This is a genomic window from Bacillus vallismortis, assembly GCF_004116955.1.
In the GTDB taxonomy this organism is placed as follows: Bacteria; Bacillota; Bacilli; order Bacillales; family Bacillaceae; genus Bacillus; species Bacillus vallismortis.
In genome coordinates, this window is record NZ_CP026362.1 from 526,487 (window position 1) to 583,216 (window position 56,730).

The following is a 56,730-nucleotide window of genomic DNA, read 5'->3' on the forward strand; positions in this document are numbered from 1 at the left end:
GAGCTGGAAAAAGCGGTAAAGGATGATTGGGCGGTCTTTATGTTTTCAGCCGACTGGTGCCCTGATTGCCGTTTTGTAGAGCCTTTTCTGCCTGAACTCGAAGCGGATTTCCCTGAATTCACATACTACTACGTAGACCGAGACAAATTCATTGATACGTGTGCAGAGTGGGAAATTTACGGAATCCCAAGCTTTGTCGTGTTTAATGAAGGGAAAGAAGTGAATCGTTTTGTGAGCAAAGACCGCAAAACAAAAGAAGAAATAGAACAGTTTTTAACAGACTCTCTCGCTAAAGCGTAAAGGAGGACACCGGTTTGAAAATGACCTCAAGGAAGCTGTCAGATATCCTGAAACAGCGCCTTCAGCACGAGAATCGCTCCTTTCTGTTTGACAGAGAAAAAGACACTCTCCGTGTTGAGGATCAAACGACCAAAAAAGGAATTACGCTCGACCTGCCGCCGATTATTGCAAAATGGGAACTGAAAAAAGACGAAGCCATTGATGAAATTGTGTACTACGTTTCAGAAGCAATGACGGCAATGGAAGGAAAGGCTCAGGAAATGGCCGGAAAAGAAAGCCGCATTTACCCGGTGATCCGCTCGACTTCTTTCCCGGACAAGTCCAGCGAAGATATTCCGCTTATTTATGACGATCATACCGCAGAGACAAGAATTTATTACGCGCTTGACCTCGGGAAAACCTATCGTTTAATCGATCAGCGCATGCTTGAAAAAGAGAACTGGACAAAAGAGCGGATCAGAGAGACGGCTGCATTTAATCTCCGTTCCTTGCCTCCGGTTGTCAAAGAGGATACAGTTGCCGGCAATCACTTTTATTTCTTCAGAGCAAACGACGGTTACGATGCCAGCCGGATTCTGAACGAAGCGATTTTAAATGAATACAAGCAGCGTGCAGAAGGCGAGCTGGCGATCTCTGTTCCCCATCAAGACGTTCTGATTCTTGCTGACATCCGGAATGAATCGGGGTATGATATTCTAGGGCAAATGTCGATGAGCTTCTTTGCAAGCGGCACCGTTCCGATTACAGCCCTTTCATTTTTATACAATGAAGGAAAGCTGGAGCCGGTGTTTATCCTGGCGAAAAGCCGTCCGAAAAAGGATTAGAAAGGATTTTTACTTATGAACGCATTTTATAATAATGAAGGTGTGGGAGACACGCTTCTGATCTCTCTTCAAGATGTAACACGCGAACAAATAAGCTATGAAAAACATGGCGATGTCGTCAGAATTTTTCATAACGAAACAAAGGAAACAACAGGCTTCAACATTTTCAACGCGTCTTCCTATTTGACCATTGATGAAAAAGGTCCTGTTGCGCTCTCAGAAACGTTTGTGCAAGATGTGAATGAGATTCTGAACCGAAACGGCGTTGAAGAAACATTGGTCGTTGATGTATCTCCGAAGTTTGTTGTGGGATATGTGGAATCAAAAGAAAAGCATCCGAATGCGGATAAATTAAGCGTATGTAAAGTCAATGTAGGAGAAGAAACGCTTCAGATCGTCTGCGGCGCACCAAATGTTGACCAAGGGCAAAAAGTGGTCGTTGCCAAAGTCGGTGCTGTGATGCCGAGCGGACTTGTCATTAAGGATGCTGAGCTTCGCGGCGTTCCGTCAAGCGGAATGATCTGCTCGGCGAAAGAGCTCGCTTTGCCGGATGCCCCGGCTGAAAAAGGAATCCTTGTGTTAGAAGGAGACCATGAGGCGGGAGACGCATTTCAGTTTTAGACTCCCATAAATCCGCCCAAAAAAACGAATCATGTGAAAAGCCGCTAAGCCCTTGTTTAGCGGCTTTGTTTTGCTGAAAGCTTAATCTTTTCTGGGCAGACAAGCAATGGTATACTAAAAAACGTCCCAGAAAACTATAAGGGAGTTAGAGATAAATTATGAGTTGGCTTCATAAATTTTTTGATTTGTTTTTAGGCGAGAGCAAAGAGGATGATGAACGGGAAACAAAAACCGCTCACATTCCGCAGCAACAAGAAGTAGAAGTAGATCATTCCGAAGGACAATTAAAAAGATTGGAAGATCCTAAAATATATTATGAATACCCAAACGGCAAGTTCCGTTTTCCAGTCGTGCCTGACGGATACAACAATCATGACCTGAGAAGGCGCCGCGCACCATCGGACAAACCGCAATCCGCGCCCCGTCCAAGCGCCGCCCCACAGAACGACCGTCAAAAAAATGAAAACGAGCAGCATACATATCAAACATCAGAGCCGGCGAAGAAACCATTTAAACCAACAAATATCCCTTCGCCTATATATGGATTCAATCAAAAACCATCTGTCAAAAAGGATGTGCCAAAGCAGCCTTCTGACGCATTGAAGGCATCGGACAAATCTGTAAAAGAGAAGGTAACACTGCTGTCAGAAGAAATGGAACGTGAACGCTCCTATTCAGATCCAGCTCCAGACAGACAGAAACAGCACGTAAAAGAAGGGCCTTTCTTTCCGGATGCACAATTTGGAGAACAGCCTTCTGGTGTCTTAAGCGGAACGTCTGCAGAGCGTGATGAAGCGCTGGGGCAGCGCCCAGCCGAGCCGTCAAATAACAAAGGGCCGTCTGAATCGGGCATTCAGCAGCCGGAAAAAGAGGTGTCTTTATTCGATGTTGAACCCGATAAAGAGCAAACGGCACCTGAGACACTGACAAATACCGTGACTGAGAGAAAGGAAAGCCCGTCAAACAGCGGAGTAAGCTTTGAAGACACTGAGACGGTTCAGATTCAAGAAGAACGAGCAGTAAAACACCCTGAGAAATTAGAAGAACTTATCTTCCGCGCTGAACAGGATGAAGAACAAACAGCACCTGAGTTGACAGTGGCAGTATCTGAAAGTGAAGTATGGGAAGAACCGTCAGACAGCGAAGTAAAGAATCAACGCGAAATCACGCGAGGTGCTGCTGAGACCTCCGCTGTTCAAGAAGAACAAATAGATATTCAACAGGAAGAGCCTTTCTTGCATGCCGGCTTCGAGGAAAGGGAAACAGCATCGGAGTCTCCGACGCAAGCAGAAACCGTTGCTAAAGAATCGCAAGAGCCATCAGACAGCATTATAGATGATCAGTACGACATCCCGGGAGAAGCTGAGAACACGAAGGTAGATGTTCAGCCAGACAGCGATGCAGAACTGGTGCAGAAGGACAGCCTGGAGCAAGGTTCCAGCCCGTTTGCTGCAGCCCATGAAAACCAGCGGGAAAGTCACGCAGACGAAACACATAGAGCAGTAGAAGAGCCGCAAAAGAAGCCTGTCATGCAGGAGAAACGTACTGAGCGAAGCGCATCTCCTCAAAAAGGTCCGTCCGTTCCTTTTAATGTCATGATGCTGAAAAGAGATACACACAAACAGCAAAAAGCAGAGGAGCGCCGCGGCAACTACGTGTTTCCGAATGTCGCACTGCTTGATGTCCCGCCAGCGCAAGTTCAAGATGATACTGCGTGGATCGAAGAACAGCGCCAGCTTCTTGATTTGACCCTGAAAAATTTCAATGTCCGCGCCAATGTCGTCCATGTGACCCAGGGGCCGTCTGTGACAAGATTCGAAGTGCACCCTGAGCCAGGCGTAAAAGTGAATAAAATCACCAACTTGTCTGATGATATTAAGCTCAGCCTGTCCGCAAAAGACATACGGATTGAAGCGCCGATTCCGGGGAAAAACACGATCGGAATTGAAGTTCCGAACCGCATGAGCAAGGTGGTTGATCTGCGCCAGATGATTCGAAGCTCAGCTTTCAGGACAAGCAAGTCACCGCTTACGGCAGCACTGGGATTGGATATCTCAGGAAATCCCGTCGTCATCGACTTAAAGAAAATGCCGCATGGCTTGATTGCCGGTGCTACGGGCTCGGGAAAAAGCGTATGCATCAATACTATTTTAGTCAGCCTGCTTTATAAAGCTGACCCGAGCGAGGTAAAGGTGCTGCTGATTGATCCGAAAATGGTAGAGCTGGCTCCTTACAATAAAATTCCTCACCTTGTCAGCCCGGTCATTACGGATGCTAAAGCGGCTACGGCTGCATTAAAATGGGTTGTTGAGGAAATGGAGCGGCGCTATGAATTATTTGCTCATTCCGGTGTCCGCGACATTGACCGCTTTAATCAATTAACGGCGGAACACCACACGGGCGAAAAGCTGCCGTATTTAGTGGTCGTTATTGATGAGCTTGCCGATTTGATGATGGTGGCTCCAAATGATGTCGAAGAGAGCATTGCGCGGATCGCCCAAAAAGCCAGAGCGTGCGGAATCCATCTGCTCGTCGCGACTCAGCGGCCGTCAGTCGATGTCATTACCGGTCTGATTAAGGCGAATATCCCGACGAGAATTGCATTCTCTGTCTCAAGCCAGGTTGATTCCCGTACGATCATTGACATAGCCGGAGCGGAAAAGCTTCTTGGAAAAGGCGATATGCTCTTTTTGGAAAACGGGTCGGGAAAACCTGTCCGCTTGCAAGGAAACTTTGTATCGGACCGCGAAATCGACCGCGTCGTTTCCCATGTCAGAAGTCAAATGCCGCCAACCTATTTATTTGAACAAGAAGAGCTGGTAAGACAAGGATCAGCCCTGAAAGAAGAGGATGAACTGTTTGACGAAGCGTGTGAGTTTGTGGTTGAGCAAAACAGCGCGAGCACTTCAAGCCTGCAAAGAAGATTCAGAATCGGATATAATCGCGCGGCAAGGCTGATTGATATGATGGAAGCGGAAGGCATGATCTCAGAGGCAAAAGGAAGCAAGCCTCGTGAGGTGCTGATCACAGCAAGTGATTTAATAAACGAATAATATAGGTTCATTTTCACACCAAACATGGTATGATAGTGTTTAGAGCATTTAACAGCTATGCCGCTTTACAGCAGATGGGCATAGACAAATCTTGATATCTAGGTTTAATCAGATAGAAATAACCGGATACTGAACATAACAAAACATATAAAAATACGCCGCAAAGGGTGGCTTTTCAGCCGCCGCGGTCGCAAATTGAAATGAGCGTCATATACTGGGGAACAGATAGACGTTTGTTGGAGGTACAATTATGACTGTTTATCATTTTGTTGGAATAAAAGGGACCGGTATGAGTCCGCTTGCCCAAATACTTCATGATAATGGATATACTGTCCAAGGATCGGATATCGAAAAATTTATTTTTACGCAAACAGCGCTTGAAAAAAGAAATATTACCGTTCTTCCTTTTAGCGCGGATAATATCAAACCGGACATGACAGTCATCGCCGGAAACGCATTCCCAGACACGCATCCAGAGATTGAAAAAGCCATGTCTGAAGGAATTCCGGTGATACGTTATCATAAGTTTTTAGGCGACTATATGAAAAAATTCACCAGTGTTGCCGTTACAGGCGCACACGGAAAAACGTCGACTACGGGTCTGCTGGCTCACGTGATCCGAAACGCAAAACCGACCTCTTTCTTAATCGGGGACGGAACAGGCCAGGGAAATGAAAACAGTGAATACTTTGTGTTTGAAGCGTGTGAATACCGCCGCCATTTCTTAAGCTATCAGCCTGACTACGCGATCATGACGAACATTGATTTTGACCACCCGGATTATTTCTCAAGCATTGACGATGTGTTTGACGCTTTTCAAGAGATGGCTCTTCAAGTCAACAAAGGCATTATTGCCTGCGGAGACGATGAGCATCTGCCGAAAATCCATGCAAACGTCCCGGTTGTGTATTACGGCACTGGGGAAGAAAATGATTTTCAAGCCAGAAACATCGTAAAAAGCACGGAAGGGACAACTTTCGATGTATTTGTCCGCAATACATTCTATGATACGTTTTATATTCCTGCGTACGGCCACCACAATGTATTAAACTCATTGGCGGTCATTGCGTTATGCCATTATGAAGAAATTGATTCCAGCATCATTAAGCACGCCCTCAAATCATTCGGCGGCGTCAAACGCAGATTCAATGAAAAGCAGCTCGGGGATCAAGTGCTGATTGATGATTACGCTCATCACCCGACAGAAATAAAAGTGACGATTGAGGCGGCAAGACAGAAATATCCTGATCGTGAAATCGTCGCGGTATTCCAGCCTCATACATTTACACGGACGCAGCAATTTCTTGATCAATTCGCAGAAAGCCTGAGCGGGGCTGATTGCGTGTATTTATGCGATATTTTCGGCTCAGCCCGGGAGAATGCAGGAAAGCTGACAATCGGCGACCTGCAGGGAAAAATTCATAATGCAAAACTCATTGAAGAAGATGATACATCTGTTTTAAAAGCTCATGAAAAAGCCGTTCTCATCTTTATGGGAGCTGGAGATATCCAAAAATATATGAGAGCCTATGAAAACGTCATGGCATAATAAAAAGCAGTGTTCTCACTGCTTTTTCTTTATCTGATGGATAAGCTTGTTAAAGGATTTTCTTACATAATAGAGAATACTATGTATACAGCCCAGTATACATGTTTATGATTTTAGAAAACGGGTAAACAGCAGTATATCCTGCAGCAAGGAGGTTTAAGATGATTATTATTCTTTATTTAAGCGTTGCCCTCATCGCAATCGCATTTCTCGTATTAGTGATCTACTTGTCCAAGACATTGAAGTCACTGCAGCTCACCCTAAAACATGTCGCATCCACTCTCGAAGGGCTGGAGGGACAAATGAAGGGCATCACAACTGAAACAGCCGAGCTTTTACATAAGACCAACCGCCTGGCTGAAGATATTCAGGAAAAATCAGAAAAGCTGAACACGGTCGTCCATGCTGTTCAAGGAGTGGGAACTTCTGTACAGCAGTTCAATACATCCATGAAACAGGCGGCGGGGTCTGTATCGGCATCAGTAAGAGAAAATCAAGACAAGATCAATCAAGTTGTCACATGGAGCCAAGCAGCGATGGAAATGTGGGAGAAATGGAAGCTAAGAAAAAAATCAACTCTCTAAGAGAAAAAACACTATGAGGAGGAATAATGATGAGCAAAGATGGAATTAATAGTAAAGATTTTTTAATCGGAACTTTAATCGGAGGAATCATCGGTGCCACTACCGCTCTTTTTCTAGCGCCAAAATCAGGAAAAGAACTTCGTGACGATCTAGGCAACCAAGCTGTTGCTTTGCGTGACAAAACGGACAAAATGACGGCGGATGCGAAAGAAAAAGGCACGCAATATGTCAGCATCGCAAAAGACAAAACATCGAACATCACGCAGCTTGTAGCGGATCAGTCAGGGCAAATCATGAACAAGGTGAAAGATTTAAGAGACCGTTCCAAATCTGCAACAAGCGATTCATCAACTGAAATGCAAGAAATGAGAGAAGAAGCGATGCAGGCGGCCGGCGAAACAAAAGACCAAGTCCGTCAAACGAAAGAAGATGTAAAAGACGAACTGAAAGATGCACAAAAACAGGCTGAGCATATCAACCGCTAAGCAGGGAAGGAAGATCTTGAGTCATGGCAAAACAGCTTATTCAATCTGAAGAAGAATTTAAACAGATTGCAGAACAGGAAGACACTTTCGTTTTCTTTAAACACAGTACCACATGCCCGATCAGCCAGGCAGCATTCCATGAGTTTGATGCCTTTGCAAGTCAGCATGAGGATGTGCCGGCTTACTATCTTCAAGTACAAGCAGCTCGCCCGCTGTCAAATTTCATCGCAGAAACATACGGCATAAGGCACGAAAGCCCTCAGGTTTTCGTCATCCAAAACGGTGAAGTAAAATGGCATACCTCACATTCACAAATTACAGAAGCGGCTATCAAGCAGCATTTGTCATAGAAAAAAGCGTCCAGATTGAAGTGATCCCCTAAAGTTAGACACGGGTTTTCATTAGGCAGTTTTTGAGGCATGAGTTCGGTATTGTACCGGACTCATGCCTTTTAGTTTTGCCTTTATTCGTTTTTGATTGTAGTAGTCAATATATAGTTCAAGTTCTTGCTTTAAGTGTTCGATACTTTCAAATTCTTTTAGGTACAGAAATTCAGACTTTAGGATGCCGAAGAAATTCTCGATCACTGCGTTATCGTAACAGTTGCCTTTTCGGGACATGCTTTGTGTAATCCCGCGTTCTTTTAAGGCTTGCCTATAATGCTTCATTTGGTAATGCCAGCCTTGGTCGGAATGCATAATGGGCTTGTCCCCATCTTTCAAATGCTTGAATGCCTGATCAAGCATCACCGAAACAAGAGAATAAACAGGCCTTAAACCAATCGTATAGGTAATGATCTCACCATTAAACAGATCTAATACGGGCGATACGTACAGCTTCTGCCCAAATAATTTGAACTCCGTCATGTCCGTGACCCATTTTTCATTTGGCTTTTCAGCTTTAAAGTTGCGCGCTAGAATGTTAGGCGCCACTTTGCCGTTTGTTCCTTTATATGAACGATATTTCTTCTTTCGAATCATACATTTTAGTCCGAGGGCTTTCATGATGCGCTGCACCTTCTTGTGATTGACCTTTCGTCCCCGATTCTTTAGTTCATCACGAATACGGCGGTATCCATACCGGCCTTGATGTTCTTTAAAAATAAGCTGAACCATCTTTTTTATGTCGGCATCTCGATCAGGGCGATCAAAATGCTTTACGCAGTAATAGTAGGTGCTGCGTGGGATACCTGCGAGCCTGAGAAGTGCTTTCACCGGATACTTATGCCTTAAATCATAGACTACTTGCGCTTTGTCTTGTTTGGTGATTGTTCTTTGTTTTGAACTAAGGCATTCAACTTTTTTAAATACTCATTCTCCATACGCAACCGTTCGTTTTCCGCCTGTAATGCTTCTATTGATCCTATAGCTGGTGCTTGCTTTCTTGTTTTCTTTTTCATGGACGGACGCCCCTTTTTCTTTGTTTTGAGGGCGTCTGCTCCTTGTGTTTGTACTACGTGCTGCCAGTTCCAAAGCGTTGAGTCAGAAGGCAAATTAAATATCGCAGCTGTTTCTAAGATAGACGTCCCATGTTCATTCATATAGTCAAGTACGTCTAGTTTATATTGGACTGGATAATTTGTATATGACTTTAAGAACGCTTTTTCACCGTGATATTGATATTTTCTCACCCAATATTGGAGTACCCTTTTATGCACTCCAATATGATTTGCGATCCCAAGCAAACTCTCGTTGCCGTTTATATAGCGTAAGACCGCGTTGATTTTTTCTTCGTTTTTAAATTTAGCCAAAAGAAAAAGCACCTCCAAATTTTAGACTGTGTCTAAAATTTGGGGTGCACTTCAGATTTAATCTGGCGCTTTTTTTTTGAAAAAACCCTTGAACATTGCCCTTACATCATGTAGGATAGCAACATAGATTACTTTATCACTTAAAAGCGTTTGGGTAATAAAGAGGAGTTTTTATAAAATTTTTTGTATTTCAGTATTTCCATTTGGAATTACTTATAGTAAGATGCATGATAACTACAAAATAAAAAATGAATGTGCAGGGAAAGGATGAAAAAAATGAGCAACACAGAGTTAGAGCTTTTAAGGCAGAAAGCAGACGAATTAAATCTGCAAATTTTAAAATTAATCAACGAACGCGGAAATGTTGTAAAAGAGATTGGTAAAGCGAAGGAAGCACAGGGTGTCAATCGATTTGACCCTGTCAGAGAACGCACAATGCTAAACAACATCATTGAAAACAATGACGGCCCGTTTGAAAATTCCACCATCCAGCACATTTTTAAAGAGATATTCAAAGCCGGTCTAGAGCTTCAGGAAGAAGACCACAGCAAAGCCCTCCTTGTCTCCCGCAAGAAAAAACCTGAAGATACAATTGTAGATATCAAAGGTGAAAAAGTCGGAGACGGCCAGCAAAGATTCATTGTCGGGCCATGTGCGGTAGAGAGCTACGAGCAGGTGGCTGAAGTGGCTGCGGCTGCGAAAAAACAAGGAATTAAGATTTTACGCGGAGGAGCCTTTAAGCCTCGTACGAGCCCTTACGATTTCCAAGGCCTTGGTGTTGAAGGCCTGCAAATTTTAAAACGTGTAGCGGACGAATTTGATCTGGCTGTGATCAGTGAAATCGTAACTCCGGCTCATATCGAAGAAGCACTGGACTACATTGATGTCATTCAAATCGGAGCGCGCAACATGCAAAACTTCGAATTGCTGAAAGCGGCCGGCGCAGTGAAAAAACCGGTGCTTCTGAAGCGCGGGCTTGCTGCAACGATTTCTGAATTCATCAATGCCGCTGAATACATCATGTCACAAGGAAACGACCAAATCATCCTTTGTGAGCGCGGGATCAGAACATACGAAACAGCAACGAGAAACACACTGGATATTTCCGCTGTACCGATTTTGAAACAAGAAACGCATTTGCCTGTTTTTGTTGATGTTACGCATTCAACTGGCCGCCGCGACCTCTTGCTTCCGACAGCTAAAGCCGCTTTAGCGATCGGTGCAGACGGCGTAATGGCTGAGGTTCACCCTGATCCGTCAGTCGCACTTTCTGACTCTGCGCAGCAAATGGCGATTCCTGAATTCGAAAACTGGCTGAATGAACTGAAACCAATGGTGAAAGTCAACGCATAATTACAATAAAAAAGGCCGCGGACGCGGCCTTTTTTTATGTTTTCTCGTTTATTTAGTTATAAAATCCAAGTATACGTTTTCATCAACTATAAAAACGTGTATAATTTCATGAGAAGTATTTAAATTTGATGAATAATGAAAAATAATGTAAACTACTGACTTACGCTTACAAAACATAAACGACATAAATTTGGACATTGTGACATTTCTCTACATAAAGTGTTTATGCTATAGATAAGGATAAGTGTATCCAGTAAAAGGAGTGGTTTTAGGATGAGCAATATTACGATCTACGATGTAGCGAGAGAAGCGAATGTAAGCATGGCAACCGTTTCCCGTGTCGTGAACGGCAACCCGAATGTAAAACCGACAACGCGGAAAAAAGTCTTGGAAGCCATTGAGCGTCTCGGCTACCGTCCAAACGCGGTGGCAAGAGGGCTGGCAAGCAAAAAAACAACAACTGTGGGTGTCATCATTCCCGATATCTCAAGCATTTTCTATTCAGAGCTTGCGCGCGGAATTGAAGATATCGCGACAATGTATAAATACAACATTATTTTGAGCAACTCCGACCAAAACATGGAGAAAGAGCTGCACCTGTTAAACACTATGCTCGGCAAACAAGTGGACGGCATCGTGTTTATGGGCGGGAACATTACGGACGAGCATGTTGCGGAATTTAAGCGTTCACCAGTGCCTATCGTACTTGCCGCTTCTGTTGAAGAGCAGGAGGAAACACCGTCAGTCGCGATCGATTACGAACAGGCGATTTATGATGCAGTGAAGCTTTTGGTTGATAAAGGACATACAGACATCGCATTCGTTTCCGGACCAATGACAGAACCAATCAACCGCTCGAAAAAACTCCAGGGCTACAAACGTGCGCTTCAAGAATCGAACCTTCCGTTTCATGAACAATTTGTCGCTGAAGGGGATTACACATACGATTCCGGGCTTGAAGCGCTGCAGCATTTGATGAGTCTGGACAACAAACCGACAGCCATTCTTTCCGCAACTGATGAAATGGCACTCGGCATTATCCATGCGGCTCAGGATCAAGGCTTATCCATTCCTGAGGATCTCGACATTATCGGCTTTGATAATACGAGATTAAGCCTCATGGTTCGCCCGCAGCTTTCAACAGTTGTTCAGCCGACATACGATATTGGCGCTGTTGCGATGAGACTGCTGACGAAGCTCATGAATAAAGAGCCGGTTGACGAGCATATTGTCGAACTGCCGCACCGCATAGAGCTAAGACAGTCAACCAAGTCATAAGAAAAACTAGAGAGCAAGCTTCACCTCTAAGGTGAATTCTTGCTTTTTTCATGGGGAGAAATGATGAAACGTTTTGATTATCTTACACCTGTTGGTTTTGTGTTAGGAACGATTATAATTGTAATCGGAATTATTTCGGGATCAGGAATAAGCGGTTTCCGCTCATTTCTTGATCTGACCTCTTTCTTCATCGTTACAGGAGGGCTCTGCGCCGCTGTCTTTATCAGCTTTCCGCCGAGAGAGCTGAGAAAAGCGCCCTCTGTGCTAAAGCAGGCATTTATCCGCCAGGAAGACAATGTGAAAGATCTCGTAAAAACCTTTGTCTCTCTTTCAGATCACGCCCGAAAACAGGGGCTTTTATCATTGGATGATCAGGCCCGGGAAATTAAGGATCCATTCCTGAAAAAAGGGCTGCTTTTAGCAATTGACGGCTGGGATGAAGAAACGATTCGGCTCGTCATGGATTCAGAGATCGCGGCAATGGAGGAACGGCATCGCAAAGGACGGCGTGTGTTTGAAAAAGCGGGGGAATTCGCTCCGGCATGGGGAATGATCGGAACACTCGTCGGGCTCGTGCTGATGCTTAAAAACTTAAATGACCCGCACATGCTTGGACCGAATATGGCCGTTGCGCTTCTGACAACCTTATACGGTTCACTGCTGGCAAACATGGTGTTCAACCCGATTGCGGCCAAGCTCGAAGAAAAAACAGAAAGTGAAATCTTCATCAAGCAGGTCATGGTTGAAGGCATAATCGGAATCCAATCCGGAAAAAACCCTCGCAACCTTGAAAGCCAGCTTGTCGTTTTCAGCTCCCGGGAAGAATGGCGGAAGCAGCCAAATCAAGCAAAAGCAAAAAAGGGATCTGTACATGAAGCTTAGAAGGGAACGTTTTGAAAAAAGGAATGGCAGCGGAAAAAAAAGACAACCTTCATCCAGCTGGATTGTCACTTTTTCGGACCTCATCACTTTGATCCTTGTGTTCTTTATTTTACTTTTTTCCATGTCCCAAATCGATCTCCAAAAATTTAAAGCGGCCGTCCAATCGATCCAAAAGGAAGGCGGCGGGATCCAGCCAGACCAAGCGTCCATAGTAAAAAAGGACACAGACCCGGCCGATGCAAAGAAGCAAAAAGATCAGCAGGACCAGCTTCTTAAGAAAGTAAATACATATATAGAAGACCACCATCTGAAGGCCCAAATGACAGCCAAACGGGATGAACGCGGTGTCGTGCTCGTTCTGCAGGAGTCTGTGCTGTTTGAATCAGGTGAGGCCAAGGTGCTGAAAAACGCTGAAGCACTTCTTCACCATATTGCCACTTTTCTGAAAACCATTCCAAATGACATTCAGGTGGAGGGGCATACAGACAGCCGAAATATTTCGACCTACCGTTATCCGTCGAACTGGGAACTCTCAGCAGCACGCGCGAGCGGAGTCATTCAATACTTCACATCAAAGGAGACACTTCCCTCAACGCGCTTTATCGCTGTTGGTTATGCGGATACAAAACCTGTAAAGGATAACAAGACAAACGAACACATGAAGGAAAACCGGCGTGTGGAAATTGTCATCAAAAAAACAAAAACGACCTCTTCTTGAAGGTCGTTTTTTACTTCATTCTTTGCTGTTGCTCAGATCGTATTGCATATAAAGTTTTGCTGACGGTTTGGGCATTTTTTTCTGTGATTTCAGGCTTGCGGGGAATCGGAGGATATAAATCGGGCGGATCGCTCCAGCTGGACGGAAGGGTGACAGGGCATTGTTTTTGCCATTTCGCGATCCATTCAGTCGGAATCTCTCGCCCTGGCTCAATTCCCTTCATTTCAAGCCATATTCTGGCCCAGGCACGGGGGACGACTCGCCATATATCATATCCGCCGCCTCCGACTGCAATCCATTTCCCTCCGCAATATTGATGCGCTAACGTGTGAGCAAGCCGGGGAATTTCTTCATAGATGCTGATGGTTGCGGATAAATGCGTTAGCGGGTCATAGTAATGGGCATCGGCACCGTTTTGGCTGATAATCACATCTGGCTGAAAATATGCGGCCACTTCAGAAGCTGCTGTCCGATACGCTTCAAGAAAAGAATCATCCTCTGTAAAAGCGTCAAGCGGGATATTAAAGGAATAGCCATATCCTTTTCCGCTGCCTTTTTCCTGGATCTGGCCGGTTCCGGGGAATAAATACCTTCCTGTTTCATGGATGGACAGCGTGCATACGCCCGGGTTATCGTAAAACGTAAATTGCACACCGTCCCCGTGGTGGGCATCGGTATCAATATAAAGCACCCTGGCTTTGTATTTTTTCTGGATATATTGGATGGCCACAGCACTGTCGTTATAAATGCAAAATCCTGAAGCTCTACCCCGAAAACCGTGATGAAGGCCTCCTCCAAGGTTGGCGGCATGCAGGGCTTGTCCTGACATCACCCAGTCTGCGGCCGTTAAGGTGCCGCCGACTAAGAGTGATGCCGCTTCGTGCATGCCGGCAAAGACAGGTGTATCTTCTGTGCCGAGCCCATAGTTTTCTCCTTCTTCTGCGGGAAGCTTGCAGGCGCCCGCAAGCTTGACCGCCTGAATGTAATCGTCTGTGTGGACAAGGGCAAGCTCGTCTTCTGACGCGAGTCTGGGACTGATAATGTCACCTTCGTCAAAGGCATTGATCGTCTTAAGCAAATCGTATGTTAACAGAACCCGCTGCTGATTAAAAGGATGTTCCTGATGAAACATATAGGTTTGATACGATGGAGAATAGATAAATACACTGTCTCTCATAGCAAATCCCTTTGCTCTGACGGCCATATGACGTGATGCCGATTTCTTTGTAATGCCTGCAAAAACGGCAGCGGATTCATCATTTTTACACGGAAGACAAGCACTTTTACACCGGGATCATCATGCGGATAGACAAGCACACTTAATATTTTCACTTGCAGGTCTTGGCAAAGGCTGCTGATCTCCGTGAGGCTTTTGGTGATGTCGTTTACTTTTATTTCGATTTGCGATCCCGGCTGGTCAGCGCCTGTCAATTTGACAAACGTCCGCAGCAAATCGGTCTTTGTCAAAATGCCTACTAATTTTTGATGCTGCACCACTGGCAGACAGCCGATGCCATGTTCATAGAACACAGCAGATATTTCTTCGACAAAATCTAACGGGTGGGCGCAAACGACATCTGTTTTCATAATTGAATCTACGCTTCGCGTGAGAAATCGGCTTCGTTTGCTTTCTTCAAATATACTCGGGCTGGCCTGTTTCAAGTCTCTGTCTGTCATCATGCCGATCACATGGCGGTCGGCATCTATAACAGGCAGGTGCCTGATATGGAATTCCTTCAGTTTGCATATTGCGGTTTCAAGTGTATCGGTCTTCGTTAACGTAATGACATCCCTTTTCATGATCTGCTCAACAATCATTATTTTTTCCCCTTTGTCAGTTAATACATAAAGCGATGATAAAAACGGAGCCTATCGAATTGTTCAATTGATTCTTGGCTGACGTTTTTTCCGATGCGTGCCATCAGGCAGTTTGCGGGGTGGGAGCTGATCTCCGGCTCATCCGTGGCAAACCAGACCAATCCTCCCGCATTCATCATCTTCTCCATGAGCTTTCTGTATTCCCACACATCTTTTTTCATCCCTTTTAAATCCCAATGCCAGTAATATTCCGTCGTCATCACGATATAGTTTTCCATTTGTTCATCCATCATGCTGACAGTCAGAAGCGTCTTTCCGACAGAACATCCCCGATAGGCCGGCGCCACCTCGATGGCCCCAAGCTCTAGCAAATCCTCCATATTTCCTTCAGACCATCTTTCGAGCGGGTCGGGATATAAATACGTCACATAACCGATAATGGTTTGGCCGTCTCTGGCGATGATAATGCGTCCTTCGGGTAGGCCCGCAATGTCAACTAACGCTTCATGCTGCTCGCGGGGCGGGCGAAATGCGGTTAAATCGTTATGAAACTCGTAACCTGCCAGATCTTCTGGAGAGACAGGCCCTTCTATCAGTAAGGAGCCGGTTGCTGTTTTGATGTTTGCTGAATGGTATGTTTTATGATGTTCCACTGATCCACCGTCCCATCAATTCTTATCAAAATATGTGCCTTCTTTAAGAATAACAAATTATAAAGCGTTTTCAATATGGTTTATATTTTAAAAATTGAGAACAATATGAATATATACTATAATAAATGTGACAACTTCAGCAAAGGGGGATGTTTGGGCATGAATTTGAAAGCGTTACCAGCAACAGAGGGGGATCATCATTTAAAAAATTATGAAGAAACGTACCGGCATTTTGATTGGGCCGAGGCAGAGAAACATTTCTCCTGGCATGAGACAGGGAAACTGAATGCGGCGTATGAAGCGATTGACCGGCATGCCGAATCGTTTCGAAAAAACAAAGTAGCGCTTTATTATAAAGACGCAAATCGGGATGAAAAATACACATTTAAAGAAATGAAGGAAGAATCAAACAGAGCCGGGAATGTGCTGAAACGGTATGGAAATGTGGAAAAAGGGGACCGCGTTTTTATTTTTATGCCGAGATCACCCGAGCTTTATTTTATTATGCTTGGCGCTATCAAGATTGGCGCCATCGCAGGGCCGCTCTTTGAAGCATTTATGGAGGGGGCGGTGAAGGACCGGCTTGAAAACAGCGAGGCGAAGGTGGTTGTCACGACGCCTGAGCTGCTGGAAAGAATACCGGCTGACAAACTGCCTCACTTACAGCATATATTCGTAGTCGGCGGAGAGGCTGAAAGCGGCGCAAACGTCATCAATTACGATGAAGCAGCAAAACAGGAGAGCCCAAGACTTGATATCGAATGGATGGACAAAAAAGACGGCTACCTGCTTCACTATACATCGGGTTCTACCGGAACGCCAAAGGGTGTGCTGCATGTCCATGAAGCGATGGTTCAGCAATATCAGACAGGGAAGTGGGTCCTTGATTTAAAGGAAGAAGACATTTACTGGTGCACAGCTGATCCGGGCTGGGTGACGGGTACAGTATACGGCATTTTCGCGCCATGGCTGAACGGAGCGACAAATGTCATCGTCGGCGGACGTTTCAGCCCGGAAAGCTGGTACGGAACGATTGAGCAGCTTGGCGTCAACGTTTGGTACAGCGCGCCGACCGCTTTTCGAATGCTGATGGGAGCGGGAGATGAGATGGCTGCGAAATATGATTTAACCTCACTTCGGCACGTGCTCAGTGTCGGTGAGCCGTTAAATCCGGAAGTGATCAGATGGGGGCATAAAGTCTTTAACAAACGAATTCATGATACGTGGTGGATGACAGAAACGGGCAGCCAGCTCATCTGCAACTATCCTTGCATGGATATCAAACCGGGTTCAATGGGTAAGCCGATTCCTGGTGTAGAGGCGGCGATCGTTGACAATCAGGGCAATGAGCTTCCACCGTACCGAATGGGCAATCTCGCCATTAAAAAGGGCTGGCCTTCCATGATGCATACCATTTGGAATAACCCTGAAAAGTATGAATCGTATTTCATGCCTGGCGGCTGGTATGTATCTGGGGATTCTGCTTACATGGATGATGAGGGGTATTTCTGGTTCCAAGGAAGAGTTGATGACGTCATTATGACCTCCGGTGAACGTGTCGGCCCATTTGAAGTGGAAAGCAAGCTTGTCGAACATCAGGCCATTGCAGAAGCAGGCGTAATCGGGAAGCCTGATCCGGTGCGGGGAGAAATCATTAAAGCCTTTATCGCACTCAGAGAAGGCTATGAGCCGTCCGATAAACTGAAAGAAGAGATCCGCCAATTTGTAAAGCAGGGTCTTGCTGCCCATGCGGCTCCGCGTGAAATTGAATTTAAAGATAAGCTGCCGAAAACCCGAAGCGGAAAGATCATGAGACGGGTGCTGAAGGCATGGGAGCTTAACCTTCCGGCCGGAGATCTGTCAACGATGGAGGATTAAAAGGCGGCGTTGACACGGGATTTTATTTATGTTAAAAATGATATAGCTTCATATGAAAAGGTAAAGATTGAGACAAGTAGAATATCCTCACGTTGCAGAGAGCTGATGGCCGGTGAAAATCAGCACAGACGGATATATCGAATACACTCATGAACCGCTTTTGCAAACAAAGCCGTCGAGGCTTTCAGTAGTGAAAGAACGGATCTGATCCGTTATCAGGCAAAGTGATAAGACGAATGTTTGGCGTTCTCTTATTAGTAGGGTGGTACCGCGATAATCAATCGTCCCTTCGTGTAAACGAAGGGGCGTTTTTTATTTTATTAAAAAAGGAGCTTTAATCTATGACAAACTTACTTGAAGACTTATCCTTCCGTGGATTGATTCAGCAAATGACGGATGAAGAAGGGTTAAATAAACAGCTGAATGAAGAAAAAATCCGCCTGTACTCAGGCTTTGATCCGACAGCAGACAGCTTGCACATCGGACACTTGCTGCCTATACTAACACTGCGCCGTTTCCAGCTTGCGGGTCATCATCCGATTGCGCTTGTGGGCGGGGCGACGGGTCTCATCGGCGATCCGAGCGGAAAAAAAGCGGAGCGTACATTAAACACTGCTGACATCGTATCCGAATGGTCACAAAGCATCAAAAACCAGCTGTCCAGATTTCTGGATTTTGACGCAACAGAAAACCCTGCTGTCATTGCGAACAACTTTGACTGGATCGGCAAAATGAATGTGATCGACTTCCTGCGTGACGTCGGCAAAAACTTCGGCATCAATTACATGCTGGCAAAAGACACGGTCAGCTCGAGAATTGAATCCGGCATTTCATACACGGAATTCAGCTACATGATTCTTCAATCGTATGATTTCTTAAATCTGTACAGAGAGAAAAACTGTAAGCTGCAAATCGGCGGGAGCGATCAGTGGGGCAATATCACAGCGGGCCTTGAACTGATCAGAAAATCAGAGGAAGAAGGGGCAAAAGCGTTTGGCCTTACCATTCCGCTTGTCACAAAAGCAGACGGCACGAAGTTTGGGAAAACGGAAGGCGGCGCGATTTGGCTTGATAAGGAAAAAACATCGCCGTATGAATTCTATCAATTCTGGATCAACACAGATGACCGTGACGTTGTCAAATACTTAAAATACTTCACGTTCCTATCAAAAGAGGAAATTGAAGCATATGCTGAGAAAACAGAAACGGCGCCTGAAAAGCGTGAAGCGCAAAAACGTCTCGCGGAAGAAGTGACAGCACTCGTTCACGGACGTGAGGCGCTGGAGCAAGCCATCAACATCTCCCAAGCATTGTTCAGCGGAAATATTAAAGAGCTTTCTGCCCAAGATGTAAAAGTCGGCTTTAAGGATGTCCCTTCCATGGAAGCTGACAGCAGCCAACAGCTTTCTCTTGTAGATGTATTGGTGCAATCTACATTGTCTCCTTCTAAACGCCAAGCCCGTGAAGACATTCAAAACGGGGCTGTTTACATTAACGGCGAACGCCAGACGGAAATCAATTATCTCTTATCGGCTGCTGACCGTATCGAAGATCAATTTACGGTTCTGCGCCGCGGAAAGAAAAAGTATTTCCTTGTGACATATAAATAAAGAAAAAAAGATCCTTTGCCAATTTGGGCAAAGGATCTTTTTTTGGTTTATCGCATAGGAATGAAAGGAAAAGAGTATATTAGATAGGGCAAACACGACCAATCACCACCTTTTAGAAAGGAGCGCTGACCATGAATCTCATGTGTACCATTGCAAAAGAGAGGCTTCAGCGGGATTATTGGGAGCAGCAGACGCGAGATAGTGTTGGCGAACCAGAGGCAATAGAGGAAACAGACGATAAAAAAACCCCGACCGCATAGCGGAAGGGGTTTTTAAAACGATTAACGAGAGTAGAACTCAATAACGTTATAAACCCTAGTGGTATCAGGGGTTTGAGGGTCTTTTTTTAAAACCTCCCCCAAAACCTCCCCCAAAACCTCCCCCAATTTTCAAAAATTGAGTGCCTGGTCGAATGCATGTACAGATTGTTCTTCCAAGTCTTTGAAAGAATGTCCGTACATATCTAAAATCATCTGCGGAGTATTTCCAAGTCGATCCGCAATAACTTTCACAGGCGTTCGTTTACTAATTAATATTGTCGCATGAGAATGTCTTAAACCATGCGGAGTTATCTTTTTTAAACCAGTTTCCTTTGAGAGACGTCGCATAGAATACATGATTGTGTTATCAGTTACAGGTAGCCCGCTTTGAAAAGAGATGAAAATAAAATCCTCATCTGATAAATATAGCCCGTAAGTGAACTTTATCTCTTTACACCATTTGCGGTATAATTTTAGCTGTTCAATCAGTTCCTCAGCAATTAAAATAGTGCGGTAGCTACGTTTAGTTTTTGGGGAACGAACCCCTTTATTATCTCTGGTCCTGTTAACACTGAGAGTCTTATTATCAAAATCTAAATCCTCCCACTTTAATCCTAATGCTTCACCTTTTCTCATGCCGGTATATGACAGCAAGAAAATAAGTGTATAATTAGTTATATTTTCATATTGCTTTGCAGCGGATAGAAACTGTTTCAATTCTGCGGCTGTGTAAAAGTTATCACTAACCTCATCACTTTCGATTGTTATTTTATTAAAACGATTCCGCGTTAAAATCTCATCATCTACTGCTGCATTTATTGCTACTTTAAAGAGCCGATGGAACAACAGGACTGTGCTGGGCTTGTATCTTTTTAGCAGCTCATTAATGTAAACTCTTTTGTAAGTGCTCTTATCTAAATCAGCAAGTTTATATCTGCCTAACAAGGGTTTCATTTGATATTTAATTGCGTTCTGTCTTTGTAGCTGCGTTGTGATTTTCCATTGGTTTTTATAGGAATCAAACCAAGTATCAAGCCATTCAGCAACAGTTAAATTCGAGTTTTCAACTTTTTTTGTTTCACCTGATATGATCCCTGTCTTAACTTCTAATAAAGCTCTGTATGCTTCATTTTCCGTTTTAAAACCTTGCCGCGACTTTTCCTTACGTTTATTATTTTTGTCATAATACCGGTGTCTATAACACCATCGTTTTTCTTTCTTTGCATTAAAGTAGTAAAATAATTCGTTATCTTTTTTTGACTTATATAATTTCATATTCTCGCCCTTCTTTTTGCGTGGACAGACGCTCATTTTGGGGCTGTTGAATAAAGATCATCACCTCCTTAAAAATCTTCAAACATTTCTATAACGCCAAGAGGTTGAAAACAGATAGTTAATCCGTTCACCTTTTTATATAACCCGTATTCTTCTTCATATCTTTTCAAGGCCTCTTCTAAAAAAGTCTCAGTTACATTTAAAAACTCGGCCAATTCATAACGGCTTTTTATTCCCGCTTTTTGAGCTTCAATAATTTTAGTCAAAGGGACTAATTTTTTATATGCCCAATTTCTGGCCCGCTTTTCTTGTTTACGGTTTTCCATCTTACTCTGATCCAAAATATCTCCATAAGAGGTGAAATGATGTCCTAATTCTTCGGCAAGAGTGCAACCTTTTTCAATTCTCGATTGTTTTCTGTTAATCCAAACAATGCCGCTATTATAAAGGCCCTTTAATCTAGATGGCATAAATCGTTCAATAACTTCTATTTTGTGGCGGGAAGCCTCTAACAATAGATGATCATAAAGCAATACAAATACACCTCTTATTTTTTCTCTCTTTTTAAGCGTACGAATTCTTTAAATCGTTCTATTTCTTCTAGTTCTTCTTCTGTCCAGTCTTCACCATCATGGTGAGCTGCGATAGTATAGACTTCTTTATTTTCGCTAACACTTGATTGATTCGTTTCGGATGAAGTTTCAGGGTCTTTATAATTTCCATTGTGTTTTTCAGACATTTCAGCCCAACTAAAAGCCCCAAATACATTTGCTATCTTATCTAGTAATTCTGATGCATTCGCTAGACCCTCACGTTCGCACTTTGATATTGTTCTTTGACTTACACCGATTGAATCTGCTAGTTGACCTTGGGTCATACCCCTTTTGACCCTTTCTTTTTTTATAATTTGTCCGTCAGTGTAATAAGGTTTCTTCAAATCATCCGACAAATCTCTTCCTAGTAAGAAATCAGTTGATACTTCAAAGAAGTCAGCTATTTCAACAAGTATTTGACTGGGAGGTATTATTCTTCCAGCTTCATAATTAGCAATGGTTGATCTAGTAACTTTTAATTTCTCTGCAAGAGCATCTTGAGATAATTTGTGCTTTTGCCTTAAATCTTTTATTCGATTACCCAATATAGTTCTAGTAAACATAATTAGTTCAACCTTTCAAAAAAACGTTATTCCCCTTGACGTTTTCTAAAATAACGTTTACTATAAGAACATAAGTTATCTAAAATAACGAAAAGAGGTGTGTTGGATGTCAGTGGCAATTGATAGACGCAGTCAATTTCGAGAGCTTCGCAGGCAAATGGAATTGTCACAACGTCAAGTTTCAATTGATTTAGGCATTAGCGAAAGCCATTACCGCAATATAGAGAGCGGTCGTGGCAATCCAGATGCAGTATTACTTTTTAGACTTTCAAATTACTTTAAAACAAAGCCAGAGAATTTATTCCCTGATTTAGCAAAGCGAAATATTTAATACCGTTATCTAATTCATATTATAATGTGTTATTTTAACAAACGCAAGCGAAAATAACACTATGTTATTTAGTATGTCCAGAAATGTGCTTTTAACAAACGGTTTAGTCACTATTATTTATAGAAAAAGGAGGTGTTGAATTTGCCGATAGTCGATCTTGAAATTGCAGTAGATCAAACAGAGATTCGTGATTACATCAATAAACAATTAGATCAAGTTATACAGCAATCACTTTTTACTTGGGATATTGAAACAATGTCTAAAAAAACGTGTATGAGTAAGTCGTTCTTAGAAAATGAATTCTTACGTGACCCGCGGATGAAGCTGCTTGAGCGCCGCAAGGAAAAAGGCAAACGTTTTTGGTTCTACGAGGAATCTAGACAAGTTATGAAAGAAATCATGGATGAATGGTAAAAAAAGCGTGGACAGACGCAAACAATGCATTGCAGTTTGTATGACTGTAAATTGAAAGGGGCATAAGAATGAATCTCAACGATATTAGTTTGATAAATCCGGAACCGGACTTGGATTTTAACGCATCTTACAAGTTTATTAATTTTTTGTTCAATAGTGGACCACTTTTCGCTATTTCAAAAAAACCGAGTGATAATTCAGGCTTGAAGTTTGAGGTGACAAAAAAGACACAGCCTGTAAAAGGTCGTGTGATGCTTGAGTTTGTCAGCGCAGGAACAGAATACTGCGTACATATGTGTGAGGCAGAGGAACAAGAAATAATTGAAGTGCGACGCAAGGAAATGGAAAGAATGGGGGCTACAACATGAATAATACTTTAAATTTAATCGAATCAAACGGACAACATTTTGTAGATAGTCGAGACGTGGCCGAAATGGTTGAGAAAAGACATGCGGACTTGGTAAGGAGCATTGAGGGTTACTTAGTAGTTATTGGTCAAAACGCAAAATTGCGTTCTGATGATTTCTTTGTAGAAAGCACATACCAAGCGGGTACGGGGAAACTCTACAAACATTATTTGCTAACTAAACAAGGCTGTGAAATGGTCGCCAACAAAATGACAGGCGAAAAAGGCATCCTGTTTACCGCTGCTTACGTGAATCAATTCAATCAAATGGAGCACCACTTACAAACTGATTATTCACAGTTGAGCCCACAGTTACAACACATGATCCGTCTTGAGAAAAAACAGAACGAGCAAGATAAACGTTTAGGTCAACTTGAAGACAATTTGAGTATCGACTCTTTTCAACAAAATGTTATCCAAAAGCAAATTAAAAAGCGCGTTTATGAAATTCGTGATAGATATGATGACAGCCCAGAGGGGACACGCCGCCTATTTTCAAGTATTTACCGCAATTTTAGAGACGCTTTCGCAGTGCCTTCATACAGGGATTTAAGAAAGTTAGATTTTGAGGATGCTAAGGCATGGATTAAAACATGGCGGCCGTTAATTTAGGAGGATGAGGATATGAATAAATTTGAGTTTTATAGTCGTGTAAAAGCTTTAAAAGTAGAAGTGGATCATGTAACAAAGGAATTTCATGTTTTCATCAATGACACATACAGAGCCTTTCGGCGTGGTCTTGAACGTATCGCGGAATCTAATTTGATGTATTTGTTTATTCACATGACTGAGGCGGATATCCCTGAAAAAGTGATTCAAGACCTACGCAAATTTTTCAACGTAGATAAAATTATGTCCGTTTCAAAATATAGTCCGTATAACAGCTTGGTGTGGATCAAACGATTACAGCGGGAAATGAATCGCAGAGATATCACCGCTTCTAAATATCGCCAGCGTTTGTGGTCCATTTTATCCGAGATTGAGGATTTAGAGAAAGCGAATGAATTTACAGGAAAAATGGGCGGAAATTCTATTTCTGAAATTAAGCAAGAAATTGAAAAAGCAGTTAATTTAAGTCCTTCTTATCCGGAAAACCTTGAGAAGCATTTAGTCTTGTCAATGGATTTCTTGAAAATGAAAAAGAATGATTTTTTATCTCTTCTGTCTATAGATCATAGCAAAGAAAGAGCGGCTGAAATGAGAAGCACAATTGAAAATATGCCGGATGAAATAGATTTTGATAGGTTCATGCTTGAGGTATTTGTGAAAAATATTGAGTCGCCAGATGATGATGTTTTTTTTGATATTTTCTATAGAGGTGTAATGGATCGAATCATAAGCGGGAAGATTGATACTTCAAAAATATTACATGAGGTTATTAAAGAACCGATTCCAGTGTATAAAGCCGAAAAAGACGAATATGGCCGCATCGCCTCAATAGAGAAGGATCGGCCAAATCTCACATTACTCTAAGATGTAAGTGTCAAACATACGGTCAAGAAAGAGTGTTGCCGCACTTTTTCTTGATTTATTCAGATAGACAATACCACGACTTAACGAAAATATCAATCTAGTAAATCAAACGCGAGGAGAGTTCAATTATGAAATTAATGGGTACGCCTACTAAAATAGCTGCTATTGGTGAACAGATCGGAGCGGACATAAATAAAACGGCTGTATGCGGTAAGTATTACGACGCTGGCATGGTTACTATGCTCAAATTGATAGCAACCAAGTCTCTGCATGAGAGGTTAGACAGTGATTACGAAAAAATCGAATTGTCCCAAAAAACATGTAAAGCAAATGACCGAATGAACGATCTTTATGCACTGTTAAGCGAGAAGCTGCCGGCGGAATTAAAGCCACTTCTGCAGGATTTTGATGAGATTTGTTCAACAAAAGCGGCATATGAGAGCGAGGACGCTTTTATATCGGGATTTATTGCCGGTTTCCGTTATCTCATGGGAGAAGTGGCGTATAGCGATGAATTGAATTTTTACAAGTAAGTAAGGTGATTCTAATGATTGGTTGGATAAAGCTTCATAGGAGTGTTCAAGATCACTGGATTTATCAAGAGAAAAGGAAGTTTTCTAAATATGAAGCTTGGCTCGATTTACTCATGATGGCCAGTCATAAAGATAATAAATTCGTTCTAGGAAACGAGCTTTACGAGGTTAAGAGAGGTCAATTCATTTCCTCAATTCGTAAACTTGGTGAGCGTTGGTCATGGTCTAATACCAAGGTAACGCAATTTCTTGACCTGTTACGGAAAGATGAAATGATTGATTTCAAAAAAGACACCAAAAAAACGCTTATAACTATTGTCAATTATGGGGTTTACCATGATTCCGATGAAGAAAAAAAGACAGTGATCGAACACGAAAACGACACGAAAGCGACACAAAAACACACAATCAAGAATGAAAAGAATGTAAAGAATGAAAAGAATATAAATACTTCTCGTCTCAAATATGAAATTTGCGACATGGAGAATGCGGAATTTTTGTTTGAAGAAATTCTCAAAAATAATCCTGATGCTAAAAAGCCCAATCTTGAAAAATGGGCAAATGAATTTAGGTTAATCCGAGAAAGAGATAAACGGACAGACAAACAAATCAAATACTTAATTAAGTGGTCACAACAGGACAGCTTTTGGAGAACCAATATCCTAAGTCCATCCAGCCTTCGAAAACAGTTTGATAGGCTTGTGACCAAGATTAAGAGCGATAAAGAACAGGAGACAGCAAAGAGAACTGTTATACCTAAAGGAGAGGAGTTTAATTTGGATGATTAAAAAACAAACCTTTGAAATCATGTCTCTTATCAAACAATATTTTGATCACTTTGAGATTACACAAGATAAGATTGATTCTTGGCATGAGCTTTTACAAGAAGCTGTATACGAGGAAGTACGCCGCAATCTAATCAACTTTTGCCGATTGAATAAGTTTCCGCCGAAGGTTGCGGACTTGTTGAATGCAAAGCCTGCAACAGTTGACCGGATGAATGCTATTCCCTCTGTAGAGGAAACAAAAGAGTATTTTGCGAAAATGGCTGCTCCTAACGAGCTAACAGATCAAGAGCGGGCATCCATAGAGAAATCAAAAGCAGAAATCAGACGAATGCTTGGGATCGGTGATTAAATGGACACGAAACATTTTTTATACAATATAGATGCGGAGCAGTCCTTTCTAGGGTCGCTCCTTTTAGAGCCTGAACTAATAAAAGACACCCGCATTAGACCGCTCCATTTATCACAGTTCAAACATAGAAATCTATTAGCTGCGATGATTGAACTAGATTCTAAAGGGATCCCGATAGATTTGGTTGCAATCGTCGAGCAAGTAGGACGTGACAACATCGGTAGCGTTGGCGGGCACAAATATTTATCCGACTTAACCGAGTCTGTGCCGACTACCGCCAATATTTCTTTTTACGAAAAGCTTATATTTGAGTATTGGCAAAAAAGAGAAATGAGTAAGATCGCGGAGGAAATTAAGCAAAATGCCGCTCATGAAGATGTGTCCTCAACTATTCAAACGAGCATATCCAATTTAATGCGCTTAGAAGACGCTACAGGCGATGAAGAGGACGGGGCAATACAAAGTGACCTGTTAGACATTTACGAGGAGCTGGCGACCCCAAAAGGCGAAATTACGGGTATGCGAAGCGGCTTTGCAGAGCTAGATCGAATGACGTCGGGTTTTCAAAAACAAGAATTAGTTATTATTGCCGCTCGGCCATCTGTCGGGAAAACTGCTTTTTGCTTAAACGTTGCGGCTAATTTTATGGGTAGTTCATTAAATCAATATAGCGGCGGCGCAGTGGGTATTTTCTCTCTTGAAATGTCACGTAAGCAGCTTCTAAAAAGAATGGCTTCAATTCTTGGAAATATAAATGCAGATGCGATGCGTACGGGGAATTTGACAGCGAATGACTGGAACAAGCTTTCACAAGCAAATGGTATTCTTGGTTCTGCTGATATAAGAATATTTGACCGCCCAGGCGTCACAGTAAACGAAATATGGTCAAAGGCAAGGAAAATGAAACGGGAGTATGCCGGCAAGGATATCTTGATCATTATTGATTATTTGCAGCTGATTACAGGATCAGCAAAACACAGGGGGAACAGAACACAGGAAATAGGCGAAATAAGCCGCATGCTCAAGCATATGGCCCGAGAGTTAGACATTTGTGTTGTTGCTCTTAGTCAGCTTTCAAGGGGCGTTGAACAGCGGCAGGATAAGCGTCCAATGATGTCTGATATTAGGGAATCAGGACAAATCGAGCAGGATGCGGATGTCATTGGGTTTCTTTATCGGGATGATTATTATGACAAGGAAAGCGAAAGTAAAAACATAATTGAAATCATTATTGCAAAACAGAGAAACGGTCCTGTTGGTACTGTCTCACTGGCGTTCATTAAAGAATACGGTTTGTTCCTGAATCTGGAGCGTAGGTTTGACAGTTAGAGATTGGTATCGAGAAGCGCTGCGGCATAATTATTATTCTCTCATTCTGCTGATAGAGTTTTTGGTTTATGAGAAGAAAACCATAAAGCTGCAGGATCCGGAACAGGCGCTTAATTTTTATTTGCAGGAAAGATTTAAGGATAAAATGAACGCTTATTTGTTGGCATATGAGCAGCGGGTTAAAAGGAGGGAAACGGTTTGAGATTAATCAATTTAGACCATATAATTGAAAGAGATAAACTTGTCATAGACACGAAACAGCATGATTGTTTTGCGGTAATTCTATCCAATGGAGCTGCGAGGATGGTCCCACTCCCCACATATGGGGAAACAAAGATCATTACAAATCAAGGCAAGGTTACCCGCGTTAAATGGGACGAGGGTGAATTGTTTAAGTGAATAAATGTCCAAGACGGAAAGCCTGCGGACACTGAACCTACAGCAATAGCGCTGTTTGTTCGGTGTCCTTTTTTATTTTGAATAATCAGGAGGTAAATATGAATCAAATTACATTAAACCTGCCTCAGATTGATGAAGAAGCCACTAAAGCAAAAGCAGAGCAGCTGCTGGATCAATACCGGTTATATCTCTTGCAGGTGCCAGATGATTTTTTACCAAAGGTTACACCAGCTTATAGCATTGTTCTGCCGAGTATTACGAATGAATTTCATTCATCGACAGAAGAGGCAGCATTAAAACGTCTTGATTGGGAGATTCAGCGTGATAAATTTCTAAAAAGGATTCAAAGGGCTGTTAACCGGCTTACTCAAAGAGAACGGCAGATCATTGTCATGCTCTATATGCAGCCGGAAGAATTGTGTGATTATGAAGTTTATACGGAAATGAATATGAGTCATCGCAACTATTACCGAGTGAAGGCAAAAGCTTTCTACAGACTAGCGTTTGCTCTAAGAGAAGAAGTGTACAAGAAGAGGCAGGAAAGTACTTCTTTTTGCTAGAAATGAATGTTAGAAAATGGAGAAAATGATATTATCGTGTTACAGGAGGTGATCCGAATGAGTAGAGGTGCTGGATCAAAGAAAGAACAAAAAGGTATGGTTTGATAACTTTTACAATCACGTATTAGGAGGTGAACAGTTATGAGCAGAGGTGCAACAGGTTCACGTTTAGATCAAAAAGGCATGTATTGAGATTTGTAAAAAGGATGTGTTTCTTTTGAGCAGAGGAATGACAGTAAAATAAGTATGGCACAAATTTGGCACTTTAACGGCACACTATTTTTTAAAAAATAAGGTATTATGGTAATAGGTAATAAATTAAAAGCACTCTCCCAATAGGGCGGGTGCTTTTTCTGTAAAAAAAGAGCAACCAATAGGCTGCTCACTTTGCTCTTTACATAAGTTTACAATTAAAGTTAAAAATTAAGACCTTGGATTTTTATAAAGTCCAAGATGTTCTTTAATTGCATCTTGAAGTAGATGAGAATAATTGATCTTATGCTCTTTTGCAATCTCATCCATCCAACGTGGAATTGTTAATGTTTTCTTAACTGCTGCGTTTTCCATTTCATGACGGAAAGGCGGCATCCAGGTTTCAATTAGTACGATGCATTGACTATCTTCAGTTTTAATTTTCTTGGTCGGTGTTGCTGCAGGAATCTCGTCAGCATCTTGCTCAAGTCCATATAGATGTAATGCCATTGCTTCTTTTGCCATGGTAAGAGCTTCTTCATCTGTATTGCCGCACGTTATGCAACCTGGTAAATCAGGAAATGTAACTGTGATTCCGTCATCGTCATAATCGAAAAGGGCTGGATAGATGTAACGATCTTTTTTCATTTGATGCAAAACCCCTTTTTCATTTTATTATATCATTATTTATTTCATTAACTCCTTTGGCAAGGAGGGCTATTCTAGCCCTGCCTGCTCAAGGATTGATTTTACTGTTCTTTTTGGTAAGTCTTTCTTTGGATGTGGGATAGTCACAAGTCCTTTTTTATGAGGATGTCTAAACTGATGATGACTGCCTTTTACTCGGACTTCGTACCATCCATCATTTTTAATTAGCTTTATTATTTCTCTGGAACTCATTAGATGTTTACCATCTCCTTTCTATAACTTTATTATAACACGTATAAAAATACGTATCAATATTTTTGCGTGAATAAATACAACAGTTTCTTTTTTTGTAAAATTCATTCATAATATCCCTTGGGGGGATAAAAATGACAATACCTAAAGATGAAAAAATAAAAATATTAAATGATTTAATAGAAAAAACTGATTCATTAAAGTTTAACGATGGGGGACGTCTGGACGAGTTACTAAAAGAAAGTGAAATGATAATTAAAAATATCTGTGAAAATTCTTCAGAGTATATAAGTTCTTTAAAATCAGCATCATTTTATCTCTCTTTCTTCCCTTCAGAAAGAGCTGATATGATTAGGCAGTGGCAGAGGGGACAAGAACAATTAACAAATTTATTTAATACAATAAAAAAAGAAATTCAGCTTTTTGAAGATAGAGAACCAATAGATAGTATTGATGAAGTTATTGAAGCAAAAACAAACAGTATTTTTATTGTCCATGGACGGGACGATCTTATGAAACTTGAAGTAGCTAGGGCTTTAGAGACTTTAAAATTAAATCCTATTATATTACACGAGCAACCTAACGATGGTTTAACTATTATTGAAAAGTTTGAACAGAGAAGCGTAGATTGTCAATTTGCAATTGTTTTAATGTCACCTGATGATATGGGTTATCTTAGAGGAAAAGAAAAATCAAAGCAATTTCGAGCAAGACAAAATGTGATTCTTGAATTAGGGTATTTTATCGGGAAATTGGGTAGGAAAAATGTTATGACATTAGTTAAAGATGACCCTTCTGGAAGTTTAGAGATTCCTAATGACTTTGCAGGCGTTGTTTATACAAACTTTGATAGTGGTGGAGGATGGAAACTTCAAATAGCTAAGCAGTTAGCATCTTGCGGATATCAAATTGATGCTAATGTTTTATTACGTAATTAAGGCACCTTGTTAGGTGCTTTTTTATATTCTCTGTAAACTGCTTCCGGTAAATCTCAGGATAGACAATTGGCGGTTAACGGCTTGAGTGCGGGGGCAGTTTAGAAAGAATAAATAGGGGGTGATAGTCCTGCCGTTAAAAAGATGTAATGCGCCAGCCTGCCTCAACTATGTGGACTGGACACAGCGCTATTGTGAGAAGCACAAGGGCTATGCTGACAAGCAATACAACAAAGATGTGAGGTACAACAGGGAGAACAATGGGCTCTATTCCTATTATCATTCGAGAGAGTGGAAGCTTCTCCGAGAACAAAAGCTTAGAGAAAGTAACTATCATTGTGCCGTCTGTGCCTCACAGGGACGTTTAAATAAGTCTCATAGATTAGTAGTCCATCATAAGTTTAAAGAGCTTAGAGACGTTTTAAACGACGATCAGGCACGTAACGATTTAAATAATCTTGAGGTACTGTGTCAGTATCATCATAACCAGATTACATTTGGGTTCCGATAGAATATAATTGGGAGAAAGGGCAAAAGGTGGAATGGTTATGAGAAATATTGAAGAAATTAGGTTTAAGTTGTTTATAAGTGACCAGCTACAAACATTTAAAGAATATGCGGAGTTTGTTGAGAGTAATTTAAGAAGAGAACTCAATGAATATGATGAGTTGTTTAAAAATTATAATATGGAAGCAGATGATTTTCTGGATTGGCATTATGATGAAATAAGTCAATATCGTGATCACTTTCCTTCTATAATGAGAAACTCTTTATTCATTAGCATCTATTCTTTTCTAGAAGATAAGATTATTGATCTATGTAATCAGACTGACGAAACTGGTATCGAATTAGATGATCTAAGAGGGGATGGTATTAAAAGAGCATCTTTGTTTATCAAGAAAGTTAAGAAAGAGAACTTTCCTGACGACACAAAGGAATGGCACTTTATTCAAAATGCCAATAAAATAAGAAATTGCCTAGTTCATTGCGGTGGTGATATAGATAAAGCTAAAAAACCAAACAAGGTAAGGAATGCTGTAAATGAATTAAAGAATGTTACAGAAGGCATTCATAATAATATATTATTAAATGAAAATTTTTGTACTGAATTTATTGATGTAGTAGAGAAATTTTTATGTGATCTTTATAGAATAAATAGTGAAATATTGAAGTCCCCCCTACTTTTTACGGGCCCCAAAAATAAAAGTTTTTAGAATCGGCGCCCCCTCAACTTTGTAAAAAATGTTGAAATGAAATTTTGAAATTTGCTATTCAGGCCGGATTTTGAATACTGAAATATTACGCGCGATCCCTTATTCCATATGAGTTGATCGGCTTTTTTGTCGTTCGCTGATTTTACCGAAATTTATGTGAGGTATTTTGGACGAAAGGTGGTGGTTTTGATTGGCGAGACGAAAACAATTAGCGGAAACGTTAAAAGGACAAATTACCAACGAAGAGCGGGAAGAGCGTCTGCAGCAGGAAGAAAAACTGAAAGATTTTTCGCCCTTGCAAGAAAAGCCACCATACTGGTTGTCCACTATGGCGAAGAATGAATGGCGGCGCATCTACCCGCACATTATCAATTTGCCAATTTCTGAATTAGATTCGACATTGCTTGCGATCTATTGCAACAGCTATGCACAGTATCGAGAAGCGATGGCCGATATAGCCAAAGACGGCCAAGTCATGTTTGAAAAAAACAGCCGGGGTGAGACGGTTAAAAAGAAAAATCCATCTGTGGACATAATGAACAGCATGTCTAAAGAGATCCGGGGTATTGCCGGCCAGCTTGGTCTGTCTCTGGATTCACGTCTACGAATCGTGGGCCTCGACAGCGACAGCGAGGAAGATGATGAGTTTGGAGCAATGGCGATAGATGACGATTGAACATCTTGACCCCGGCACGCTTTACGCGAAAAAGGTTGTCAGCGGAGAAATAACGGCATGTAAGAAAGTCATAAAAGCCTGTCAGCGTCACCTGAGAGATTTGGAAAGAGCAGCTGACCCGTCTTATGAATATGAATATGAATACAGACCAGAAAAGGCAAAAAAGGTCATTAAGTTTCTTGAGATGCTGCCAGATATATCAACGGGAAAGCCCACAAAGCTGGCTTTGTTTCAAAAGTTCATTGTGTACATGCTCTATGCTTGGAGGAATAAAGAGACCGGCTTCCGGCGATTCACCAAAGCGTATATAAGCATGGCGAGAAAGGGCGGTAAATCTGTACTCGTTGCGGGTCTATCACTATACGAGTTGATTTACGGCGAAGCACCTAAGTTTGACAGGCAAATTTATGCGACAGCTAATTCAAGAGGCCAGGCGAAAACCGTCTTTAAAATGATTTCGATGCAGCTTAAAAAGATACGAAGTAAATCGAAATTCATGAGGAAATGGACAAAGATTATACAAAATGAAATCCGGTACCTGAAAGATGACTGCGTCATTATGCCTTTATCGAGGGATACCGATAACTTGGACAGCTTGAACGTTCTTATTGGAATTCTCGACGAGTACCACACAGCGTCCAACACGAAAATGATGGAAGTCCTTGAGTCTTCCCAAGGTCAGCAGGACCAGGGCCTTATCTTAATCATTAGTACAGCCGGCTTTAAGCTGAACGGCCCCATGTATTCGCAAGAGTATCCTTATGTTGACGATATTCTAAGTGGTCGTAAGGAAAACGAAAACTATTTTGCGATTGTCTATGAACAGGATGACGAAGAGGAAATTTACGACGAAAGCACTTGGATAAAAAGCAATCCACTACTTGAGGTGGAGGGGCTACAAAAGAAAATCTTGAAAAACCTCCGCAAGAAATTGAAGGAGGCTCTTGATAAAGATGATCTAAACGGTACACTCGTAAAAAACTTTAATATATGGCAGTCTGCTTCCTCTGAAAGCTTTATCAACGGGAACGATTGGAAAAAGCGCGGTGTGGATGCTGCGCCTGACATTACAGGGAAGCCGGTTTACATAGGGATTGATTTATCACGAACAGATGATTTATCAGCCCTTGGCTTCATTTATCCGTTAGAGGATGAAAATGAGACATTTTATGTGGACAGTCACTCGTTTGTTGGAACAAAAGGTGGACTGGATAATAAAATTGAGCGTGACAAACTGGACTATCGTACTCTCGCGAAAGCCGGATACTGCACAATTACGGACAAAAAATCCGGAATCATTAATCTGCAGCAGGTTGTGGATTATATGATCAATCATATTAAAGAATTTGATTTACAAGTAAAGGGAATCTTCTTTGACCCTTACAATATCTCTTTATTCTTAAATGAAATTGAGAAATATGGCTATGAAGATGTGCTGATTGAAGTTCGTCAAGGTCCTCGCACATTATCTGAACCAACAAAAGATTTTCGTTTGAATGTATTCGACGGAAAAATCATACACAGCAAGAACCCATTACTTGATACGGCGATGCACAATGCAATGCTGAAAAAAGTGAATGATACGATTCAAATTGACAAAGCGCTATACAGGGAAAAGATTGACCCTGCAGCGGCAATGATGAACGCACACACGGGCGCTATGTACCATTACAAACAAGAGGAATTTGATTGGAACTCTTATTACGAAAGCGAAGAATTTACTCTTTAGGGAAGGAGGGGGCGCCATGAAAATCGGAAAAATAAATACCTTTTTGTTGGGAGTATGTCAGTTTATTAAGTTGAACTTGCATACTCTTTTATTTTTGGCAGGCTTGTTTGTTATCAGCTATGGGGTTTTCATTCTCCATCCAGTAGCCGGCTTTATTGTGGCAGGTCTTTTTCTCGTTCTTATTGCCTTCTTACTGAATCCAAAAGAAGAGGAAGGGAGGTGATTAAGTGGCATTCTTTCGATCGTTAGATAAGCAGAGCCCAGGAGCACGAGAGTTCAATGAAATTATTGTTGGTTTGGACGGCCTGTCTTACACGTCTGTAAGTGCAATAAAAAACAGCGATGTGTTCACTGCGATTCTTACACTATCTTCTGATATTGCGGCGTCTCCAATTATGGTTTCTCATAATGGTGTAGAAGAAAAGAACTCTGATCTATTCAGGCTGCTGAATGAGAAACCCAATGATTATTATTCGGGGTACTTTTTCAAATTCATTCTTGTGGCTAACGCACTAATGAATGGACAATCATACGCCGAAATCATCCGGGACAAAGAAGGAACGCCCTTGGAGCTTATCCATATGCGGAACAGTGAAGTCTATGCCGAGCAGCTGCAGGACCGGAATGAAATACTGTACCGGTATTATCCGTCTGGCGGCAAAGAAAGAGTCTTGAAGCCAGAAAACGTCCTGCACATTAAATTTTTCAGCCTGGACGGTATAACGGGGATGAGCCCTCTTTCCAGTCTAAAGCATGAGATTGAAAGCCAAGAGGCTGGAAAACGGCTTGTTACGGATTTTTTTAGAAGAGGCGTCAATTTAAGCGGTATTGTCAACATGAAAAAAGGTCATTTGTCTCCTCAAGCAAAGGACAAGATTCGTGATGAATTTGAAAAAGCAAACTCAGGGATAAAAAATCAGCAGCGCGTGGTTGTGCTCGACGAAAATATGGAGTTCAGCCAGTTAGAAATTAATACGAAAGTGCTTGAGGTTGTTAATAATTACACGCATTCAACAAAGCAGATCGCCAAAGTGTTTGGACTGCCCGCCCATAAGCTGGGTATTGAACAAGTCAATACATCGCTGGAACAAGCTAACCTGGACTATCTGACAAATACATTATCAAACTATTTCACGGCCATTGCCTCAGAACTGAATTTCAAAATGCTGCCGTATCCTTTAAACCTACAGCTGAAATTTCAATTCGACACACGGCGATTTAGAGAAACAGACGCGAAAACAAAGCGTGAGAACGTTATTGCCTTGCTGCAAAACGGTATTTTCTCTCTCAATAATGCCCTGGCTGAGTATGGTTACGAGCCAATACCAAACGGGGACAACCGTTACATGAGTTTAAACTATGTGAACATTGATTTGATGGACGAGATTCAGAAAGCAAAAGCAAAGAGCCTGCCGATCTCGTCAGCAGGTGAAGGAGGTGAGGGGAATGTCTAAGGAAGTAGAAATTAGAACGTCGCAGGAAGGGGCTTTAAAAGCTCATTCAGACGATGACGGTCCAAAAGTGATTAGTGGTTATGCTTTAAAGTTCGGCACCCGCAGCCACAATTTGGGCGGCTTTATTGAAATGATTGATAATAGGGCTCTGGATCAGACAGACATGAGCGATGTGCGGGCATTAATTGATCATGACCCGTCCAAGATTCTCGGGCGTACGTCTGCCGGCACGCTTAAGCTTGAAGTTGATGACATCGGCTTAAGATTCGATGTTACTTTACCGAATACACAGTACGCAACAGATTTATACGAAAATCTGCGGGTTGGTAATATCTCAAATTGTTCTTTCGGCTTCATGCTGGGGAAGGATGGAGACAGTTTTACTCGTGACCAGGAAACCGGCTTGCCGTTGCGGAGCTTGAGAAACATTTCAAAGCTTACAGATGTGTCAGTCGTTACTTATCCGGCTTATGAAGACACTGACGTAACAATTGCCAAACGGAATTTACAGCAGTACGAGGAAAGAAACCGGAATCCAGAAAAAGAAAAGCTGCTGCTGCAGCTGGATCTATTAAAAATGGGATTGTAAAAGCACTCGAAAACCGGGTGCTTATTTTATTTGAAAAGGAGCAAACACATGTTAACTGAAAAAATTAAGGAATTACGATCACAGATTATTAAAAAACAAACGGCCATTAATACAAAAATCACAGATGCCCAAAAACGAGCAGAGGAAGACAAGCTGGACGAAGCTACAGCTCTGAAAGGTGAAATTACCTCCTTGAAAGAAGAGCTTGACGGTCTGCAGAAAAAGCTTGCGGAGTATGAAGAGTTAGCAGGACTTAAACCGGAGAACCAAGCACCAGCTGGGGGTAAAGAAGAAGATGACGAGGAGAAAAGATCAATGCATGGCGGTGGCTTCCGTACAATCATAAAACCAGCTAAGACAGAAGAGGTAAGAGCTTTTGAAGAGTTTCTACGTTCTAAAGGAGAACAGAGGGACGGGTTGAAATCTGATGGCGCTGAGGCGATTATTCCAATTGATGTAATTACTAAGCCACAACAGGAACCGGAAGATGTTGTGGATCTTGCCGCAATTGTTAATAACGTGAACGTAACAACTGCCTCTGGTAGTTATCCGGTACTAGCAAACGCTGATACGGGTCTAGTTTCTGTGGCGGAATTAGAGAAAAATCCTGAATTGGCCAAACCTAAGTTCAATAAAGTACCTTGGACCGTAGAAACATATCGCGGTCATCTGCCTATTTCTCAGGAGGCTATTGATGATTCGGGTGTGGATTTGACTGCTATTGTGGCAAATCATCTGCAGCAGGTTAAACGTATCACGAAAAATACAAAAGTGGCGGAGGTTCTGCGATCATTCCCAGCCAAATCAGTGACAGGTACAGACGAAATCAAACGCATTTTAAATGTTGATTTAAAGCAAGCTTACGCCAGAAATATTGTTGCGACTGCATCAGCGTTTCAATTCCTTGATACGTTGAAAGATAAAAACGGCCAGTACATTTTACGTCAGGACATTTCTACGCCAACAGGAAAGATGCTGCTTGGTAGTCAGGTCAATGTTGTAGACGATACTGTTTTAGGCGAGAAAGCCGGCGACGCGGTTATGTTTATCGGAGACTTGAAAAAAGCCGTCTTCTTCGCAAATCGTGTGGAGGCTACGGCTAAATGGGTTGAGAATGACGTTTACGGTCAAGTCCTTTCCCTGGCAGTTCGTTTCGATGTGAAAAAAGCTGATGAGAAAGCCGGCTACTTTGTCACTATTAATCAAACGACAACTAGCACAGAAGACCAGTCAGCGGTAGACGTAGGTCAATAAAAAATAATTGAAAAGGATGATTGAAAATGGCGGAAGAATTCCTAAATAAAAGTGGAAACGTTTGGACAGCATCGGAGATGGACACGGACGGTAAACCGACAACACGGGTTTACCTTGGCGGAAACAGTGAAGAAAATCCTTTATTTATTAAGGGAATGCAGGGAGAACAAGGTCCAGCAGGTCCTAAAGGCGATCCGGGAGAACAGGGACCCAAAGGAGACACGGGCCCACAAGGTCCTCAAGGAAAGACAGGCGCCCAGGGTCCTCAGGGTGAAGCTGGTCCGCAAGGTCCTAAAGGAGACAAGGGCGATTCAGGTAAAGACGGCTTTGGGACGGAAGAGCAATACAATGAACTTGTTTCACGCATTGAAGCCTTGGAAAAAGCAGCACAAGCAAAATAATGACGTAATGGGACGCATACCGGCGTCCCTTTTTGTTTGTAAAGGAGTGTTGGAATGACGCTTGAAGAATTAAAGCTTGCGATGCGTATAGATCACAATTTTGATGATGGGTTTATCCAGCGGCTGAAAGATGCTGCGGAAGAATATATAAAAGATGCCGTAACGCTTTCGCCAAACAGGGATGCTTTCTTTCAAAACAACCCTAAATTTGATACAGCTGTCATGTTCCTGGTCGGTGCCTGGTATGAACAGCGCGTATCCTCAATGGACAAAGCGTTGCAAGAAATACCTTTCGGCGTAACAAACTTTATTCAGCAATTCAGAGGGGCGTATACAGATGGAATTTAGCCGGCTCAATACACGCATCACTTTTGTTACACGAAAGAACGGGAAGGACCCGGAAACCAGGGAGAACATTGAGGTAAATGAGCCCTTATTTTCTTGCTGGGCTGAGATAAGAGAACAGAAGTTAAGAGAAAAGCTCACGACAGCTGGCACCTTTTTAGAAAACAGCCTTACGTTCATTATTCGCTATCAGCAAGTTAAGAAGGCGACCAATAACATGCACGTTCTTCATGATGATGAGCTTTATGAAATAAAAGACATTCTCCCAAACTCTCAGGATAAAAACCTGATCAATGTGTTTGCGGAGAAGGTGAGCTGATGGCGCGACAAGATGACGGAATCGCCGGCATAGAAAAAGAGCTCGATAAGCTTGCTAGAAAAAATACCAAGGCAGCCAAAACAGCCGTGCAGGCAGGCGCTCAGGTATTTGCTGAGGCTTTGGAACGTAACACACCCCCAGGCAGAGACAGTAGCCACAAGATGCACATGAAAGATAACGTGGTGTATTCAAAGGCGAAGGAAGACGGGGAGATATATGCAAGTGTGGGTTATGGAAAAGAAACAGCATCCCGCCTGCACTTCTCTAACTTTGGAACGATCAAGCAGCCCCCGCAGCATTTCATTGAGAGGACATCAAACGAAATGGAGCAGACGGTTTTACAGATCGTGCAGCAAGTTTACATGAGGGAGCTGGGACTATGATGCTTCCCATTCAGGAAGTCGAAAAGCTTTTAAGTGAAAACGAAAAACTTACTTCTCTTGTGGACAGTGACCGGATATTCCTGGTCTTTGTTCCAGAAGAAGATCAGGACATAGAAAAGGCCCCAATGATTCGCATTAACGAGCTTGAGAGCCGCAGAAAAGACTATACAGACGACAAGGCCCAAACCTTTGAGGTTGATATCCAAATAGATTTATGGACCAAAACAATAAAGGATGCTCAGGCTATTCAGCCAGTGATTGATCAGATCATGGCAGAGAACGATTATAAGCAATATGCGTCAGCCTTTGACCGTGACCCAGATATTGCTTTGTATCGGTACGCTCGGAGATACGGGGCCACGAAATTAATTGATATTCAAAAAATAAACATAGAAAAGGAATGATATGAATGGCCCGTACGGGATTAGATGGCATTAAATATTCTGAGGTTGGTGAAGACGAAAAAGCAATTCAGATTAAGAGTATGCCAGGTGCAATCGAATCGAAACTAGATGTCCCAACTGAACTAGCAACTCTGCATGCTGATGACGGTATTTTTGCGGTGAAAAGTTCCGGGGTTGGGGAAGCGAAATTAGAACTGAACCTGGCTGACCTTACCACAGAAATGAAAAAAACACTTTTAGGTGTGAAGGTTGTCGATGGTATTGAAGAGTACCATAAAGATATGGAGCCTCCTTACGTGTGCATCACGTGGCGGCAACGTCACCATGAGAAAGGCTATGTGTATTACGCCCTGTTAAAAGGGAAGTTCGGTCCTCCGTCTGCAGATGGGAAAACAAAAGAGGATAAGGTCGATTTCCAAACAGATTCCATAGAGGGACAGTTCATGCCTCGCAAATTTGACGGTAATGTATTCCTGATTGGTTATGATCATAATGAAGGGTTCACACTTGAAAAATTCTATCAACGTGCTTACGGGATGCTTCCAGATGGAATGACAACAGATGAAGTCAGCGCAGATTTAGGAAAATAAAACGGGCAGCCGGACAGCGGCTGCTTTTTCTATAAAAATTAAAAGGTGGGTTTCACAATGGTGAAAGCAATTTTAAAAGATTATGCACTAGCTGAAGTAGATGAAAACGGCGATATTGTATCTGTTCCAGAAAAAACATTTGTTCAGCCAATTGTTACAGCAAGGTATACGTATAGAGCTTTAGAAATACATGCAAATGCAATGGACGAAGAATCTGGCATGACAGAGCATGATGTAATGAATGATATGATGGCTCTCGTCTTAGATATATTCAAAAATCAATTTACCTTTGATGATATTTTAGACGGTGTTCAATCTGATGATTTATTTGATTGGCTCAGAGATATTATTGATCAGGTTATGGTTAAAGATAAAAAAAAGGCTCAATTGAAGAAGAAGGCCGAGCAAGCTCAAAAATAACAGGGAAACCAATGACCTACAGGGACTACCTTAACAGGATGAAGCAGATGTATCTTGACTTGATGGAGAATGGATACAAGCTTCATGAAATAGATGAAATGGATATACAACGTTTCTTTGATCTTGCAGACTACAAGCACGAGGAAGAAAACAAACTAGTCCCTGCTTATCAAATATTCGGCGTGACTTTGTAAAAGGGTGTCTGGAAAGACGCTCTTTTTGTGTTTCTAAAAAACGATAGAAGGGAGGTAACTATTTGGCGACAGAAGGTAGACCGATAGGAAATTTAGTCATTAATACCACGCTAAACGATGCAGGAGTAAACAGAGGGATAACCGGTCTGAGAAATAACCTCAAAACAGCGCGGACAGCCACAAAAGCAACTGTTCAAGAGTTTAAAGCGATGGGTGACGAACTCACGGCCAGCAAAAAGCAGGTTGAAGGTTTATCAAATGAGCTTTCCATTCAAGAGCAGATAGTGGAAGAGTACCGGAAGTCTTACGAGAAACAGGTTGAGCTATACGGCGAAGGCTCACAGCAGGCCCAGAAATACGCCCAGCGGCTCAATACGCAGATTCAATCGTATCATTCTCTCGAAGGGTCTCTGCGGCGCGCACAGATGCAATATCAACGGTTGGAGCAAGCCCAAAACCAAGCGAGTGAAAGCGCCGAGGGGTTAACGGATAGCCAAAGAGAGATCGGCGACGCGAGTGGTGAGGCTGGCGGGAAAGTATCCAAATTCAGTTCTTTTATCAAAGTTGGTCTGGTTGGTGCGTTGACTGCAGGCGTTGCTGGTGTTGGAGCTCTTACGGCTGCAATCGGCGGGCTTGGTGCAAAAATGGCCCTTGATACACAGGCGGCTCAGGGAGAAGTACGGGCTCAATTAGGGCTTACGGAAAAAGAGGCTCAAAAGGTAACAAGCTCGGCAAAAAGATTATGGGCTGATGGTTTCGGCGACAGCGTTGGGGATGCTAAAAACGCAATCGTCAATGTAAAACAGAACGTAAAATCATTAAAGGGTGCAACCGACGAAACGGTAAAAGAAGTTACGAAGGGCACCATGACCATTGCCAAAGCTTTCGACCAAGACGGAAACGACATTACTAAGTCAATCAACGCGATGCAAAATTCATTTGATGGACTTTCCTCTGATGCTGCTATGGACATGATCACTAGTGGTTTTCAAAAGGGTCTTGATTATTCTGGGGAGTTCTTAGATTCCATTAACGAATATTCCAATCAGTTTGCGTCTGCAGGGTTCTCTACACAAAAAATGTTCTCAATCTTTCAGGCCGGCGCCGAATCCGGTGCCTTCCAGCTGGATAAGGTCGGGGATCTGATCAAAGAAATGAATATACGTTTGTCCGATGGAACTGCAGATGAAGCGATGCAATCCCTATCAAGTCACACCCAACAGCTATATGCAGAATTTAAAAAGACGGGTAAGGGTGGCGACCAGGTTTTCACGGCCGTTATGAAAGACATTGACGGCATGAAAAATAAAAGCGATGCCTATAAAATCGGTCAGCAGATTATGGGCACACAGTTCGAGGACTTAGGACAAAAAGGCGTGTCAGCTCTCGCTAACGTAAAGAGCAGCTTTTCGAATGTGGACGGAGCAACGAAAAAAGCTGGCCAAGCCCTTCAAGATAATTTTGGGACAAGGCTTAAAAAGATTGGCCGTTCTGCCCTGACATCGTTAGAGCCTATTGGAAATGGGGTCCTAAGCTTGCTCGAACCCGTCATGTCTGGCTTAGAGTCTGGCATGAAAAGCCTTGAACCGACTTTTAACAATATCGCGAATGCCGGAAAAAATCTTAAGACTATTTTCTCTGGCATAATGGACGTTTTCAATGGTGATACGTCAAAAGGTGCCGATAAACTGATGGACTTTTTCCCAGTGTTAACGGTCCAGACCATTATCGACGGGATAAACAATATTAAGACGGCTTTTTCGGGCTTTAAGCAGCAGGCACAGCCCATCATATCCAACATGAAGGCAAGCTTTGACGCCATGAAGCCGACCTTTTCGGCTCTCGGCACTATTGCATCCCAAGTTTTTGGAACCCTTGGCCCTCTGGTCAAACAGGCACTGGGCGGCGTGATGTCGTTCATTGGTCAACTCACTGGGCAGTGGAAGTCTTTCTGGCAGCAAAACGGTTCAGTGATCACTCAAGCCCTTCAAAATGTGTGGTCGATCGTCCAGTTTGTCATGCCGGCAGTACTTGCGATCATTAAATCTGTATGGGGCAATATCAAGGGTGTGATCACCGGCGCCATGTCTGTAATTCAGGGCGTTATCCTCGTTTTTTCTGGGTTATTGACCGGGAATTTTTCGAAAATGTGGGAAGGAATTAAGAAAATATTCTCTGGCGCGATAAAAGTTGTCTGGAATGCTATCCAACTTTCATTTTTCGGCAAGATTCTTGGCGGCGCTAAGGCACTCGGTGCTGGCTTAAAGGGCATTTTCCCAAAAATGTGGGGCTGGATTAAAAGTTTGTTTAAAGATGGAGCCTCAAATGCGGGAAAAATGTTCACATACCTTAAAGACAAAGCGTTTAAAATTGTCGGCGATATGAAAGACGGCATTGTTAAGAAATTTTGGGATATCGTCGATGCTGCCAAGTCATTGCCTAAGAAAATGGGTGATGGAATTAAGAGCATGGCAGGCAAAGCATGGGACGGAATAAAGGCGTTTGGAAACCAAACGCTTCGCGGATTCGGTAAAATCATCAATGGCTTTACTCAGCAGGGTATCAACTGGATCCTAGGAAAAATCGGGGTTGATACTAAAATCCCTAAATGGGAAGTACCGCAGTATGCAAATGGTACTGGCGGGCATCCAGGAGGCCTAGCCATTCTCGGTGATGGTAAGGGCTCAAATGCTGGACCAGAAGCTTTTATAACCCCTTCGGGTCACATGGGACTGAGCCCTGCGACTGATACGCTGATGAACCTTCCTCAAGGAACACAAGTCATGTCAGCGATTGACACTAAAGCTTTTCTTTCGGGGGTACCGGCTTATGCAAACGGAACGAAGAAGAAAGAAGGATTTATTTCAAAGATGTGGAATGGAGCAAAGGCAGCCGTTGGAAAAGTGAAAGACCTTGCTTTAGATGTATTTGACTATATCAGCAACCCATCAAAACTCGTCAAAAAGGTTATTGAAAAGCTGGGGTTAAAACTGCCTAAAGTAAAAGGCATTACCGGCGATGTTCTAAAGGGCTCATTCTCCCTTATTAAAAAGAATTTTGTTAATTTCATCAAAGATAAGTTTGGAGAATCAAGCAACTTTGGTGAGGGCGGCACGGAAGCCGTCAAAAAGTGGGTTGCTAAAGCCTTAAAGATAAAAGGGCTGGGATCAGAGTATGCCTCAGCGCTTGAAACAATAGCAATGAAGGAATCAGGCGGCAACCCGAATGTTGTGAATAGATGGGATTCAAACTGGAAAGCTGGTCACCCATCACAAGGTTTAATGCAGTTTATCCCGAGTACCTTCAACGCCAATAAGGAACCAGGGCACGGAAATATCAAAAATCCAGTTGACCAGATCCTTGCCTCCATTAACTATCTGAACAGCAGATACGGCGGAATCTTAAATCATCCTGGCTTGAAGGCTATGGCGCACGGCGGCCGTTATGTCGGATACGATAAAGGCGGATTGATTACCCGTGATCACATGGCCGAGGTCCATAAAGGGGAAATGCTGCTGCCGTTGCGTCAATTTAGGCGCAGCCAAGCTCATAAGGTTCTCAGCCAGGCGGGCAAAATGGTTGGGTATGAGCCGGAAAGCCGGTCAAGCTCAAGCGATGCAAACGCATTGCAAACGATGGTGACTCTGCTGCAGCAACAAAACAGTAACCAGCAAACCGAAATTAATCTGTTGAGCCAAACGGTGAGACTATTAACGCAGCTTGTGGCAAAGGATCCTAAGATGGTATTAAGCGTACAAGAATTAAACAAAGTCCAAGACGATGTTTACAACAAAGAAAGGAATCAAAAGGGATTGCTGAACAATGTAAGCTTCTCTTAGGAGAGTGGTAGGTTGATAAACTATGATCTAATAATAGATGGCAAGTATTTAAGCGAGACTCTTGATGGCGTCTCGCTTTCATCATTTAGACCGGAGGCGCCAGTGTTCGAAAGGCAGACGGCAGGAACAAGCGCGCTCATTAACGGGACGATGATGCTTAAGCAGGGGAACACGGGGCGTTACACAGAAAGAAAGATCAACATAAAAGTGCTTGTGGAGGCAAATAGTTCTTTTCAGTTCCAGATCAAAAGGGATGCCGTTTACAACCTTTTTGTAAGAGAGGATCCCTATTATGTGATCAATACGCAGCAGCCTTATAAACGATGGCTTGTTACGTGTGATGACGCATTTTCCATCTATCAAGAAAACGGCAAAAAGTATCAGGAAGTGGACATCACGTTGACGGCCATTCAGGGACTTGCTGAGTCTTTAAATGACAGCACTGCATCTATGGAATTGAAGGACGAAAAGTTTCACTTGGGTATGAATATCCGGCGGGATTCAACCCCTGTGTTTCACTTTCAAAATAAAAATTCTTTTGTAGTGGATAACATAGGGGACGTAAAATTGGACCCGATTAACTACAATTACAACGTCGAAATGTATCTGCAGGGTACTGATATTTCAATCACTAATATCACAACAAATGAAACCCTGACGCTGAACGGAAAATTTTCAAAAACAGATAAGATAACGCTTTTGAAGCATCACATTTTGAAGAACTCTACGCCTATTTCCGATAGGAGTGGGCGGTTCCCGACTCTTGCAGCCGGCCAGAATCAATTTAGGATTGCGGGTGCTACCTACAGCGATATCCGATTCATTACACACTTTTATTATAAATAGGGGGTGATGCTCTGTGAATCAGATGTTTGTTCATGACATTAAAACTGGCCAAAAATATGAGCTCATTTATGTTGAGCCAAAAGTGAATGATGATGTCACTGGGAAAAAGGATTTGTCTTTTTCGATTACCTTGACTGAACACAATCAGATCCCTTTCAATGCTTTAGTCGGAAGAAATTTTATTATGATCGACGAGATGCGGTATAAAAAGCAGCAGTATTTCATTAACACGCCCACCATTAAACAGGAAGGGGCTTTGCTGACTAAAGACATAACAGCCACACATATCTATTCCTTTAGGGCGGCCAAGCATGTTGTTCACGAGACGATAGAAGGTACAAAAACTCTCAATGAAGCTCTTAAGCACGCAGTGAAAGGCAGTGAAATCACATTTGCAATTATGCCGGACGCGAAGGGAATCGGAGCCAAAAAGCTGGAGGGTTTCGGCAATAAAAAGACCTCTGAGCTGATGGATGAAATCATTTCTACCTTTGGGGTGGAGATCATCCCGGATAACACGCATTTATACATTTATAAAAAAGCCGGCAAAGAGATAGTGAAAAGGTTGGATAACCTTTCGAATCTCACGTCTTTACAGATCACAACAAGCGAAGATAACACCACAACACGGGTGAAAGGCTACGGGAAGCTCAAGGAAGATAAAGACATTCTGGGTGATCAGTCGATCCCCTACGATTCCAAAACAGGAACCTGGGCGTATGATAGCTCATTAAAAGCTGATTATACGAAGAAAATAGGAGCCACGTTTTCTTTCTCCTTCACAGGGACAGGTTTTAAATTTAAAACCCTAGTGTCGAAGCTGGGCGGTAAATGGGAATTTAAAATAGGCGATCAGACGAAAGCCATTTCTGTCTATAAAGATTCAGCCCCGACAGAAAAAGAGTTTGATATCATTCGCGGCCTGGACAGCAAGACTTATAAGGTAGTTGCTACTTTTAAAGGCAGGGACAGCAATAACCCAAATACCAAAGGCGCAAAGAAAGCCGATCCGGTCATGTACCTTCTGCGCGGCAACATTATCGGGGTGTACAGGACTTTCAAGAATGAGGATGAAAAGTATGTCTTTCCTCCGGTTACCTATGTTCATCCAGAGGAAAAAAAGTTTCTCATAAACGGGCAGCCATCTTGGGCGGAACCGGTCACGGATGATTCAATCACGACAAAGGATGACATGATTAAGCTGCTTAAAACCAAAGTCAATCCTTATGCAGAGGTGTCCTATGACGCCGACTATGTGGAATTGTTAGATCAGGCCCTGGCTGATATAGAAGAGCCGGTTATGGCAGGGGACACCATTCGTGTATATGCTGATACGCCTCTAAACGGGATCACTTTTGATGGGAAGCTGAGAGCAACAGGGGCCTCATACAACCCATTAAGACCAGAACAGCCCTCTGACCTGACAATTGACGGGAAACGAAAAAGCCGTGTAGACATGGAAATTGAAGAGAAAAAGCGAGCGAAGAATCAGGAGCAGGCTATCAAGAATTATCAAAATCAATTGGCTTCTGGGCTTGCTGAGATCAATCAAATAAAGCAAAGTCTGGCGAATACGCAGGCCTCACAGCAGACCACATATACTTTCTCTTTGCAATTCTTAGATGGTGAATGGTCTGTGTCTAATGGCGAGGGTTTTGCTTCCTTGGCAGTTGGTATCCTTTCTTTGAATACGGATGAGGATTATGCAATCCAGTATGTGACCGGCGATGCCAATTCCATTATGAAAGAGGCAGGCTACACGTTGTATACCGAAGATGTTGACACGGACATCATTAATATAACCCTTTATAAAGACGGGAAAATAAGTGATCCTCTGGGCGTTCCTGAAGGTTCAAAAGTGAAAATTCTTATAGTAGGACAGAAATAGAGGTGAAAACATGACGCTTTATCTTAATAAGAGGCACGGGGATGCTCCAAACGCTAAACTCTTTACTCAGCTGGACGATAACGCCAAGGCAACCGAAACGGAAGTCAATCTGCTAAACAATAAATTTAAATATCATGAAAGCTCACAGACCGCCCACAAATCAAGTCAAATTGATCACGGCGGTCTCTCTGTTTCTACAGAATTAGAAACGATGAAAAAGCGTTTCGCCAACGTGATTACTAAAGCAGACGGCACAAATGTAAAAGAGGTTCTGGACCTCCGTATAAACCGAGAAGGTAAAGAATTTGACACGGCAAATGAGCGTGTTGTGGAGATTGAAAAATCACTCTCTGACCTTGATGCCTCTGTTCAAAAAGAATATGGGTTCGATTACACGACAATCCCGCCCGTTTATCATACGAGTTTGAACCTTGCAGATAAAACGGTGCTGCAGTGTTTCGTAATCGACGAGAAAACAGGCGATATATACGCGACGCAGGTGGGAAGTGGCAACACAGATCAAAGTCAAAACTATGTCATTACCCGGATGAATAAAAATGGCGTAATGCTTGATAGCATGACAGTCGTTCACGGCGGGCATGGCACCACAATCGGGCTTGAACGAGAAAACGACAGAATGTATATCTGGTCAAATTATGAGGTAGTTGATTCACATGGTAGCTCAATCGGTCATGACCTAGTTCGGTTTCCCTACACAGCCGGGGCAACGATTAACGGAGGAAATGGCGGCATCAAACGGTTTAATAAATTCACTGATCTATATGCGATTCCAGTTATTGATCAACAAAACGGTTTGATTGCCTTGCGTTTAAAAGACAGCAACGATGACAGCGTTGTGCAGCTGCGTAAATTGAATGATGTGAAAAACGGTATTGATAACCTGCTGGGAGAAGTGACAGTTCCAAACGATTTGCATTACCTGCAGGGCTTTACTATCGACGGATACGACTTGTATTGGTACACAGGAGACACTAACAGCGTCACCTATCCGGCTGAATTGTCTTTGTTCAGCTTCAAAGATGGAAAGCTTAAGAAACGAATTACATGTGATTTTGGCCGGGGCCCTGATGGGAAATACGAGGGGGATTTTCGGGAGCCTGAGTCTGTGTTTCTTTATAAGGATCCAATGACAGGGAAGAAATCGTTATTCGCAGCAATTGCAACCGGTACAGTGGGAAAGCGCTTGGCAAAAGTCTATGCGTATCATTCCAAAGACAATGCGGCTGCATTTGCCACAGACTTATCACAAGGGTTTCAAGGTTACCCATTGACCAAAAACAATGGATTCGCAAAGAGTCTGCCTGATGGACTGACAAAACTCAAAGACTTTCGCCAAGTGGGTTACTATTACATGAAAACAGCAGAAGCAAACAAGATGACAGATCATCCGGCCGGCGGCGATGCGGGATGGTGGCTTCAAGTTGCACCGGCTGACGGTTCCGGTTCTGTTATTCAGACGCTTACACGAAATTCCACAGGGCGATCAATTAAAATTTTCACTCGGGTTGTAACTGGAACGGGGGTTGCCGGGGAATGGGCGGAGCTTATGTCCAGTCAAGATTTGGATTGGACGAACCTGCCCTTGAAAAACGGGGCTTCGAATCCTGATTCTAATGATAAATTGCAATATGCCATTAACGGCGGTCTTGTTTATTTGCGTGGAAGGGTTAAAATTCCGGAAACGGACGGGGTAATATTTGCAGTTTTACCGGCAGGAGCTAGACCAAGTAAAGCTTGGTATGACGGCTGTCAGGTCGCTGGAACAACAGGACAGCGCAAAATAGACGTGCGTGCAAACGGGGAAGTTGTTGCCTATGGATTCGCGGTAAACAGTGTGGACGCGGTCACTTACACATACCTAAATATTGTCTTCCCAATAGGGTAAGGAGGGGGATTCATGATTTATAAAGATGCTGCGATAAGTGCCTTTGTAGGCACTAGCTCAAGCAGCAGGACAACAAACATACATTTTAGTACACAAGATATAGGGACGGCCAAATTGACATTTAAAGTGTTCAAAGATGGCGTCCCTTTACCTTTGTCCGCGGTTACTGGAAAGCTTGTTATGGTAATGGCCGACGGCAGTAAATTCATCAAGAATATTATGATCGTCGATAGGCTGAAAGGCATTGCGGAATACGTTTTGACAAGTGAGGAAATCAAGCATTCCGGCAAAGTTCAAGCGTCGCTTAATCTGTATTACGACAATAAACAGTCACTTGGCATCACGCAGTTTACTTTTCAGATAGACAAAGACCTCATTGACACGGATATTGTACCAATTGCCGAGTATTATATTGAGGATTTTGAGACATTGAGGCAGTCAGTTGAGGCGATAGTGGCAGACCTTCAGGAGAAATTTAAAGATCTGGATAATGTTGAAACGAAGACAGGCGCACAGGAAAAAGCCGATGCTGTCCAGTCAAATTTAGACGACCATACAAGCGACAAGTCCAACCCTCACGGCGTTACAAAAAGTCAAATAGGATTGGGCAATGTGGACAATGTGAAACAAGCTTCTAAACAAGATTTTGACCTGCATGTATCGGATGCAGCCAAACACATTTCTTCTAGCGAGAGAACAAAGTGGAATAACGGTCAAAATTTCAGAATAACGGCAGAGAACGGGACACAGAAATACAACCTCAAAGAGGGCTCTTTTTATGATTCGCTTAAAGATGTCGGGACTGTCTCTTTTTATGGGACCAACGCTGTCACAGATAACCCGTCATCATCAAGCTTGCGCGGTCTGCAGCTCGTTGGTCAGCCTGGTATTGGCATAGGATATGCCGTGGACGTGAATGGGAATGCTTGGTGGTTCTATTACAATTCGAATCATACGAAAATCAATTGGTTTCCGGTAGAGTCCATCGCGGGTGCTCAGTCGAAGGTAGATGCTCACGCAAATAGAAAGGACAACCCGCACGGCGTAACAAAAGCGCAAGTAGGTTTGGATAAGGTGGATAATGTTCAGCAGGCTTCATTAGCAGAATTTAATGCGCACAACTATAACAGCATAAGACACGTTGTGCAGGGTGATAAGGATAGATGGAATGGTGCACAACTATCGAAAATTACAAATGATGTCGGGGGTGTATCTTTTGCAGTAAATGAAGGCGAAGACATGCTTCAGGCAATTGTAAATAGAGGTAGGAGCATGGGCACCTTTTATGCAAATGGAAAAGCAGTAAATTCTCCTTCTAGCGCCTCTACAAGAGGGTTTTATCAAATGACAAGTCAATCAACTGATGGCAAGGGTATGTATGGCTGGGTTTATGCGATGGACTACAGAAATAATGTTTTTACAAATTATTATGATGGTAATTCTTCGGGCTGGACAGGGTGGAAACAGCTGGATTCAAGCAAAAATTTTGAAAATGCAAACTGGCAAAACGTCACGCTTAAAAATGGGGCTGCTATGGGAGACAGGCCGTTCCAGTACGCGAAATGGGGAAATCTTCTTTTACTACGCGGGCATATCACAGCAACACGTGAGGTTGTATGCGGAACAATCCCAGCTGACAGACTGCCAGCAAATGGTGCAGTTGCATTGGTGTTGGTTTCAGGCACAACGGGCTACAGTAAGCTATTTGTTTATTCAAGTGGAGATATGAAGTTAACCGGCATCCATTCAAATAATGACAGCGCCGTTACAGGTTATTACATGGATGCTGTTATCCCATTAAATTAAGGAGGCAAAGAATGTTACAGGTTTATAGATACGATGAAAATTATCTATTTGTTGAACCAGTTTTAGTCACGGAAATGGACGATACTGGGAATTATGCTATCCCTGCTGATTGCACGACAGTGGCGCTGCCGGACTCTCCTTCTTTATTCAAACCAAAGTTTGATCCAGAGAATCAGGAATGGTCAGAGACTGCCACACAGGAAGAGATTGAGGCGATTTTAAGTACAGGTGAAGTTGAAGAATCACCTGTTCGACTATTGCAAGAACAAAATGCTTTGCTCTTATCACAATTAGCTGAAACTCAACAGCAGTCAGAAGAACAAGCAAATATGTATGCAGAATTAATTATGTCATTAACTGAAAAGGGAGTGTTGTAAGTATGGATTGGTTTAAATGTATTAATAACTGCTATAAATGGGGCTGTTATACATCTGATGATGTTCGTAAATTTGTAGGCTATGAGAAAATCACAGCTGAGCAATTCAAAGAAATTACCGGGGAAGACTATGCCACTCCCTCAGAAGGGACTTCTGGGACAACTGACGGATCTTCTGGGTCTGACCAAGTAAACTAGGAGTCAAATACGACTGAAAATACACCTGTAGGCGAATAGGTGTTTTTATTTTGCCTCTAAGGAAGGTGATAACAAGAAATGGAGGAAACGACTGTGTTTATTAATTTTGAAACATTGGATTTAGCGAGAGTTTACCTGTTTGGAGGTGTTAAATATCTTGATTTACTGCTGGTTCTTAGTATTCTTGACGTCATAACAGGCGTCATCAAGGCTTGGAAATTTAAGAAGCTGCGGAGCCGAAGTGCTTGGTTTGGTTATGTCCGGAAAATGCTTAGTTTTTCGGTGGTCATTGTGGCAAATATCATAGATACAATCCTCAATCTGAACGGCGTCCTGACATTTGGGACCGTTCTTTTTTATATCGCCAATGAGGGGCTTTCCATTACGGAGAACCTTGCACAGATCGGTGTTAAGATTCCGGCTGCCATTACTGACCGGCTTCATGTAATCGAAAATGACAACGATCAAACAAAAGAAAAGGATGAACAGGCTGCTGGATAAACCGGCGGCTTTTTCTATATCAAAAACAGAATAGGAGAGATCACTTATGACAATTACAGTGAAAAAGAATCTTGTATCAGAAGCTAAATACGGTTTGAAATGCCCGAACGCAATGACGGCGAAGTACATTACCATCCACAATACAGCCAATGACGCGTCAGCTGCCAATGAGATCAGTTATATGATCGGGAATACAAGCTCGACAAGCTTTCACTTTGCAGTCGATGACAAAGAGGTGCGGCAGGGCATCCCCACAAATCGCAATGCATGGCACACAGGAGACGGCACAAACGGAACCGGTAACCGTAAATCTATCGGCGTTGAAATCTGCTACAGCAAGTCAGGAGGCGCAAAATATAAGGCAGCAGAAAAGCTGGCAATTAAGTTTGTGGCGCAGCTGCTCAAAGAGCGAGGCTGGGGTATTGACCGTGTAAGAAAGCATCAAGACTGGAACGGCAAGTATTGCCCGCACCGTATTTTGTCAGAGGGCAGATGGGAACAAGTGAAGGCAGCCATTGCTGCAGAATTAGAATGCCTTGGTGGTAAAAAAGCATCTTCTCCTTCGAAAACAAAAACAAAGGCTAACGGGGCGACGTACACCGTGAAGAAAGGTGATGCTCTTTCTGTCATTGCACAGAAAACAGGCGTAAGCATGTCAACCCTGCAAAGGTTGAACGGTATCAAGAATCCGAACTTGATCAAGGTCGGCCAAGTATTAAAGCTCACAGGATCAAGCACTTCCAGCACTAAACCAAGCAGTAAAAAAACGTCATATGCTCTACCTTCCGGGGTTATGAAAGTGACAAATCCGATGACGAAAGGCACGAAAGTAAGACAGGTGCAAAATGCTCTGGCAGCTCTTTATTTCTACCCGGATAAAGGGGCGAAGAATAACGGCATTGACGGCGTGTATGGTCCGAAAACAGCCAATGCCGTCAAACGGTTCCAATCTGTAAATGGTCTGACTGCTGATGGCGTATATGGGCCTAAGACAAAAACAAAAATTGAAGAGAAATTGAAATAATAAAAGGTCCCCTCTCAGTGTGAGCGGGGACCCTTTTTGTTTTTTATCTACTAGTCATATAGCTTCGTTAATATAACCATTAATTGATTGAATAAAACCGGTGTCAGCTTTTATCTTTGCGTTAATTTCACCTGTTACATTTATGTCTAATAAGCCTTGTTCATCCTTAGTTATCTCAATGTTTCCTCTGTATGTATCTGAAGAAGTTTTCATTTCTAAGGAATGGATATCGAAGAAGTCCACTTGAAGGGCGATTGAGTTGTATCCCAGATTAGCCCATTTCTTAGGTGGATTCTCGGCATAGAATGGCATATCAAAATGTAATGTTACTTTTCTACCTTCTTCTTTTATATAAATACCCTCAATGCGTACCTTTTCTAAGCCTGGTACCTCGTTATATAAACTATTTAAAAAATGACTTTCTTCTATATTCTTGTACCACATAAAATCACCTCAAATTATTTGTTAAAAGGATAATGTTCTTTTGTGCCAGGGACTTTTCCTGTTCGAGTATTATCAATAGGTCTAACGTTAAAGTGCGGACCTTGACCACCTTTTTCATGTCCAGCGCTATGATCTTGTATAATAATTTTTTCGCCTTTGTTATTAGTGAAGGTGTATTCTCTCGTCCTAATTATTTTACCATTTTTATCTTTAATTACACGACCGCCTTCGTGGGGAGCAGTACGCATTTCTACACGATTGATTGACTCCGGTTGTTGAGCTCGTGGTATACCGGCATCTCTTTTCGCTTCTTTAAAAGCCCCTTTTCTACTAACTGTAACTTTAGTTACGGTTTCAGTTGATGATGAAGCTTTAAGGCCGGTTTTTCCGGAAAATCCCTTTGCACCAAAAGGCATTAAAACAGCAAGTGCTGCATTTATACTGTTATGCTGCTGTTCTTTTGAAATCTTATTACCAAACATGTCGCGGCCTGTTATAGCTTCGCTAAAACCGTTCGCAGAAGCAAGCCCATAAAGACCTTTACTCGAATTTTGAAGAGCATGGAATGTCTTTGGCGTTTTGTAGACATCGAGTGCTTTGTCTGCTTTGTAGAGAGCTTTACTGGTTGAATAAACAGCTTTTCCGCCCTTGGCTAATTTTCCAGCCCATCCAACAATCGGGACATAACCTGCCGCAGCCATCGCTCCAGCTGCTACACGTTGGCCCTCTGTCAACTTTTCGCCGGTAACAGGATCAACTCCATCAGCGGCTCTTTTATAATCATAATATCCAGAGACTTCCCCTGTAAAATTACAAACAACATCCCACGTCTTTTCGTACCATGGCTTATTTGCAAGCTCTTCCTGTTCTTTTGCTATCCTTCTTTGATGGGCCTGTTGATCTTTAAAAGTGATATACTCAGTCGATTGTTTTTTTACGTCTTCAGTCATCTTGTGGACTTCACTGTCCCTATAAGCATTGGCATTATAGTGGATGGGAGAGGCACTCTTGCCTTTTGCTGTTGCGTTTATGAGTGCTTGGTAATCAGCCTGAATCATTTGTTCATTTGCTTCCGATAAGGCGTATTCTGACGTTAGGTTCTCATCGACTTCACTTATTTTCTCGACTGTATTTTTTCGTTTTTTCTCAGCAGAAGATAACTCATTTTTAAAATCTTCCGTTGAAAAAACATCTAAGGGAAGGACATCGTGTAGTTCATTTAAGATGTCTTTGATGGCCTTTTTCTGTTCTGACATGATGGATTTTGATTTAGAATTAGCATTGGCCAACTCATGTTCTAGGAAGGATTCTTCTATGTAGGCATCTGATAAGCTAGCGTCTTCCAAGATACCAGGAATACTTGTTAAAAAAGATATTTTCATCTCAATTAGATCAATCCACTGGTCAGCAATGCCGGCCTGATCTTCATAAAATGATTTGATGTTATTGGCGCCTTTACCTGAAAACTCGCTATCGTCTAGATCAGCGACAGCTTTGAATGCTTTCTTTAATTTGACCATTTTACTTTTTAAATCTTTGTATTCTTTTGCACGGTTTTCAGCTTCGGAAAGCAGTGTTTTGGCTTCAAATACCTTCATGATCATATCCTTTCATATTGAATTTAACACAGGGATTTTACCATAGTTTGGGAGGGAGGAGCTGATAATAAAAATGTCAGTACAAGAATGATTCAAATTACATAGGTACTATTAACTTATTTGGATTATGTCCGCATAATATTAAGTTCAGTAGACCTATTTTTTTATGAGTTCTTCACTCTGGAAAAATAGTAAAAATTACCTCAATGAAAATTTGCGCCATAACGAAAAATGAATTGCGATATGTCGAAAATTATTTCTATATATGACATAAAATGTTAAACGTATGTTAAAATTTGTTTGAGTATTTAGAATTTTGACAGAAAGAGAGGGTTATTATGAGTAAACTTGCTTCTGAGTATGTTGCTAATATCTTAAATGAGTGGTATATCGCTATTAAACAGCAAAATGTTGAGGCTGCCGAGAAATACTTTAAAGAGGTTAAAGCTCTATTTGGTGAAATGGTGGAAGATCAAGAGGTACTGATGTATTACTCTTTGCTTGAAGAGAGACATAAAATGATGATGTATCAAGTTAAAGGATCAGACTTCCCTAAGCATTCATATTTCAATAAAAGACACGCAAAAGAAATTCAAAAAACTGATCACATGATAGAGTATTATTTCTTTTTATTTGAAGCGTTATACGAATCATATAATCGAAACTTTGAAAATGCCATAAGCCTTTTTAAAATCGCAGAGAAAAAGTTATCTGTCATTCCCGATGAAATTGAAGCTGCTGAATTTTATTCTAAAGTGGCGTCAATGTACATGATGCTGCGACAAAGTATTGTCTCATTAAATTATATAAACAACGCACTTAATATTTATAAAGGGAATGAAAATTACAAAAGAAAGTTTGCAACTGCACTGATGGTTGTTGGAACGAACTATACTGATCTAGGCCAATTTGATAAAGCTGAAGAAGCCTATTTCCAAGCGATTAGAATTTCAAAAGAGCTTGATGATAAATTTTTCGAAGCGCAAATCCATCACAATTTAAGTATTACGTATTCAGCAGCAAATAGATCCCAAGACTGTCTTAATGCACTAAGAAAAGCAATCCGAAACAAAGAATGGAGACAATCCGTTTATTACATAAACTCTCTTTACATGGTCACAAAAGAGTTATTCCTCATGGACCAAAAAGATAAGGCTGTATATTATTACAAAAAAGGACAGGAAAATTTAAACCAAAAAGAGAATAAAGTGTATGAGGCTAAAATAAACATCATTTATAAACTTCTTCTAGATAATCAAAACGAAACCATTGAGCATTGTTTGAGTTATATTCATTTCCTTCAAGAAAAGAATGACTTAGACAGTGTTCTTGATCTATCCTTGATTATCTCTCGGTACTGCGAGGAGAAAGAATGTTATAAGGATGCTCTTGAATTTTCTAAGCGAGCTATTTTAGCTGAAAAGAAAATGAGGCAGTTGGAGGGAATAGGATGAAAAGATTAATACTTCGTGTGTCTGTTACAGCTATCGTTTTAAGTGGATTAGCTGTTGGCACTAGTTTGATTACACAATCTGACTTTCATTTTAGTGAAAAACCAGTTGGAACAGAAATACAAATTGCAGAAAGACCTGTTGGTACTTAATACAAGAACCCTGAAAAGGGTTTTTCTATTGTCTAAGAACGTTCGTTCTGGTATGGTGCATGTAGAGGTGAGG

The 56,730-nt window shown here is 42.2% G+C and carries 65 protein-coding genes and 1 other annotated feature (1 of these 66 running past the window's edge); of the genes, 54 read left to right on the top strand and 11 right to left on the bottom strand.

Features of this window, described 5'->3' with window-relative positions:
• The 8 genes from BV11031_RS02895 to ytxJ form a co-directional block, all read left to right on the top strand.
• A protein-coding gene (locus tag BV11031_RS02895; RefSeq protein WP_010329581.1) for a thioredoxin family protein crosses the window boundary here: on the top strand, positions 1-300 show its 3' portion. Its footprint begins 24 nt before the window's first position; only the last 300 of its 324 coding nucleotides appear in the window; the start codon falls outside the window, past its left edge; the stop codon is at positions 298-300.
• Positions 301-314: 14 nt separating this feature from the next.
• The gene (locus BV11031_RS02900; protein WP_026014490.1) at positions 315-1,124 is read left to right on the top strand and encodes a DUF1444 domain-containing protein; all 810 of its coding nucleotides are present in this window, start codon (positions 315-317) and stop codon (positions 1,122-1,124) included.
• A gap of 15 nt (positions 1,125-1,139) precedes the next feature.
• Positions 1,140-1,745, top strand: coding sequence for a YtpR family tRNA-binding protein (gene ytpR, locus BV11031_RS02905; RefSeq protein WP_010329583.1), 606 nt, complete (start codon positions 1,140-1,142; stop codon positions 1,743-1,745).
• A gap of 158 nt (positions 1,746-1,903) precedes the next feature.
• On the top strand, positions 1,904-4,798 hold the full coding sequence (locus BV11031_RS02910; RefSeq protein WP_010329584.1) for a DNA translocase FtsK: 2,895 nt from the start codon (positions 1,904-1,906) through the stop codon (positions 4,796-4,798).
• Positions 4,799-5,048: 250 nt separating this feature from the next.
• Positions 5,049-6,347 carry a UDP-N-acetylmuramate--L-alanine ligase gene (gene murC / locus BV11031_RS02915; protein ID WP_010329585.1) on the top strand — a complete coding sequence of 433 codons (1,299 nt, stop codon included), beginning with the start codon at positions 5,049-5,051 and terminating at the stop codon, positions 6,345-6,347.
• Between the two features lie 161 nt (positions 6,348-6,508).
• Positions 6,509-6,931, top strand: a complete 423-nt coding sequence (locus tag BV11031_RS02920; protein WP_010329586.1) for a DUF948 domain-containing protein — start codon at positions 6,509-6,511, stop codon at positions 6,929-6,931.
• A 29-nt stretch (positions 6,932-6,960) separates the two neighbouring features.
• Positions 6,961-7,416, top strand: coding sequence for a YtxH domain-containing protein (locus tag BV11031_RS02925; protein WP_010329587.1), 456 nt, complete (start codon positions 6,961-6,963; stop codon positions 7,414-7,416).
• Positions 7,417-7,439: 23 nt separating this feature from the next.
• Positions 7,440-7,766, top strand: a complete 327-nt coding sequence (gene ytxJ / locus BV11031_RS02930; RefSeq protein WP_010329588.1) for a bacillithiol system redox-active protein YtxJ — start codon at positions 7,440-7,442, stop codon at positions 7,764-7,766.
• Positions 7,767-7,817: 51 nt separating this feature from the next.
• Here the strand turns inward: ytxJ and BV11031_RS02935 are convergent.
• Positions 7,818-9,166 (bottom strand): IS3 family transposase gene (locus tag BV11031_RS02935; protein ID WP_128568219.1). Its coding sequence is split into 2 segments (ribosomal slippage): positions 7,818-8,722 and positions 8,722-9,166, totalling 1,350 coding nucleotides; the frame shifts between segments, so codons are not numbered across the junction.
• Positions 9,167-9,442: 276 nt separating this feature from the next.
• Between BV11031_RS02935 and BV11031_RS02940 the strand changes: the two genes are divergently transcribed.
• From BV11031_RS02940 to motS, 4 genes are all read left to right on the top strand, one after another.
• Entirely contained in the window at positions 9,443-10,519 is a 1,077-nt protein-coding gene (locus tag BV11031_RS02940; protein WP_010329590.1) for a bifunctional 3-deoxy-7-phosphoheptulonate synthase/chorismate mutase, read from the top strand.
• Between the two features lie 273 nt (positions 10,520-10,792).
• On the top strand, positions 10,793-11,797 hold the full coding sequence (gene ccpA, locus BV11031_RS02945; protein WP_010329591.1) for a catabolite control protein A: 1,005 nt from the start codon (positions 10,793-10,795) through the stop codon (positions 11,795-11,797).
• A 63-nt stretch (positions 11,798-11,860) separates the two neighbouring features.
• Positions 11,861-12,679, top strand: coding sequence for a flagellar motor protein MotP (motP, locus tag BV11031_RS02950; protein WP_010329592.1), 819 nt, complete (start codon positions 11,861-11,863; stop codon positions 12,677-12,679).
• Entirely contained in the window at positions 12,669-13,397 is a 729-nt protein-coding gene (gene motS / locus BV11031_RS02955) for a flagellar motor protein MotS (protein WP_010329593.1), read from the top strand. The genes motP and motS overlap by 11 nt, the downstream gene beginning before the upstream one ends.
• Positions 13,398-13,407: 10 nt before the next feature.
• On the opposite strand, the gene BV11031_RS02960 is transcribed toward motS, so the two are convergent.
• The 3 genes from BV11031_RS02960 to acuA are packed head-to-tail and all read right to left on the bottom strand — an operon-like array spanning position 13,408 to position 15,868.
• A complete protein-coding gene (locus BV11031_RS02960; RefSeq protein ID WP_010329594.1) occupies positions 13,408-14,574 on the bottom strand; it encodes an acetoin utilization protein AcuC in 1,167 nt (388 codons plus the stop codon).
• A complete protein-coding gene (locus tag BV11031_RS02965) occupies positions 14,571-15,215 on the bottom strand; it encodes an acetoin utilization AcuB family protein (protein WP_010329595.1) in 645 nt (214 codons plus the stop codon). The genes BV11031_RS02960 and BV11031_RS02965 overlap by 4 nt, the downstream gene beginning before the upstream one ends.
• Positions 15,216-15,235: 20 nt before the next feature.
• Positions 15,236-15,868 carry an acetoin utilization protein acetyltransferase AcuA gene (gene acuA / locus BV11031_RS02970; protein ID WP_010329596.1) on the bottom strand — a complete coding sequence of 211 codons (633 nt, stop codon included), beginning with the start codon at positions 15,866-15,868 and terminating at the stop codon, positions 15,236-15,238.
• A gap of 159 nt (positions 15,869-16,027) precedes the next feature.
• Here acuA and acsA point away from each other — a divergent pair, with 159 nt between their 5' ends.
• The 3 genes from acsA (at position 16,028) to sr7p (ending at position 19,616) form a co-directional block, all read left to right on the top strand.
• On the top strand, positions 16,028-17,746 hold the full coding sequence (acsA, locus tag BV11031_RS02975; protein WP_010329597.1) for an acetate--CoA ligase: 1,719 nt from the start codon (positions 16,028-16,030) through the stop codon (positions 17,744-17,746).
• 54 nt (positions 17,747-17,800) lie between these two features.
• Positions 17,801-18,038 (top strand) — a binding site (T-box leader).
• 49 nt (positions 18,039-18,087) lie between these two features.
• Positions 18,088-19,356, top strand: coding sequence for a tyrosine--tRNA ligase (gene tyrS, locus BV11031_RS02980; protein ID WP_010329598.1), 1,269 nt, complete (start codon positions 18,088-18,090; stop codon positions 19,354-19,356).
• Between the two features lie 131 nt (positions 19,357-19,487).
• Positions 19,488-19,616 carry a small protein SR7P gene (sr7p, locus tag BV11031_RS23155; RefSeq protein ID WP_010329599.1) on the top strand — a complete coding sequence of 43 codons (129 nt, stop codon included), beginning with the start codon at positions 19,488-19,490 and terminating at the stop codon, positions 19,614-19,616.
• Between the two features lie 129 nt (positions 19,617-19,745).
• Here sr7p and BV11031_RS02985 read toward each other — a convergent pair whose 3' ends face one another.
• The 3 genes from BV11031_RS02985 to BV11031_RS02995 form a co-directional block, all read right to left on the bottom strand.
• A complete protein-coding gene (locus BV11031_RS02985) occupies positions 19,746-20,891 on the bottom strand; it encodes a site-specific integrase (RefSeq protein WP_010329600.1) in 1,146 nt (381 codons plus the stop codon).
• Positions 20,892-20,959: 68 nt separating this feature from the next.
• Positions 20,960-21,424 carry an ImmA/IrrE family metallo-endopeptidase gene (locus tag BV11031_RS02990; RefSeq protein ID WP_010329601.1) on the bottom strand — a complete coding sequence of 155 codons (465 nt, stop codon included), beginning with the start codon at positions 21,422-21,424 and terminating at the stop codon, positions 20,960-20,962.
• A 14-nt stretch (positions 21,425-21,438) separates the two neighbouring features.
• A complete protein-coding gene (locus tag BV11031_RS02995) occupies positions 21,439-22,047 on the bottom strand; it encodes a helix-turn-helix domain-containing protein (RefSeq protein WP_010329602.1) in 609 nt (202 codons plus the stop codon).
• A 106-nt stretch (positions 22,048-22,153) separates the two neighbouring features.
• Between BV11031_RS02995 and BV11031_RS03000 the strand changes: the two genes are divergently transcribed.
• The 12 genes from BV11031_RS03000 (at position 22,154) to BV11031_RS03055 (ending at position 28,629) form a co-directional block, all read left to right on the top strand.
• Positions 22,154-22,378 (top strand): helix-turn-helix transcriptional regulator, encoded by a 225-nt coding sequence (locus BV11031_RS03000; protein WP_010329603.1) that lies wholly within the window; start codon positions 22,154-22,156, stop codon positions 22,376-22,378.
• A 132-nt stretch (positions 22,379-22,510) separates the two neighbouring features.
• Positions 22,511-22,792 (top strand): hypothetical protein, encoded by a 282-nt coding sequence (locus BV11031_RS03005; protein WP_241210319.1) that lies wholly within the window; start codon positions 22,511-22,513, stop codon positions 22,790-22,792.
• 68 nt (positions 22,793-22,860) lie between these two features.
• Positions 22,861-23,160: a hypothetical protein gene (locus tag BV11031_RS03010; RefSeq protein WP_010329605.1), complete on the top strand. Its 300-nt coding sequence runs from the start codon at positions 22,861-22,863 to the stop codon at positions 23,158-23,160.
• Positions 23,157-23,810 carry a Rha family transcriptional regulator gene (locus BV11031_RS03015; RefSeq protein ID WP_010329606.1) on the top strand — a complete coding sequence of 218 codons (654 nt, stop codon included), beginning with the start codon at positions 23,157-23,159 and terminating at the stop codon, positions 23,808-23,810. Before BV11031_RS03010 ends, BV11031_RS03015 begins: the two co-directional genes overlap by 4 nt.
• 12 nt (positions 23,811-23,822) lie before the next feature.
• On the top strand, positions 23,823-24,671 hold the full coding sequence (locus BV11031_RS03020) for a hypothetical protein (RefSeq protein WP_010329607.1): 849 nt from the start codon (positions 23,823-23,825) through the stop codon (positions 24,669-24,671).
• Positions 24,672-24,799: 128 nt separating this feature from the next.
• Entirely contained in the window at positions 24,800-25,204 is a 405-nt protein-coding gene (locus BV11031_RS03025) for a DUF6809 family protein (protein ID WP_010329608.1), read from the top strand.
• 14 nt (positions 25,205-25,218) lie between these two features.
• Entirely contained in the window at positions 25,219-25,992 is a 774-nt protein-coding gene (locus BV11031_RS03030) for a phage replication protein O (RefSeq protein WP_010329609.1), read from the top strand.
• A complete protein-coding gene (locus BV11031_RS03035; RefSeq protein ID WP_010329610.1) occupies positions 25,985-26,341 on the top strand; it encodes a replicative helicase loader/inhibitor in 357 nt (118 codons plus the stop codon). Before BV11031_RS03030 ends, BV11031_RS03035 begins: the two co-directional genes overlap by 8 nt.
• Complete coding sequence (gene dnaB / locus BV11031_RS03040) at positions 26,342-27,670, top strand: replicative DNA helicase (protein WP_010329611.1); 1,329 nt, start codon at positions 26,342-26,344, stop codon at positions 27,668-27,670. It abuts the gene before it with no gap.
• Positions 27,660-27,872 (top strand): hypothetical protein, encoded by a 213-nt coding sequence (locus BV11031_RS03045; protein WP_010329612.1) that lies wholly within the window; start codon positions 27,660-27,662, stop codon positions 27,870-27,872. The genes dnaB and BV11031_RS03045 overlap by 11 nt, the downstream gene beginning before the upstream one ends.
• Positions 27,869-28,069, top strand: coding sequence for an XtrA/YqaO family protein (locus BV11031_RS03050; protein ID WP_010329613.1), 201 nt, complete (start codon positions 27,869-27,871; stop codon positions 28,067-28,069). The genes BV11031_RS03045 and BV11031_RS03050 overlap by 4 nt, the downstream gene beginning before the upstream one ends.
• Positions 28,070-28,167: 98 nt before the next feature.
• Positions 28,168-28,629: an ArpU family phage packaging/lysis transcriptional regulator gene (locus BV11031_RS03055; protein ID WP_010329614.1), complete on the top strand. Its 462-nt coding sequence runs from the start codon at positions 28,168-28,170 to the stop codon at positions 28,627-28,629.
• Between the two features lie 423 nt (positions 28,630-29,052).
• On the opposite strand, the gene BV11031_RS03060 is transcribed toward BV11031_RS03055, so the two are convergent.
• Both BV11031_RS03060 and BV11031_RS03065 read right to left on the bottom strand, forming a co-directional pair.
• Entirely contained in the window at positions 29,053-29,469 is a 417-nt protein-coding gene (locus tag BV11031_RS03060; protein ID WP_010329615.1) for a type II toxin-antitoxin system HicB family antitoxin, read from the bottom strand.
• A 69-nt stretch (positions 29,470-29,538) separates the two neighbouring features.
• Complete coding sequence (locus BV11031_RS03065; protein ID WP_010329616.1) at positions 29,539-29,721, bottom strand: type II toxin-antitoxin system HicA family toxin; 183 nt, start codon at positions 29,719-29,721, stop codon at positions 29,539-29,541.
• A 134-nt stretch (positions 29,722-29,855) separates the two neighbouring features.
• On the opposite strand from BV11031_RS03065, the gene BV11031_RS03070 reads away from it, so the two are divergent.
• The 25 genes from BV11031_RS03070 to BV11031_RS03195 all read left to right on the top strand — a co-directional run bounded on the left by BV11031_RS03070 (position 29,856) and on the right by BV11031_RS03195 (position 53,012).
• On the top strand, positions 29,856-30,659 hold the full coding sequence (locus BV11031_RS03070; RefSeq protein WP_010329617.1) for a TIR domain-containing protein: 804 nt from the start codon (positions 29,856-29,858) through the stop codon (positions 30,657-30,659).
• A gap of 545 nt (positions 30,660-31,204) precedes the next feature.
• Positions 31,205-31,870, top strand: coding sequence for a hypothetical protein (locus tag BV11031_RS03080; RefSeq protein ID WP_010329619.1), 666 nt, complete (start codon positions 31,205-31,207; stop codon positions 31,868-31,870).
• Positions 31,871-32,060: 190 nt separating this feature from the next.
• Entirely contained in the window at positions 32,061-32,546 is a 486-nt protein-coding gene (locus BV11031_RS03085) for a phage terminase small subunit P27 family (protein ID WP_010329620.1), read from the top strand.
• On the top strand, positions 32,536-34,275 hold the full coding sequence (locus tag BV11031_RS03090) for a terminase large subunit (RefSeq protein WP_010329621.1): 1,740 nt from the start codon (positions 32,536-32,538) through the stop codon (positions 34,273-34,275). The genes BV11031_RS03085 and BV11031_RS03090 overlap by 11 nt, the downstream gene beginning before the upstream one ends.
• A 16-nt stretch (positions 34,276-34,291) precedes the next feature.
• Positions 34,292-34,498: a hypothetical protein gene (locus BV11031_RS03095; protein WP_010329622.1), complete on the top strand. Its 207-nt coding sequence runs from the start codon at positions 34,292-34,294 to the stop codon at positions 34,496-34,498.
• A gap of 4 nt (positions 34,499-34,502) precedes the next feature.
• Positions 34,503-35,729: a phage portal protein gene (locus BV11031_RS03100; protein WP_010329623.1), complete on the top strand. Its 1,227-nt coding sequence runs from the start codon at positions 34,503-34,505 to the stop codon at positions 35,727-35,729.
• Positions 35,722-36,318, top strand: a complete 597-nt coding sequence (locus BV11031_RS03105) for an HK97 family phage prohead protease (RefSeq protein WP_010329624.1) — start codon at positions 35,722-35,724, stop codon at positions 36,316-36,318. Before BV11031_RS03100 ends, BV11031_RS03105 begins: the two co-directional genes overlap by 8 nt.
• A 48-nt stretch (positions 36,319-36,366) precedes the next feature.
• Positions 36,367-37,572: a phage major capsid protein gene (locus BV11031_RS03110; protein ID WP_010329625.1), complete on the top strand. Its 1,206-nt coding sequence runs from the start codon at positions 36,367-36,369 to the stop codon at positions 37,570-37,572.
• A gap of 26 nt (positions 37,573-37,598) precedes the next feature.
• Positions 37,599-37,973, top strand: coding sequence for a collagen-like protein (locus BV11031_RS03115; protein ID WP_010329626.1), 375 nt, complete (start codon positions 37,599-37,601; stop codon positions 37,971-37,973).
• Between the two features lie 54 nt (positions 37,974-38,027).
• Entirely contained in the window at positions 38,028-38,321 is a 294-nt protein-coding gene (locus BV11031_RS03120) for a head-tail connector protein (RefSeq protein ID WP_010329627.1), read from the top strand.
• A complete protein-coding gene (locus BV11031_RS03125; protein ID WP_010329628.1) occupies positions 38,311-38,637 on the top strand; it encodes a phage head closure protein in 327 nt (108 codons plus the stop codon). The genes BV11031_RS03120 and BV11031_RS03125 overlap by 11 nt, the downstream gene beginning before the upstream one ends.
• Positions 38,637-39,020 (top strand): HK97-gp10 family putative phage morphogenesis protein, encoded by a 384-nt coding sequence (locus tag BV11031_RS03130; protein ID WP_010329629.1) that lies wholly within the window; start codon positions 38,637-38,639, stop codon positions 39,018-39,020. Before BV11031_RS03125 ends, BV11031_RS03130 begins: the two co-directional genes overlap by 1 nt.
• Positions 39,017-39,424, top strand: a complete 408-nt coding sequence (gene gp17, locus BV11031_RS03135) for a tail completion protein gp17 (RefSeq protein ID WP_010329630.1) — start codon at positions 39,017-39,019, stop codon at positions 39,422-39,424. The genes BV11031_RS03130 and gp17 overlap by 4 nt, the downstream gene beginning before the upstream one ends.
• A gap of 5 nt (positions 39,425-39,429) precedes the next feature.
• Positions 39,430-40,014 carry a major tail protein gene (locus BV11031_RS03140; protein ID WP_010329631.1) on the top strand — a complete coding sequence of 195 codons (585 nt, stop codon included), beginning with the start codon at positions 39,430-39,432 and terminating at the stop codon, positions 40,012-40,014.
• 57 nt (positions 40,015-40,071) lie between these two features.
• Entirely contained in the window at positions 40,072-40,434 is a 363-nt protein-coding gene (gene gpG, locus BV11031_RS03145) for a phage tail assembly chaperone G (protein WP_010329632.1), read from the top strand.
• Between the two features lie 11 nt (positions 40,435-40,445).
• Positions 40,446-40,628: a hypothetical protein gene (locus tag BV11031_RS03150; RefSeq protein WP_026014493.1), complete on the top strand. Its 183-nt coding sequence runs from the start codon at positions 40,446-40,448 to the stop codon at positions 40,626-40,628.
• A gap of 62 nt (positions 40,629-40,690) precedes the next feature.
• Positions 40,691-44,467 carry a phage tail tape measure protein gene (locus BV11031_RS03155; RefSeq protein ID WP_010329634.1) on the top strand — a complete coding sequence of 1,259 codons (3,777 nt, stop codon included), beginning with the start codon at positions 40,691-40,693 and terminating at the stop codon, positions 44,465-44,467.
• Positions 44,468-44,479: 12 nt separating this feature from the next.
• Positions 44,480-45,313: a phage tail domain-containing protein gene (locus BV11031_RS03160; RefSeq protein ID WP_010329635.1), complete on the top strand. Its 834-nt coding sequence runs from the start codon at positions 44,480-44,482 to the stop codon at positions 45,311-45,313.
• A gap of 22 nt (positions 45,314-45,335) precedes the next feature.
• Positions 45,336-47,201 carry a phage tail protein gene (locus BV11031_RS03165; protein WP_206702199.1) on the top strand — a complete coding sequence of 622 codons (1,866 nt, stop codon included), beginning with the start codon at positions 45,336-45,338 and terminating at the stop codon, positions 47,199-47,201.
• 10 nt (positions 47,202-47,211) lie between these two features.
• Positions 47,212-49,107: a phage baseplate protein gene (locus BV11031_RS03170; RefSeq protein WP_010329637.1), complete on the top strand. Its 1,896-nt coding sequence runs from the start codon at positions 47,212-47,214 to the stop codon at positions 49,105-49,107.
• 12 nt (positions 49,108-49,119) lie between these two features.
• Positions 49,120-50,913 carry a BppU family phage baseplate upper protein gene (locus tag BV11031_RS03175; protein WP_010329638.1) on the top strand — a complete coding sequence of 598 codons (1,794 nt, stop codon included), beginning with the start codon at positions 49,120-49,122 and terminating at the stop codon, positions 50,911-50,913.
• Between the two features lie 11 nt (positions 50,914-50,924).
• Positions 50,925-51,290 carry a YomQ N-terminal domain-containing protein gene (locus BV11031_RS03180; RefSeq protein WP_010329639.1) on the top strand — a complete coding sequence of 122 codons (366 nt, stop codon included), beginning with the start codon at positions 50,925-50,927 and terminating at the stop codon, positions 51,288-51,290.
• A 2-nt stretch (positions 51,291-51,292) separates the two neighbouring features.
• Positions 51,293-51,487 (top strand): XkdX family protein, encoded by a 195-nt coding sequence (locus BV11031_RS03185; RefSeq protein WP_010329640.1) that lies wholly within the window; start codon positions 51,293-51,295, stop codon positions 51,485-51,487.
• Positions 51,488-51,565: 78 nt separating this feature from the next.
• Positions 51,566-51,988 (top strand): phage holin family protein, encoded by a 423-nt coding sequence (locus BV11031_RS03190; protein ID WP_010329641.1) that lies wholly within the window; start codon positions 51,566-51,568, stop codon positions 51,986-51,988.
• A gap of 46 nt (positions 51,989-52,034) precedes the next feature.
• Positions 52,035-53,012: an N-acetylmuramoyl-L-alanine amidase gene (locus BV11031_RS03195; protein WP_010329642.1), complete on the top strand. Its 978-nt coding sequence runs from the start codon at positions 52,035-52,037 to the stop codon at positions 53,010-53,012.
• A 54-nt stretch (positions 53,013-53,066) separates the two neighbouring features.
• Here the strand turns inward: BV11031_RS03195 and BV11031_RS03200 are convergent, their stop codons facing one another.
• Positions 53,067-53,456, bottom strand: coding sequence for an Imm50 family immunity protein (locus BV11031_RS03200; RefSeq protein WP_010329643.1), 390 nt, complete (start codon positions 53,454-53,456; stop codon positions 53,067-53,069).
• Positions 53,457-53,470: 14 nt separating this feature from the next.
• Positions 53,471-55,054 (bottom strand): T7SS effector LXG polymorphic toxin, encoded by a 1,584-nt coding sequence (locus tag BV11031_RS03205; RefSeq protein ID WP_010329644.1) that lies wholly within the window; start codon positions 55,052-55,054, stop codon positions 53,471-53,473.
• A gap of 338 nt (positions 55,055-55,392) precedes the next feature.
• Here BV11031_RS03205 and BV11031_RS03210 point away from each other — a divergent pair, with 338 nt between their 5' ends.
• The gene (locus BV11031_RS03210) at positions 55,393-56,508 is read left to right on the top strand and encodes a Rap family tetratricopeptide repeat protein (RefSeq protein ID WP_010329645.1); all 1,116 of its coding nucleotides are present in this window, start codon (positions 55,393-55,395) and stop codon (positions 56,506-56,508) included.
• Entirely contained in the window at positions 56,505-56,657 is a 153-nt protein-coding gene (locus tag BV11031_RS22605; RefSeq protein ID WP_010329646.1) for a PhrK family phosphatase-inhibitory pheromone, read from the top strand. Before BV11031_RS03210 ends, BV11031_RS22605 begins: the two co-directional genes overlap by 4 nt.
• The last annotated feature ends 73 nt before the right edge of the window (positions 56,658-56,730 follow it).

Coding starts and splice junctions, on each gene's coding strand:
- ytpR (WP_010329583.1), top strand. CDS start 1,140: ATGAACGCATTTTATAATAATGAAGGTGTGGGAGACACGCTTCTGATC.
- BV11031_RS03170 (WP_010329637.1), top strand. CDS start 47,212: ATGACGCTTTATCTTAATAAGAGGCACGGGGATGCTCCAAACGCTAAA.
- BV11031_RS03025 (WP_010329608.1), top strand. CDS start 24,800: ATGAAATTAATGGGTACGCCTACTAAAATAGCTGCTATTGGTGAACAG.
- BV11031_RS03105 (WP_010329624.1), top strand. CDS start 35,722: ATGTCTAAGGAAGTAGAAATTAGAACGTCGCAGGAAGGGGCTTTAAAA.
- ccpA (WP_010329591.1), top strand. CDS start 10,793: ATGAGCAATATTACGATCTACGATGTAGCGAGAGAAGCGAATGTAAGC.
- BV11031_RS03210 (WP_010329645.1), top strand. CDS start 55,393: ATGAGTAAACTTGCTTCTGAGTATGTTGCTAATATCTTAAATGAGTGG.
- gp17 (WP_010329630.1), top strand. CDS start 39,017: ATGATGCTTCCCATTCAGGAAGTCGAAAAGCTTTTAAGTGAAAACGAA.
- sr7p (WP_010329599.1), top strand. CDS start 19,488: ATGAATCTCATGTGTACCATTGCAAAAGAGAGGCTTCAGCGGGATTAT.
- BV11031_RS03120 (WP_010329627.1), top strand. CDS start 38,028: ATGACGCTTGAAGAATTAAAGCTTGCGATGCGTATAGATCACAATTTT.
- BV11031_RS03030 (WP_010329609.1), top strand. CDS start 25,219: ATGATTGGTTGGATAAAGCTTCATAGGAGTGTTCAAGATCACTGGATT.
- BV11031_RS02920 (WP_010329586.1), top strand. CDS start 6,509: ATGATTATTATTCTTTATTTAAGCGTTGCCCTCATCGCAATCGCATTT.
- BV11031_RS03110 (WP_010329625.1), top strand. CDS start 36,367: ATGTTAACTGAAAAAATTAAGGAATTACGATCACAGATTATTAAAAAA.
- BV11031_RS03060 (WP_010329615.1), bottom strand. CDS start 29,469: ATGAAAAAAGATCGTTACATCTATCCAGCCCTTTTCGATTATGACGAT.
- BV11031_RS03070 (WP_010329617.1), top strand. CDS start 29,856: ATGACAATACCTAAAGATGAAAAAATAAAAATATTAAATGATTTAATA.
- dnaB (WP_010329611.1), top strand. CDS start 26,342: ATGGACACGAAACATTTTTTATACAATATAGATGCGGAGCAGTCCTTT.
- BV11031_RS02910 (WP_010329584.1), top strand. CDS start 1,904: ATGAGTTGGCTTCATAAATTTTTTGATTTGTTTTTAGGCGAGAGCAAA.
- BV11031_RS02965 (WP_010329595.1), bottom strand. CDS start 15,215: ATGATTGTTGAGCAGATCATGAAAAGGGATGTCATTACGTTAACGAAG.
- BV11031_RS03015 (WP_010329606.1), top strand. CDS start 23,157: ATGAATAATACTTTAAATTTAATCGAATCAAACGGACAACATTTTGTA.
- BV11031_RS03175 (WP_010329638.1), top strand. CDS start 49,120: ATGATTTATAAAGATGCTGCGATAAGTGCCTTTGTAGGCACTAGCTCA.
- BV11031_RS03140 (WP_010329631.1), top strand. CDS start 39,430: ATGGCCCGTACGGGATTAGATGGCATTAAATATTCTGAGGTTGGTGAA.
- BV11031_RS03205 (WP_010329644.1), bottom strand. CDS start 55,054: ATGAAGGTATTTGAAGCCAAAACACTGCTTTCCGAAGCTGAAAACCGT.
- BV11031_RS02940 (WP_010329590.1), top strand. CDS start 9,443: ATGAGCAACACAGAGTTAGAGCTTTTAAGGCAGAAAGCAGACGAATTA.
- acsA (WP_010329597.1), top strand. CDS start 16,028: ATGAATTTGAAAGCGTTACCAGCAACAGAGGGGGATCATCATTTAAAA.
- BV11031_RS02960 (WP_010329594.1), bottom strand. CDS start 14,574: ATGAGAGACAGTGTATTTATCTATTCTCCATCGTATCAAACCTATATG.
- BV11031_RS03065 (WP_010329616.1), bottom strand. CDS start 29,721: ATGAGTTCCAGAGAAATAATAAAGCTAATTAAAAATGATGGATGGTAC.
- BV11031_RS03125 (WP_010329628.1), top strand. CDS start 38,311: ATGGAATTTAGCCGGCTCAATACACGCATCACTTTTGTTACACGAAAG.
- tyrS (WP_010329598.1), top strand. CDS start 18,088: ATGACAAACTTACTTGAAGACTTATCCTTCCGTGGATTGATTCAGCAA.
- BV11031_RS02925 (WP_010329587.1), top strand. CDS start 6,961: ATGAGCAAAGATGGAATTAATAGTAAAGATTTTTTAATCGGAACTTTA.
- BV11031_RS03150 (WP_026014493.1), top strand. CDS start 40,446: ATGACCTACAGGGACTACCTTAACAGGATGAAGCAGATGTATCTTGAC.
- BV11031_RS02985 (WP_010329600.1), bottom strand. CDS start 20,891: ATGAAATTATATAAGTCAAAAAAAGATAACGAATTATTTTACTACTTT.
- motP (WP_010329592.1), top strand. CDS start 11,861: ATGAAACGTTTTGATTATCTTACACCTGTTGGTTTTGTGTTAGGAACG.
- BV11031_RS03080 (WP_010329619.1), top strand. CDS start 31,205: ATGAGAAATATTGAAGAAATTAGGTTTAAGTTGTTTATAAGTGACCAG.
- murC (WP_010329585.1), top strand. CDS start 5,049: ATGACTGTTTATCATTTTGTTGGAATAAAAGGGACCGGTATGAGTCCG.
- BV11031_RS03035 (WP_010329610.1), top strand. CDS start 25,985: ATGATTAAAAAACAAACCTTTGAAATCATGTCTCTTATCAAACAATAT.
- BV11031_RS03180 (WP_010329639.1), top strand. CDS start 50,925: ATGTTACAGGTTTATAGATACGATGAAAATTATCTATTTGTTGAACCA.
- gpG (WP_010329632.1), top strand. CDS start 40,072: ATGGTGAAAGCAATTTTAAAAGATTATGCACTAGCTGAAGTAGATGAA.
- motS (WP_010329593.1), top strand. CDS start 12,669: ATGAAGCTTAGAAGGGAACGTTTTGAAAAAAGGAATGGCAGCGGAAAA.
- BV11031_RS03195 (WP_010329642.1), top strand. CDS start 52,035: ATGACAATTACAGTGAAAAAGAATCTTGTATCAGAAGCTAAATACGGT.
- BV11031_RS03185 (WP_010329640.1), top strand. CDS start 51,293: ATGGATTGGTTTAAATGTATTAATAACTGCTATAAATGGGGCTGTTAT.
- BV11031_RS03010 (WP_010329605.1), top strand. CDS start 22,861: ATGAATCTCAACGATATTAGTTTGATAAATCCGGAACCGGACTTGGAT.
- BV11031_RS03190 (WP_010329641.1), top strand. CDS start 51,566: ATGGAGGAAACGACTGTGTTTATTAATTTTGAAACATTGGATTTAGCG.
- BV11031_RS03165 (WP_206702199.1), top strand. CDS start 45,336: ATGTTTGTTCATGACATTAAAACTGGCCAAAAATATGAGCTCATTTAT.
- BV11031_RS22605 (WP_010329646.1), top strand. CDS start 56,505: ATGAAAAGATTAATACTTCGTGTGTCTGTTACAGCTATCGTTTTAAGT.
- BV11031_RS03090 (WP_010329621.1), top strand. CDS start 32,536: ATGACGATTGAACATCTTGACCCCGGCACGCTTTACGCGAAAAAGGTT.
- BV11031_RS02995 (WP_010329602.1), bottom strand. CDS start 22,047: ATGTTTACTAGAACTATATTGGGTAATCGAATAAAAGATTTAAGGCAA.
- BV11031_RS03200 (WP_010329643.1), bottom strand. CDS start 53,456: ATGTGGTACAAGAATATAGAAGAAAGTCATTTTTTAAATAGTTTATAT.
- BV11031_RS03115 (WP_010329626.1), top strand. CDS start 37,599: ATGGCGGAAGAATTCCTAAATAAAAGTGGAAACGTTTGGACAGCATCG.
- BV11031_RS03020 (WP_010329607.1), top strand. CDS start 23,823: ATGAATAAATTTGAGTTTTATAGTCGTGTAAAAGCTTTAAAAGTAGAA.
- BV11031_RS03000 (WP_010329603.1), top strand. CDS start 22,154: ATGTCAGTGGCAATTGATAGACGCAGTCAATTTCGAGAGCTTCGCAGG.
- BV11031_RS03055 (WP_010329614.1), top strand. CDS start 28,168: ATGAATCAAATTACATTAAACCTGCCTCAGATTGATGAAGAAGCCACT.
- ytxJ (WP_010329588.1), top strand. CDS start 7,440: ATGGCAAAACAGCTTATTCAATCTGAAGAAGAATTTAAACAGATTGCA.
- BV11031_RS03095 (WP_010329622.1), top strand. CDS start 34,292: ATGAAAATCGGAAAAATAAATACCTTTTTGTTGGGAGTATGTCAGTTT.
- BV11031_RS03130 (WP_010329629.1), top strand. CDS start 38,637: ATGGCGCGACAAGATGACGGAATCGCCGGCATAGAAAAAGAGCTCGAT.